This is a genomic window from Bacteroidota bacterium, from assembly GCA_016706865.1.
Classification (GTDB): domain Bacteria; phylum Bacteroidota; class Bacteroidia; order Chitinophagales; family BACL12; genus UBA7236.
Window position 1 is genome coordinate 519,045 of sequence record JADJIS010000001.1, and the last position, 57,671, is coordinate 576,715.

At 35.5% G+C, this 57,671-nt stretch carries 49 protein-coding genes (2 of these 49 cut by a window edge); 17 read left to right on the plus strand and 32 right to left on the minus strand.

Features of this window, described 5'->3' with window-relative positions; translation table 11 throughout:
* On the minus strand, positions 1-491 hold the start of the coding sequence (locus IPI31_02100; GenBank protein MBK7566593.1) for an MBL fold metallo-hydrolase. It extends 607 nt beyond the left edge of the window; the window shows 491 of its 1,098 coding nt (coding positions 1-491); it begins with the start codon at positions 489-491; the stop codon falls past the left edge of the window.
* A 92-nt stretch (positions 492-583) separates the two neighbouring features.
* Positions 584-1,513, minus strand: coding sequence for an oxidoreductase (locus IPI31_02105; protein ID MBK7566594.1), 930 nt, complete (start codon positions 1,511-1,513; stop codon positions 584-586).
* Between the two features lie 83 nt (positions 1,514-1,596).
* Here IPI31_02105 and IPI31_02110 point away from each other — a divergent pair, with 83 nt between their 5' ends.
* Positions 1,597-2,307 carry a DUF421 domain-containing protein gene (locus IPI31_02110; GenBank protein MBK7566595.1) on the plus strand — a complete coding sequence of 237 codons (711 nt, stop codon included), beginning with the start codon at positions 1,597-1,599 and terminating at the stop codon, positions 2,305-2,307.
* 95 nt (positions 2,308-2,402) lie between these two features.
* Here IPI31_02110 and IPI31_02115 read toward each other — a convergent pair whose 3' ends face one another.
* From IPI31_02115 to IPI31_02125, 3 genes are all read right to left on the minus strand, one after another.
* On the minus strand, positions 2,403-3,413 hold the full coding sequence (locus tag IPI31_02115; GenBank protein ID MBK7566596.1) for a manganese catalase family protein: 1,011 nt from the start codon (positions 3,411-3,413) through the stop codon (positions 2,403-2,405).
* A 467-nt stretch (positions 3,414-3,880) separates the two neighbouring features.
* Positions 3,881-4,672 (minus strand): DUF72 domain-containing protein, encoded by a 792-nt coding sequence (locus tag IPI31_02120; protein ID MBK7566597.1) that lies wholly within the window; start codon positions 4,670-4,672, stop codon positions 3,881-3,883.
* A complete protein-coding gene (locus IPI31_02125) occupies positions 4,669-5,121 on the minus strand; it encodes a hypothetical protein (GenBank protein MBK7566598.1) in 453 nt (150 codons plus the stop codon). The genes IPI31_02120 and IPI31_02125 overlap by 4 nt, the downstream gene beginning before the upstream one ends.
* Before the next feature lie 700 nt (positions 5,122-5,821).
* Here IPI31_02125 and IPI31_02130 point away from each other — a divergent pair.
* The gene (locus tag IPI31_02130) at positions 5,822-6,169 is read left to right on the plus strand and encodes a hypothetical protein (protein ID MBK7566599.1); all 348 of its coding nucleotides are present in this window, start codon (positions 5,822-5,824) and stop codon (positions 6,167-6,169) included.
* A gap of 33 nt (positions 6,170-6,202) precedes the next feature.
* Here the strand turns inward: IPI31_02130 and IPI31_02135 are convergent, their stop codons facing one another.
* Complete coding sequence (locus tag IPI31_02135) at positions 6,203-7,393, minus strand: helix-turn-helix transcriptional regulator (protein ID MBK7566600.1); 1,191 nt, start codon at positions 7,391-7,393, stop codon at positions 6,203-6,205.
* 166 nt (positions 7,394-7,559) lie between these two features.
* Between IPI31_02135 and IPI31_02140 the strand changes: the two genes are divergently transcribed.
* On the plus strand, positions 7,560-10,157 hold the full coding sequence (locus IPI31_02140; protein MBK7566601.1) for a T9SS type A sorting domain-containing protein: 2,598 nt from the start codon (positions 7,560-7,562) through the stop codon (positions 10,155-10,157).
* Positions 10,158-10,325: 168 nt separating this feature from the next.
* Here the strand turns inward: IPI31_02140 and IPI31_02145 are convergent, their stop codons facing one another.
* From IPI31_02145 to IPI31_02180, 8 genes are all read right to left on the minus strand, one after another.
* Positions 10,326-10,865 (minus strand): hypothetical protein, encoded by a 540-nt coding sequence (locus tag IPI31_02145; GenBank protein MBK7566602.1) that lies wholly within the window; start codon positions 10,863-10,865, stop codon positions 10,326-10,328.
* 83 nt (positions 10,866-10,948) lie between these two features.
* Entirely contained in the window at positions 10,949-11,125 is a 177-nt protein-coding gene (locus tag IPI31_02150) for a transcriptional regulator (GenBank protein MBK7566603.1), read from the minus strand.
* An 85-nt stretch (positions 11,126-11,210) separates the two neighbouring features.
* The gene (murI, locus tag IPI31_02155; protein ID MBK7566604.1) at positions 11,211-12,035 is read right to left on the minus strand and encodes a glutamate racemase; all 825 of its coding nucleotides are present in this window, start codon (positions 12,033-12,035) and stop codon (positions 11,211-11,213) included.
* Between the two features lie 429 nt (positions 12,036-12,464).
* Complete coding sequence (locus IPI31_02160; GenBank protein ID MBK7566605.1) at positions 12,465-12,962, minus strand: OmpH family outer membrane protein; 498 nt, start codon at positions 12,960-12,962, stop codon at positions 12,465-12,467.
* Positions 12,963-13,175: 213 nt separating this feature from the next.
* Positions 13,176-13,697 carry an OmpH family outer membrane protein gene (locus IPI31_02165; protein ID MBK7566606.1) on the minus strand — a complete coding sequence of 174 codons (522 nt, stop codon included), beginning with the start codon at positions 13,695-13,697 and terminating at the stop codon, positions 13,176-13,178.
* 20 nt (positions 13,698-13,717) lie between these two features.
* Positions 13,718-16,405 carry a BamA/TamA family outer membrane protein gene (locus IPI31_02170; protein ID MBK7566607.1) on the minus strand — a complete coding sequence of 896 codons (2,688 nt, stop codon included), beginning with the start codon at positions 16,403-16,405 and terminating at the stop codon, positions 13,718-13,720.
* Entirely contained in the window at positions 16,402-17,142 is a 741-nt protein-coding gene (locus IPI31_02175) for an isoprenyl transferase (protein MBK7566608.1), read from the minus strand. Before IPI31_02175 ends, IPI31_02170 begins: the two co-directional genes overlap by 4 nt.
* A 30-nt stretch (positions 17,143-17,172) precedes the next feature.
* Positions 17,173-18,030 carry an outer membrane beta-barrel protein gene (locus IPI31_02180; GenBank protein ID MBK7566609.1) on the minus strand — a complete coding sequence of 286 codons (858 nt, stop codon included), beginning with the start codon at positions 18,028-18,030 and terminating at the stop codon, positions 17,173-17,175.
* Between the two features lie 788 nt (positions 18,031-18,818).
* Between IPI31_02180 and IPI31_02185 the strand changes: the two genes are divergently transcribed.
* A complete protein-coding gene (locus tag IPI31_02185; GenBank protein ID MBK7566610.1) occupies positions 18,819-19,064 on the plus strand; it encodes a hypothetical protein in 246 nt (81 codons plus the stop codon).
* 1 nt (position 19,065) lies between these two features.
* Entirely contained in the window at positions 19,066-19,476 is a 411-nt protein-coding gene (locus tag IPI31_02190; protein ID MBK7566611.1) for a PIN domain-containing protein, read from the plus strand.
* Between the two features lie 613 nt (positions 19,477-20,089).
* Here IPI31_02190 and IPI31_02195 read toward each other — a convergent pair.
* The 11 genes from IPI31_02195 to IPI31_02245 all read right to left on the minus strand — a co-directional run bounded on the left by IPI31_02195 (position 20,090) and on the right by IPI31_02245 (position 32,088).
* The gene (locus tag IPI31_02195) at positions 20,090-22,219 is read right to left on the minus strand and encodes a T9SS type A sorting domain-containing protein (protein ID MBK7566612.1); all 2,130 of its coding nucleotides are present in this window, start codon (positions 22,217-22,219) and stop codon (positions 20,090-20,092) included.
* 383 nt (positions 22,220-22,602) lie between these two features.
* A complete protein-coding gene (locus IPI31_02200) occupies positions 22,603-23,487 on the minus strand; it encodes an NAD kinase (protein ID MBK7566613.1) in 885 nt (294 codons plus the stop codon).
* 8 nt (positions 23,488-23,495) lie between these two features.
* Complete coding sequence (locus IPI31_02205; protein ID MBK7566614.1) at positions 23,496-24,161, minus strand: CBS domain-containing protein; 666 nt, start codon at positions 24,159-24,161, stop codon at positions 23,496-23,498.
* 1 nt (position 24,162) lies between these two features.
* Positions 24,163-24,921, minus strand: coding sequence for an alpha/beta hydrolase (locus IPI31_02210; GenBank protein ID MBK7566615.1), 759 nt, complete (start codon positions 24,919-24,921; stop codon positions 24,163-24,165).
* Between the two features lie 62 nt (positions 24,922-24,983).
* The gene (locus tag IPI31_02215) at positions 24,984-25,553 is read right to left on the minus strand and encodes an aminodeoxychorismate/anthranilate synthase component II (GenBank protein ID MBK7566616.1); all 570 of its coding nucleotides are present in this window, start codon (positions 25,551-25,553) and stop codon (positions 24,984-24,986) included.
* On the minus strand, positions 25,550-26,101 hold the full coding sequence (locus IPI31_02220; GenBank protein ID MBK7566617.1) for a CvpA family protein: 552 nt from the start codon (positions 26,099-26,101) through the stop codon (positions 25,550-25,552). Before IPI31_02220 ends, IPI31_02215 begins: the two co-directional genes overlap by 4 nt.
* Before the next feature lie 50 nt (positions 26,102-26,151).
* Positions 26,152-26,607, minus strand: a complete 456-nt coding sequence (locus IPI31_02225) for a GatB/YqeY domain-containing protein (GenBank protein MBK7566618.1) — start codon at positions 26,605-26,607, stop codon at positions 26,152-26,154.
* A 521-nt stretch (positions 26,608-27,128) separates the two neighbouring features.
* Positions 27,129-28,268, minus strand: coding sequence for an N-acetyl-alpha-D-glucosaminyl L-malate synthase BshA (gene bshA, locus IPI31_02230; protein ID MBK7566619.1), 1,140 nt, complete (start codon positions 28,266-28,268; stop codon positions 27,129-27,131).
* 96 nt (positions 28,269-28,364) lie between these two features.
* On the minus strand, positions 28,365-28,712 hold the full coding sequence (locus tag IPI31_02235; protein ID MBK7566620.1) for a hypothetical protein: 348 nt from the start codon (positions 28,710-28,712) through the stop codon (positions 28,365-28,367).
* A 161-nt stretch (positions 28,713-28,873) separates the two neighbouring features.
* Entirely contained in the window at positions 28,874-29,125 is a 252-nt protein-coding gene (locus tag IPI31_02240) for a hypothetical protein (protein ID MBK7566621.1), read from the minus strand.
* Between the two features lie 2 nt (positions 29,126-29,127).
* Complete coding sequence (locus IPI31_02245; protein MBK7566622.1) at positions 29,128-32,088, minus strand: serine hydrolase; 2,961 nt, start codon at positions 32,086-32,088, stop codon at positions 29,128-29,130.
* Between the two features lie 213 nt (positions 32,089-32,301).
* On the opposite strand from IPI31_02245, the gene mutL reads away from it, so the two are divergent.
* From mutL to IPI31_02275, 6 genes are all read left to right on the plus strand, one after another.
* Positions 32,302-34,125, plus strand: a complete 1,824-nt coding sequence (gene mutL, locus IPI31_02250) for a DNA mismatch repair endonuclease MutL (protein MBK7566623.1) — start codon at positions 32,302-32,304, stop codon at positions 34,123-34,125.
* 7 nt (positions 34,126-34,132) lie between these two features.
* A complete protein-coding gene (locus tag IPI31_02255; GenBank protein ID MBK7566624.1) occupies positions 34,133-34,828 on the plus strand; it encodes a rhomboid family intramembrane serine protease in 696 nt (231 codons plus the stop codon).
* Entirely contained in the window at positions 34,828-35,733 is a 906-nt protein-coding gene (locus IPI31_02260; GenBank protein ID MBK7566625.1) for a rhomboid family intramembrane serine protease, read from the plus strand. Before IPI31_02255 ends, IPI31_02260 begins: the two co-directional genes overlap by 1 nt.
* Entirely contained in the window at positions 35,730-36,827 is a 1,098-nt protein-coding gene (locus IPI31_02265) for an endonuclease/exonuclease/phosphatase family protein (GenBank protein ID MBK7566626.1), read from the plus strand. The genes IPI31_02260 and IPI31_02265 overlap by 4 nt, the downstream gene beginning before the upstream one ends.
* Before the next feature lie 468 nt (positions 36,828-37,295).
* Positions 37,296-38,798 carry a cysteine--tRNA ligase gene (locus tag IPI31_02270; GenBank protein ID MBK7566627.1) on the plus strand — a complete coding sequence of 501 codons (1,503 nt, stop codon included), beginning with the start codon at positions 37,296-37,298 and terminating at the stop codon, positions 38,796-38,798.
* Positions 38,799-38,816: 18 nt separating this feature from the next.
* Positions 38,817-39,614 carry a class I SAM-dependent methyltransferase gene (locus tag IPI31_02275; protein MBK7566628.1) on the plus strand — a complete coding sequence of 266 codons (798 nt, stop codon included), beginning with the start codon at positions 38,817-38,819 and terminating at the stop codon, positions 39,612-39,614.
* A gap of 25 nt (positions 39,615-39,639) precedes the next feature.
* Here IPI31_02275 and IPI31_02280 read toward each other — a convergent pair whose 3' ends face one another.
* The 6 genes from IPI31_02280 to IPI31_02305 form a co-directional block, all read right to left on the minus strand.
* Positions 39,640-41,295, minus strand: a complete 1,656-nt coding sequence (locus tag IPI31_02280; protein MBK7566629.1) for a C1 family peptidase — start codon at positions 41,293-41,295, stop codon at positions 39,640-39,642.
* 73 nt (positions 41,296-41,368) lie between these two features.
* A complete protein-coding gene (locus IPI31_02285; protein ID MBK7566630.1) occupies positions 41,369-42,649 on the minus strand; it encodes a T9SS type A sorting domain-containing protein in 1,281 nt (426 codons plus the stop codon).
* A gap of 265 nt (positions 42,650-42,914) precedes the next feature.
* The gene (locus tag IPI31_02290; GenBank protein ID MBK7566631.1) at positions 42,915-43,559 is read right to left on the minus strand and encodes a response regulator transcription factor; all 645 of its coding nucleotides are present in this window, start codon (positions 43,557-43,559) and stop codon (positions 42,915-42,917) included.
* 72 nt (positions 43,560-43,631) lie between these two features.
* Complete coding sequence (locus tag IPI31_02295; GenBank protein ID MBK7566632.1) at positions 43,632-45,440, minus strand: tetratricopeptide repeat protein; 1,809 nt, start codon at positions 45,438-45,440, stop codon at positions 43,632-43,634.
* A gap of 115 nt (positions 45,441-45,555) precedes the next feature.
* Positions 45,556-46,227 carry a hypothetical protein gene (locus tag IPI31_02300; GenBank protein ID MBK7566633.1) on the minus strand — a complete coding sequence of 224 codons (672 nt, stop codon included), beginning with the start codon at positions 46,225-46,227 and terminating at the stop codon, positions 45,556-45,558.
* A 10-nt stretch (positions 46,228-46,237) separates the two neighbouring features.
* Positions 46,238-47,581, minus strand: coding sequence for a S8 family serine peptidase (locus IPI31_02305; protein ID MBK7566634.1), 1,344 nt, complete (start codon positions 47,579-47,581; stop codon positions 46,238-46,240).
* Positions 47,582-47,756: 175 nt separating this feature from the next.
* Between IPI31_02305 and IPI31_02310 the strand changes: the two genes are divergently transcribed.
* The 6 genes from IPI31_02310 (at position 47,757) to IPI31_02335 (ending at position 55,044) form a co-directional block, all read left to right on the plus strand.
* Positions 47,757-49,130 (plus strand): B12-binding domain-containing radical SAM protein, encoded by a 1,374-nt coding sequence (locus tag IPI31_02310; protein ID MBK7566635.1) that lies wholly within the window; start codon positions 47,757-47,759, stop codon positions 49,128-49,130.
* Positions 49,130-50,179: a glycosyltransferase family 4 protein gene (locus IPI31_02315; protein MBK7566636.1), complete on the plus strand. Its 1,050-nt coding sequence runs from the start codon at positions 49,130-49,132 to the stop codon at positions 50,177-50,179. Before IPI31_02310 ends, IPI31_02315 begins: the two co-directional genes overlap by 1 nt.
* A gap of 10 nt (positions 50,180-50,189) precedes the next feature.
* Positions 50,190-51,695 (plus strand): B12-binding domain-containing radical SAM protein, encoded by a 1,506-nt coding sequence (locus IPI31_02320; GenBank protein ID MBK7566637.1) that lies wholly within the window; start codon positions 50,190-50,192, stop codon positions 51,693-51,695.
* 1 nt (position 51,696) lies between these two features.
* A complete protein-coding gene (locus IPI31_02325) occupies positions 51,697-52,356 on the plus strand; it encodes a methyltransferase (GenBank protein MBK7566638.1) in 660 nt (219 codons plus the stop codon).
* Complete coding sequence (locus IPI31_02330; GenBank protein ID MBK7566639.1) at positions 52,353-53,306, plus strand: nucleotidyltransferase domain-containing protein; 954 nt, start codon at positions 52,353-52,355, stop codon at positions 53,304-53,306. The genes IPI31_02325 and IPI31_02330 overlap by 4 nt, the downstream gene beginning before the upstream one ends.
* A 283-nt stretch (positions 53,307-53,589) precedes the next feature.
* Positions 53,590-55,044 (plus strand): B12-binding domain-containing radical SAM protein, encoded by a 1,455-nt coding sequence (locus IPI31_02335; GenBank protein ID MBK7566640.1) that lies wholly within the window; start codon positions 53,590-53,592, stop codon positions 55,042-55,044.
* A 4-nt stretch (positions 55,045-55,048) separates the two neighbouring features.
* Here IPI31_02335 and IPI31_02340 read toward each other — a convergent pair whose 3' ends face one another.
* A protein-coding gene (locus IPI31_02340) for a choice-of-anchor L domain-containing protein (protein ID MBK7566641.1) crosses the window boundary here: on the minus strand, positions 55,049-57,671 show its 3' portion. The gene runs 224 nt beyond the window's last position; only the last 2,623 of its 2,847 coding nucleotides appear in the window; the start codon falls outside the window, past its right edge; its stop codon occupies positions 55,049-55,051.

The following is a 57,671-nucleotide window of genomic DNA, read 5'->3' on the forward strand; positions in this document are numbered from 1 at the left end:
AGATGATCCCAATGGTCGTGAGAAATAAATAGAATGTCAATCTCCGGAATATCGTCAACAGAATAATTATTTGTGCCTTTAAACGCTTTGGTTGTAAATGAAAATGGTGAAGCATGTCCGCACAAAACAGGGTCCACTAAAATTCTTTTACCATCTATTTGCATGAAATAAGAAGAATGCCCAAACCATACTAAAACATCTTTATTTATATCCAGGTTTAAAAGGTCCGTTTTTTCAGATGGGATTATATCCTTAGGGGTAACTCTTTTATTCTGATTAAAAAAAAATTCCCTCATCACAGAAAAGTAATTTGCCCCATCGGTTAAGTCGGGAGTTACACTTTGATTCTGAAAAGTGCCATTGGAATAGTTCGTTGCACTTTGTATTTTTTTTAATCGTTCACCCGAGGGGTATTTTCCAAATTTAGGGTGGTTTAAAATAAGGAGAACTGATATGGAAATTAAAAGTAATATAATGATCGCAATATACATGTTTTAGTTATTTATACTTTAAGAGTTATTAGTAACGTTGTCAATTTCTACAAAAATAAAACAAAGTAAATTATTCGGCAGGGAATACAATTTCAATGTCTGTTATCACAATTAATGTAAACTTCACTTTCATCAGTATTTAAAAATGTAATACTCGGACAGCCAAATGTAAAATAATGAAAACCAAAAATCACAGGTGACCTATTTTTAAAAAGTTTCCCGGTCCATTGTTCTTCCAATGGAGCAAAGGAAGCACTTTCACCGGAATAAAAAAGTTTATCGCAAACGGTCTCCATCGTTTTTCCATCAATTACTACCAATCTTTTTAAAGCGGGCCAATTATCAGCAATCCTGTAATAATCCTGAACAAAATAATTCCAACCCTCCGATTGAAATGTATACGCATCACCTTTTACACATTTACCTGCATATAAAGTATCGTAATTAGGATATTCGGTATATGGAAAAGATCCGGTTTCAATTTTTTTCCAAATAATCGGTTTAACTTTTCCATGTACAAAGGGATTTTCTTTTCCAATATGAGCAAATGAACTTGTGAAATACTCATCAAAACCCTTTAAGTCTTTTTGGTTTAATTCAAATCCGATCATATAATCATATTGAGAATATGGCCAGTCGCCACCATAAATATTAAGGCAAGCAACAACTTTCAGTTCCTTCACTACAAATACATGGAAAGAATTGGTGGCATAATCATAAACAAATAGTTTATCTGTTTCCGAAACATTCGTCTCCCGGAGAAATCGTTTTCTGTACGCCGAATCCAAAATGATATAATTAAAATTGGAGGCACTCTCCACTTCCATATCACTTAAATCAGGTGTGGCAAGAGAATCCGCATTTTCACTTAAAGGATAAATTTCTGACAGTGAGATAAATGCAATGCTGTGTGTGGAGTCTACTTCATAAGATCTCAGATCAAATATTTGCAAATCTTGTGCTGATGCAATTGCCAAACCCTTGTATAAAATTAAAAGAAGTAGAAAAAATAATTTGTTCATATCAGGTCATAATGGTTTCATATAACAAATTAAAAATTTTCCATAAAATTACACTATATTTAACGCGTTTTAAATGAACAGATATGTTTTATTTACAGATTATGCCCATGTTCAGTTGGAAAGAGTTAATGTTGGGAGCAGAAAATTGGTCTTTTCTGCTTGAAACAATTCTGCGCACATTCATAATGTTTATTGTGATATTGATCAGTCTCCGTATATTGGGCAAACGCGGAGTTAAACAATTATCCATATTTGAACTGGTAGTAATTATCAGCCTGGGATCTGCAGCAGGAGATCCAATGTTTTATAAAGATGTTGGAATATTACCGGCTTTAATTGTATTTACAATTGTAGTTGTACTATACAGTTTTATAACCTACCTAATTGGGAGAAATCCAAAGTTTGAAAAAATAATGGAAGGAAAACCTATTTGCCTGATTAAAAATGGTGTATTTATAGTGGAGAATTTTTCAAAAGAAGCGTTGGGTGCCGATGAATTTTTTGCTGAGCTGCGTATGCAGGGTGTTTCACAGTTAGGGCAAATTGAAGAAGCGATCTTGGAAAGTTCGGGTAATATCAGCATATTTTATTTTCCTGACGAAGAAGTAAAATATGGACTACCCATTATGCCTGATTCCCTGGAATCCTCTACTGAAGTAATTATTGACACTGATCATTATGCATGTATCTTTTGTGGTTACACTGAAAAATTAAAACCTTCCACCAGATATATTTGTCCTGAGTGTAATAAATCCAAATGTGTAAAGGCGAGTAATAAAAAACGTATTAGGTAAAATATTTTATATAAGATCTGCCCCGTTTCATCAACGGAACAGACCCATATACTTGATGTGAAATATTATTAGAGAATTATTATTGAGGCAATTTTTTAACGTTTTTTCTTGCTCACATCATTTTTCTTTTTATTCTTATTTTTATTTATCGGCACAACTTCTGTTTCCTTATTATAGTCTACCCAACTTAAAATACCATCTTCCGGTAGATTGGATTTGTCGATTAAAGTTTTTCGTTCCTTGCTCAATTTTTTATTATCGTGCTGAACGGTTTTATCTGTGCGTTTTGTACCAACAGCTTCCTCATTTAATAAACCATTTGTATCCCTGATATGTTGAATCGGGTCTTCAATAATTTGCCATTCCTCTTGCATAAGCGGACTTTTTCCTTCATTCCACCCACCTTTGAAATCCTCACCCTTCGACATATTAAAATACTTGTTGCTGAATTTAGGATCACTCTGTAAAATCCCTGGAGGGAAATTGGGTTGTATGCTGTCTAATGCAGCCTGAAACATTTGAAAATGCGCAACTTCTCTTGTCATTAAAAATCGCAATGATTCCTTTACCAAAACATCATCGGTAAATTTCATAAGATTCTCATACACAAGTTTAGCAGTACTTTCCGCGGCGATATTTAAACGCATATCAACAGTAAGATCACCCATTCCCATTATATAAGTTGCGTTCCAGGGATTACCTGCGCTATCCGTTAACGTTGGAGATCCTCCACTTACAAGAAAAAAATGCGGGTTAACTAGTGCATCATGAATATAATTTTCTTTTGCAGGTTTACCATCTAATAATTTGCTGAGGTCTGACTCATCTGCGGCATTTTTTAATTCTCCGTTCACTCCTGTAAGTAACATTTGTATGGTGGCTCCAACAATTTCGAGATGACTGAATTCCTCCGTGGCAATATCCATAAGCATATCATAAACATCAGGATGAGGTTTCCTGCAACCAAATGCCTGAACAAAATATTGCATAGCCGCTTTTAATTCGCCGTTAGGCCCACCGAATTGCTCCAATAACAATCTGGCAAAACGAGGATCCGGTTTAGAAACCCTCGCATTAAATTGTAATTCTTTTACATGATGAAACATAAATAAAATTTTATTGGTAAGTTAATTTGTGAATATTGTATAGTTATTATGATGATTAATGAACGCAACGTCAAACCATATGCCAAGCAAACCATAGAGATTTATTGCATATTTCGATATGATATTTGGGAATTATTATCCTCGATAGTGTAAATATTTTAACAATATTTAGATTTTATGGGTCATGAAACTTATAACCTCAGTGGGTCAATTATACAAGATCTGACAATCCCCACAAATACAACTTCTGCGCTTTTTAGTGTAAAACCCTTGAAGCATATGAGAAAATGTTTTCCCCAACTTTTAAATTCTATTTATTTTATTCAGTAAAAGTGTCTGATCTATCTTGCTGTTGCCACTTACAGCAATAATTTTTTTTCCCGCGAATTTCGCAACAGCCTCTTTAACTAAAATTAGCGAAGGTCATTCTAGCATGTCTCATTAATAATTTCTATAAGATATTTAATTCAAGTTTTACGTCGTTCAATCTTATCACCGAGCTTTGCATTCAAATATTTTAAATTATTAAATGCATCACCCATTGTATTGTTAAAATATACATAAACAGTTTTTCCTTCCTCTATCCATTCATTAATATAAGATGCGTATTCATATAAAAAATCGTCTACATAACTTTCACGGTAATTCCCGGTGGGACCATGAAACCTCACATACATAAAATCAGATTTATGATGTAAAAATGGAGTAGCTGACTTGGGAATATCTTGTATTACAATAGTTGTTTTATAAAAATTCAATAGGTCGTAAATTTTATCGTTATACCAGTTTTTATTGCGAAACTCCACTGAAATCTTCCAACTATTTTGGGTAATAGTTTCGTTTATACAACTTAAAAGTTTCTCTAATTTAACCGTATATTCTCTACCTATACTTGGGGGAAATTGAATGAGCAAACATCCCTTTTTATTTCCTGCTGCATTAACTGATTTAAAAAATGAGGTTATATCCTCTTTTTTAAAATTTAGACCTTTAGCGTGCGTTATTTCCTTCCACAATTTAAAGGTAAACTTAAATTCTTCTGAAACTGAGGCAGCCCATTTTGTAACAGTGGCTTCCTGAGGTATTTTATAAAAGGAACTATTGATCTCTATACTATTAAAAAAAGAGGCGTAATAAGTTAACCTGCTGGTGTTTTCGAATGGCGGTGGATATAAATACTTCGGCACTGGTAATTGAAGACCGCTAAGTCCCGAATAAAAATGTTTTGGATGACTTGCAATTAAATCCACAATTTTCATGAATTTTCTTCTTCAGACAATAATTTAAATGCAAGGGCACTAAAAACTCCAAACACAACATGGGCTAAAAGAAGATGTCGAAAATAATCTTTAAGATCTTTTACAGGTGGATCAGGATGAATTTCAAACATCGCCTTCCATGCTAAGATGCCTGTAAGGCCGCTTGCCGTGCCTAAAAGTATTCCTGAAGTAACAGCGGGATCAATATTTTTTTGTTTCCATAATTCACTATAAATAACAACAAACAAAAATCCAATGGTATAATGCATACCCCATCCTGCAATTTGAGCAGTTTCTTCGGAACTGCTGCCCGGCAATCGCTTTATTAACCTAGCTAAAACTTCAGGTTCTCGAAAATTTTTATTTTCAGATTCAGAGATGAGATAACTGAATAATGTCATTGCTGAAGTTTCTACAATAGATGAAAAAAGAATATTTTTTGATTGCATAGAATTATATTTTAAAAATGCCGGAGTTAATGAATAACCCCGGCATATACTATTATTATATTTATCATGGTTTCAAAACCACCTTCACACATTCTTCTTACTTATGCCTGAAAATATGACAAGCATGTTCTTTTCTGAAAGTGGTAAACGAATTAATAGATCTGTCGCTATTATTAATGATCAGAAATTATCAAAGCATATGCCAATGAAAGAATACACTATTATTGTGTTTCAATTAAAATTTGTGTACATTATAATCCTCAGAATAGTAATGTATTGTTGAATTATAGAAACATATAAATATTACATTTCCTACATGAATTATGTTTTAACAAATCCCTGAAAATTCAACTCGCTCAGTATTTGACGAATGAAAAATTTAAAGAAAATCTCTAAAAAGTCTGAATTTTATAATTTATTTGATCGTATTTGAAAAAATAAATTAAAACGCTTGTGAAGAGCCAATAATCAATTACTGCATGGGAATTTCTAAGAACTATTAGTAATGGGACGGTTGATAATTGTATATTTTCCTTTAAATATTTGCACTTTTATTTGTTTTTATGAATTAAATACTGTATGTTTACAAATGAGGACCAGAACTCACCTATAATAATACCCAGCAATCTTTAATACCATAACTGAGGCGATGGTAAGCGGGAACTGTAACTATTGCCCAGGAAATTTTAAAAAATTATTTATGGACGCTAGGATCGTGCATCTGGAGCATTTATATAGGACAGTAAAAGTTCTTTCCAACTCCAATTCAAACTACTTACGGGTATTAGAGTTATATCATGCTGAAAGAAATTCAGAAGACATTAACAGTGGAGCATTTAGTTATCACAATAATTTATTTAATACCGGTTGGAAAGCCAAAGAACCATTTGAGGATATCATGAAAAATTATGACGATCAAAAAATGATCAATGACGCTTATCTCAATTTTATAAATGAATTTTTATGTGATATAAATTCAGCAATTTTGTTTTGCAGGATGAAGTCCAATACTTATGTAAAAAAATGCGTTGGGGTTATAAATGGGTAAGGTTAATAATCTAACATTAGGAAACGTGGTTCGTTAATTCAAAACCCCTTTCATTCCATCCCCTTTTGCCAGCATTTTATAAGCGCTGGGTGATACTCCCATTTTGTTTTTGAAGGCGGCGTTAAAGGTTGCTTTGTTGGTATAACCAACGTCGAAGGCAATGCTGAGAATTTTAGAGTCGGAATTGGAATCTTCGAGGAGGAGGCGACAAGCTTCTTTGATGCGGTATTCGTGGAGGAGATCGGAAAAATTTTTGTGAAGGGTGGAATTAATTAAAAAGGATAATTCGTGTAAAGGCATTTGTAATAACTCTGCGAGTTTGTTCAAATTTAATTCGGAGTCCAGCCAGGGTTTATGGTTTTCGAGATAGGAAATAAGTTTTTCTGTTTGAGCTATAAGATTTTCCGGTGCCAGTTTTTTTCTGGTATTGGCATTTTTTTGTTCAAATAAAGATATCGGTTGCCTGAATGCTCCATAACCAATAAGATAAATACAAAGCGACATCATTCCGGATACTACGTAATCTAATCCGTCGGGTAAAATTCCCAGCCAAAGTGTTATCCAATAACTGCTGAAACAAATGGCGAATAATACATAAAAAGAAATATTGCGAACATACCAACGGTATTTCAATTGTTGATGTTCACTGCCATTCTTTTCTTTTTTATGTTTATATAATAGGCGAAACAATAAAAAGCTATAAATAAACAGACTCAAAAACTGCAATCCATTAAATACCTGAAATGCGGTAATTACAAAACTGAGGTGACGATAAATATGCTGCTGCAGGAAAATATCAAGCGGTTGTTGCGAGGTTGCAATTACCTCAGGCCCCATAGTGAACCAATAAATAAAGGGTAACATGTAGGTGAGATGCACTGCAAACGGAATAAAATGTTTTTTATATTTTACAGGAAGTTCACCGTTTTTTATGATGATAATATATAAATACATCAAAGGTCCCAACAAAAACGGTAAGGCGGAACACCAACCCTTGGTCCACATAAAATTACAACTGTACCCTGTCCAGAATAATACATAATAACAAAGTATCATGGAAAATGCAGCGACAAATATTGCCATAATTCTGTTGGCAGTTATGTTCGATCTGTTGTATACTGCCAGCAGAACCGCAAGAAATAAACCCTGCGCTGCAATAATCAGAAATATAAATGACCCTATGGTAAAGGAAGGTTCTGGTAACATGATGTAGGTTTTATTCATTAAAAATATTAATAATAAACGGAAACGGTTCAATTTTAACTTGCTTTAACATGCACTAACTGTTGTTTTGTCATAGTTAAGTCATGAACATATATTTCGTGTCTGATTTTATAATTCAGGACGCTAATAATTTCGCTTAGAAGAATATTTGCAGTAAAAAAATAACATGAATAAAATAAACTACCTGCATCCTTCCACATGGATATTATTTATTTGTTTACAAATTCTCACACTCAACATTTCGGCGCAATATTGTATTCCGCAACATTCGTGGCCCATGCTCGATGTGGTGATCGACGGAGTGGAACTTGGCGATATCATAAATACCGGCAACGGAGTTGCTGATGAAGATATCGGTTATAGCGATTATACTGCAATGTCCACCGAACTTGCCTCCGGATCCACTTACACAATTTTTCTCGACAACAAATCGTGGCAGTACAATTATTCGGTTTGGATAGATTATGATCAGAATATGGAATTTGAGGAAACTGAAAAACTCGGCACCATAGTTTTAACTGGCGTGCAATCGGGCAGTATCACATTTAGTATTCCTGAAGATGTGATCAACGGAGAAACCAGAATGCGTGTCAGGGCCGTGCACGAACCCTTTGGCCCCTGGATGAACTCCAATGACGCTTGCCTGCCATTTTTACAAGGTGATACGGAAGATTATACCGTTCATATTTCCGGTGGAGTGGAAAATGATCTGAGTTTGAATAAACTGGTGTCCCCGTTTTCCGCAATTGGATTAAATGAAGAGATCATCACAATAGAAATTTCCAATCATACCGATACAGATCTTTCAGAGGTAAATGTTTCTTATTCTATTGATGGTGCATCTCCTGTGCTTGAAATAATTCCCGATATTATTCCTGCCAACAGTAATTACCTGTATATTTTTTCGGAAACTGCAGATCTTTCTGCTTTGGGTTGTTATTCCATAATACTGGAAGTGCAACATCCGGATGATGGATTCGCATTAAATAATACCCGCGAAATAAATATCTGCAATTTGAATTATGTAAATGGACCTAGAAAATGGTTGATACATTCTAATGTAGATGGTGGTGCAGAGGCACTTGGTGGAACACCATTTTTTAATACCACTAATACCACATGTATGAATGCTGTTTTTGGAGAAGATAACTGGACCCAGGAATATTTTGAGACCGTTGATCCCGAAATATTGTTTTCCGATTCATCTTGTTTTATTTTTTTAGATGGAAGTTATAATCACATTGTTGCCATGGATATTTTTTTAAATGAGAACCGGCAATTAATGGAAAATTGGGTTGCTGCGGGAGGAAAATTATATTTAAACAGCAGCGGATCGGAATATGAAGGGGAACATTTTTATGTGGACTATGGTTTCGATGGAACTAAAATTACGATGAGTTATCAGGTAACGGATATTAAAAAGAAAGTGGGGATTTCGCATCCTGTATATGATGGACCCTACACTCCTGTTGGAACAACCTTCAGTGGATTTTACGCTAGTAATGCAGTTATTTACGGAAAAAATTACGATACACTTGCCCATGAAAATCTTGACGGAGTTTTAATAGGTGCACCACATAATGACATTCCATGTATGATAGAAAAACAATGGGGAATTGGCAAAGTGATCATGAGTGCCTGGGCACCGAGTCAGTTACTTGATCCTGAAGATAAAAACATGAATCTGCGTCAGAATATTCTGGTGTATTTAAGTGACTGCAGTTTTATTATTCCAAATGATGCAGGTGCTGTTAATTTACCGGAATTATTTTCTTCCTGTAATAAAACGGATGAGGAGGAAATAAAAATTACAATTCATAATTATGGTGGAACAACACTAAGTTCCATTCCCGTTGCTTATACAATTAATGGTGGTGTTGAAGTATTGGAAACTGCAGATATTACTATTGCTCCCGGTTCAGAAGCTGATTATATTTTTACAACTACTGCCGATCTTTCTATTCCGGGGGAATATATTGTTGAAATATATACTCTGCTCCCGGATGATATGGATATCAGCAACGATACATTTGAGTTGACCATTAATTCTTATGCTTCACCAATTTCCATTCTGGAGGACAATATTACTGCATGCGATGCTGTAATTCTTGATGCAGGAAATCCGGGGATGGAATATTTATGGAGCACTGGAGATATTTCTCAAACCATTACAGTTACAAGTTCCGGAATATATTCTGTTACTATAATTGATCCCATTTCAGACTGCACAATTTCTGATACCGTAAATGTTACCATAGAAATCGCACCTGAAGCATCTTTTATTTACACTATATCCGGACTTACCGTGTTTTTTGAAAATACCACACCAGGTACAGGAACATATTTCTGGCTTTTTGGAGATGGTGATGGTTCCACCGAAACAAATCCCACGCATACTTATACATCAGAAGGAGATCACAACGTGGTATTATTTGCTGAGAATGATTGTGGTACATCGGAGTATACAGTTGTAATAACCTTACAAAATACAGGGATTAATAACCCTGCTTTTCAATCCATCAAAATATTTCCAAACCCCGCAAATCAATTTTTTATTGTTGAGCTGGATAATTTGAGTGGAAGGGAAATGTTTTTGGAGATGTATAACATGAATGGTGAAAAGGTAAATTCAGCGCTTGAAAATCAAATAGTAAATGAAAATTCTGTATCTGTAAATATATCTGATTTGCCTACCGGGATTTACATGGTGAAAATGATTGTTGGGGAGGATATTTATGTTGGCAGAGTGGAGAAATTAAGATAAATAAATTTATACGATAAAAAATTGAAGATTACAACATCACAACATTTAGTAAAATTAATGTTGTGATGTTGTATTTTAATTCTACCAACATTAATTACAAAATATTTATATCAATACTAAATTAGTATTGCTTCTACACTTGATCATAATAGAGGAATCACCGTACTATTATTCTTTGATTTTGGTTATTGTATCCCTATAGTTGATATTGTCCTTTCCATAAAAATGTTTTTGCCAAGCTGAAATATCTACATTATCAATTTCCTCTTGATATCGTTTTTCAGATTCATTTGCTGCCAGTATTGCAATAATGATCCAAACAGCAATCCCTGCAAGAAGCAATAAAATTCGTTGCTTAAATTTCTTTTTGAAATTTTCCTTTCTAAGTCTAAATAAGGAAGGGCCTAAATCCAATTTACTAAAAATTAATATGGGGGTTAATATTACAATTAACAGCATTTGAATGATGGGATAACCTTCCTCTGCATTTTTCTCCAACTGTACTTGATGAGCTATTTCTAATTGGTTTACAATTTCATCCCATTGACTTAAAATCTCTTTCTGATACTCAATGGTTACACCTCTTTTTAAAAGTTCATTCTTTGCCTGGTCGATTGCATCTTGCTCCCAATCAAAAGTTGTACTATTTGCTATAGCAATTAAATCATAAGTTTCTCTGGTAGATATTGGCGGATTATATTCTGTCACTAATTAATTATAAAAATTAATTTTAATATTCTTACAGAAAAAATATCAAGATTGTACTTAAGGGCAGATATTCTTACTTGAATCTATTTTTTTTCAGGAAAATTTATTGGGAAATGTACATTTTCATATTCTTCAATTAATCTTCCCAATATTTCCAATTCTTTCCCTTCAGATGTGCCTTTTTTAGAGTCAAAAATCACTTCAAGTCTTTCCAGGGCTTGGCTGTATTCTTCTTTTGTTTTTATGGGATTAGATTGCATAGGTGTTAAATTAATTGGGGTTAAACATATTAAGACGCGATTGCGGTTGGTGAAAAACACCAAACCGCGGCTACGCAAAGATATTTCAAATATGCAAATACTTCGACTTCACCTCCCTCCCAAAAAACACCCCGGCATGTTTATCAAAATTTTCGGTAGAGTCGGTGGTATAAAATTCAAGTTTCGAATTTTTGCTGCACATTACTTCTATTTCCGGATGACGATCTAAATAATCAACCAATCCTTTTGCAACTATCTCCCCCTGAGAAATTACCTGAATATGCGAAGGCAAATATTTTTTGATCTTGGGAATTAATAATGGATAATGTGTACATCCTAAAATAATGGTATCAATTTCATCAGAATGTTCGAGCAAATTATTTACATGTTGTTGCACAAAAGGATCGGCAAAATCTTTATTATGTTCATTATTTTCAATTAATGGAACCCACATGGGGCAAGCCTCCTGATATACATGCACATCAGGAAAAAATTTATTTATTTCCATCACGTACGACCCGGATAATACTGTTCCCGTTGTTGCAAAAATTCCAATATGTTTTGTTTTAGTGTATGTTCCTGCAATTTCGGAAGTTGGTCTTATCACTCCTAATACGCGACGGCTTGGATCAATTAATGGAAGGTCTATTTGTTGAATTGTTCTCAACGCTTTTGCACTTGCTGTATTACAAGCAAGAATTACCAATTTGCAACCCATATCAAATAAATGTTGCACACATTCCAATGTATATTCATACACTGTTTCAAACGACCGATTTCCATAAGGAGCCCGACCATTATCCCCCAAATAAATAAAATCGTATTCCGGTAATTCTTTTACGAATTCCTTTAAAACCGTAAGTCCGCCATACCCGGAATCAAAAACACCGATGGGAAATTTTGTTTGCATAGTTTACGAAGGTAAAAAATTGTTCTGAGTTCTGACATGTAGTAGATCTCCTGCGTCGATCACTACATGTTTCAGTTCTGAGTTTTGAGTTCTGGGTTCTGCGTTCTGGGTTCTGACATGTAGTAGATCTCCTGCGTCGATCACTACATGTTTCAGTTCTGAGTTCTGAGTTCTGGGTTCTGAGTTCAGTTCAAGTTTTGAGTTCTGAGTTTGAAAATTGATTTAATTGTAGAGACGCAATGCATTGCGTCTCTACAATTAAATCAATTTTCAACAACTGCGCCTTATCAAAAAAGTTTAATTGCTTAATATAATCTCATTCCGAAGCCATAATCTCCAATGTTACAAACTGCCCACTGCCCACTGTTTACTGTTTACTGTTTCCGGCCCACTGCCCACTGTTTACTGCCCACTGCCACTGCCCACTACCTACAGCCCCAATTTCTTCTTCATCATCGGCAAAATATCCACTGCATCCGCACCAAAATATAATAATGCAGACCCATCGAGAATGGCGGTGAGTTTGTTTTCTTCTCCTACTAATTTAATTTTTGCTTTTACATCGGCGAGAATAGGACCGTAGAGTTCTTCTTTTTTTGCTGCAAGTTTATCGTTGGATTCCTGTTCGTAATCGTTGATGCGTTGTTGTGCAATTTGAAGATCTTTTTCTGCTGATTCTTTTTTTACGGCACTCCAGGTTGCGGAGTTTTTATTGTAATCGTCCAATTTTTTTTGATATTCAAGAACATACCCGTAATAAATTTCCTGCATATCACTGGCATATTTTACCAAAACTGAATCTGCTCTTTTTACTTCCGGCATTAAAATAAGAAGATCATTAGTATTTAAAAAACCGATCTTTTGTGCCTGGGAAGAGGTAATGCCGAAACATACCAATGCGATAAGGATTATAATTTTATTTTTCATTGTGGCTGATAGTTTAGTATTTAGTAGTTAGTATATAGTAGTTAGATTAGTAAACTTATGAATCTACAATAGTATCTAGTATATAGTAGTTAGTAGTTAGATCAGTAGACTTGGAAATATTCGTTAGTCTTCAACCTTTGTGATATAATTAAACTTGAACAATAATAACTTCCAGCAGGATATATCTATATACTAAATACTATATACTACCTACTATTTCTGCGGAGTATATCCAAGCTTTTTAATGATATCGTCGCTTTTGTCGTTTTCAGCATTTGCGTATAATAAAGTTGTGCTGCTGGATTTATCGAAAATAAAATCGAATCCACGTTCCTTTGCATATTTTTCAATTGCTTCGTAAACCTTATCCTGAATTGGTTTAACTAATTCCTGACGTTTTTGAAACAACTCCCCTTCATATCCGAATTTTGTTTTCTGATAATCTTTTATCGCTTTTTCTTTGGCTTCAATTTCACCTACCTTGGTTTTTTTCTGTTCTTCGGTAAGTAAATATTGTTCATTCTGAAAATTGCGGTAGAGGTCGTCAATTTCTTTTTGTTTTTTATCTACCTCTGCACGCCATTCGGTGGTGATCTTGTCGATCTGATCTTGTGCAGCTTTATATTCCGGAATATTTTTCAGAATATAATCGGTGTTAACGTAAGCAAAACGTTGTGCATCTGCTGTAAGAGCTGTTGCAATAATTACCATTGCAATAATTAAACTTTTTTTCATCATCGGTTTTTTAAAGTTATTTATTCCGGTTCAAATCCTAAAATGACCGTGAATTTTCCGTTTTTGGTGATATAATCGAAAAATCCTGTGGCCGGTTGTAAATCTCCGGGAACCAGATCGTCAAAGCGTATGCCATAATCTACACCCAGCAATCCGAACATAGGCAACCAAGCCCGCACACCTATACCCACTGTGCGTTTCAGATCAAGCGGATTAAATGCTGCAAGATCGGGATAAAGGTTTCCGCCCTCTGCAAAAGCCATTGCATAAATTGTTGCTGACTGGCTTTTGGTGATAGGATAACGAACCTCAAGGGTGTATTTATTAAATATGGATTCCGTTCTTGCAGAAGAGCTGTTCGGCTGATTAAATACCTCATATCCGCGAAGCGAAATAATATCTGTTCCCACAAAAGTATTTGTATATCCACCGGATAAACCATCACCACCTAATTGGAATCTTTCAAAAGGAGGAATTCCAACATCGCTGTTATAATATCCAAGCCAACCAAATTTAATCGCTGTGCGCAACACAAATTTTCCAACTAAAGGAGTATAATAATCGGCATTGAATCTCCATTTATAATACTCTATGAATTTATATTTACTTTCCACACTTGCATCGGTATAATCTTTATTGTTGAATGCAGAATATGGTGGTGTAAATTGCAGCGACAAGGAAATATTAGAACCTGATCTTGGAAATTGAGGATCATCCACCGAATTTCTTGCAAGTGTTTCTTTAAAGCTGAAGTTATTATAATCGCCGTTTGTTGCAATGAAATACGGATAATCTTCCAGATGATAATTATAATAATTAATGGAACTCAATAAAGTAAAATAATCATCCGGCCATTTTAAACGAATACCATATCCCAGAGATGCTCCGTTTGCAATAAATACCCCTTCAAGATCATTATAATCGGTACCTGAAACATTATATCCTAATTGCGTACGAGTTAAACTTACCGAAAGTGAATTTGGTTTTTTACCTCCGAACCAAGGTTCTACAAATCCAATATTAAATGCCTGATATAATCTTCCTGTTGTATTGATACGAAACGATAATTTTTGTCCCTGTCCCGTAGGAACAGGTTTCCATCCGTCTCTTTTAAACATTTGATCGGTACTCCAGTTATTAAGTACAATTCCCACACTAGCTAAAATTCCATAACCTTGTCCTCCATATCCTGCAGACAATTCCAATTGATCGGATGGTTTTTCTACAACGGTATATTCAATATCCACTGTTCCGGATTCCGGATGTGGAATTGGATTTACACCAATTTGTTCTGCATCAAATAATCCAAGTGCAATAATTTCACGTTGAGAACGAATTACAAGTGAACGATTAAATTTTTGGCCTGGTAAAGTTCTTAATTCACGTCGTATTACATGTTCACTTGTTTTTGTATTTCCGCGAATAATTATTTTGTCGATAATAGCCTGCGGCCCTTCAAAAATTCTTATCTCAATATCAATGGAATCATCTTCCGCCCAAATTTCAACCGGAGTGATACGGAAAAATAAATAACCGTCGTCCATATAAAGTGAGGTGATATCCAATTGTGTAAGATCGAAAGATATACGCTGATTTAATAAGGTTTGATCATACACATCTCCTTTATTAATTCGTAAAATAGAATCCAATTTTGTGGAGGCGTATTTTGTATTTCCTTTCCAGATAATATTTCTGAAATAATATTGTTCACCTTCATCTATTGTATAGGCGAGAGATAGAGTTCTTGTGGATGTTTTATAAACAGAATCCAAGGTGATCTTTGCATCGCGATAACCCATGGTGTTGTAATAGGTAATAATATTCTGGCGATCAATTTTTTCTTTTGCAGCATCGTATTTCGACGAATTAAAAATACGTATTTGTGCGCGCTGGGTAACAAAATCCAAAACATTTTCATAACTGATGGAGGATAAAATATTTACAATTCCCTTTGGACCAAAATCTTTTTTAGTGATAGGATCTTCCGGATCATTATAAAATACATCCACCTGTGTGCGCATTCTGGTATCCTTCATTTGTTTGAGCAACTTGCGGTCGGATACTTCCGTATTTCCCTTCAAAACAATTTTATCAATTTTTACTTTTGCTCCTTTTACAATATCAATAAAAACGATCACACTATTGTATCTTGATGTATCGGGTTTTGCATAAACATCTACCGTTGCATTTAAAAATCCCTTTTCGGCATAATAGTCAAGAACAGTATTTTGAATTCCTATTCTTGTAAAATCAGCATAAGGTGTAACACCTCCTATGATGTCTAATTTTTCCGTAAGATCTTCTCTTTCCGATTTTGAAATTCCTGCTGGAGAATAAAGACTTATTTTAGGTAATTCGGTTAATTTAATTTTTAGAAATATCTGATCTCCCAAAATTTTATCTACAACAATTTCCACCTGAGAGAAAAGGCGCATCTTCCACAAACTTTTTATTGCAACACTAAAATCTTCTCCCGGAACACTTATCGGAGTTCCTGCAGTTAATCCGCAACGTACGATCAAACTATTTTGATCTATATTGCTGGAAACCAATCCCTCAATAACGGGAGTTGCCGCAATAGTATATTTTTTCGGTGTTGAATAATCTATGACATTGGAATCTACACCAAAATTTTGGGCTTGCAATCCCAGTGAAAAAATTGTCATCCATCCACACAATAATATAACTCGCAATGTAAGGTTCATCATAGTTTTATTTGATCTGTTGTTTTTCCAAATCGGCGTTCCCGCTTCTGATAATCGAGCAATGCTTTATTGAACTCGTTCTTATCAAAATCGGGCCATAGGGTTTCTGTAAAGTAATATTCTGTATAGGCGGTTTGCCATAGCAAAAAGTTACTAAGGCGTAATTCTCCGCTGGTTCTAATTAAAAATTCGGGGTCGGGAATATCGGCAGTATTGAGGTGCTGACTGATGGTATTCTCGTCAATATCCTCAGCGTGTATCATTCCGGATTGCACTTTTGCTGCAATTTTCTGCATGGCATCGGTTAATTCCCACCTTCCGCTATAGCTTAATGCCAGGATAAGATTTAAGCCGGTATTGTTTTCAGTAAGTTTTTTTGCTTCCTCTAGTTCGTTTATACATGCAACGGGGAGAGAATGACCATCTCCTATCATACCGATACGAACATTATTTTTACTGAGTTCGGGAGTTTCTTTGCGGATGGTTCGCACTAAAAGTTCCATCAAGGCGTTTACTTCTGCTTCCGGTCGATTCCAGTTTTCGGTGCTGAATGCATAAAGTGTAAGGTATTCAACTCCATACTCCGTGCATGCTTCCACTACTTTTCTAACTGCTTCCACCCCTGCATGATGACCGTAAATTCTCGCCTTACTATTTTGTTTTGCCCAACGCCCATTCCCATCCATAATGATGGCAATATGTTTTGGGATATTAGTAAGGTCTGGTTGAGCGATATTCATCAGGGTGCAAATTTATCAAAAGGAGGTGGGTTATTTATTACCCCACTTCCCCGGAGGCGCACATTTTAATTCAACAAAGGTATATGAGAGGAAAATTCCGGTGTACAGATATTTGTCATAATGCTGACTATCCCCTCTTTGTTTTCCCGGTTCACCCAATGGAAGTAGGTCAACTTCGGTGGATCTATCGGCCAGAGCTACCGCCAATGTTCCATCAGCGCCTGTTGCAAGAATGGATGGGTCGACATAGGTTTTACTCACATCATCAAAATAATCGGTAAATAACCAGTGCCAGTTGGCTTCAATTCCGAAGGTTACATTTTTATTTATTGCGAATTTAAATCCGCCACCCATTGGAATTGCCACTTGCACTCTTTTATATTTTTCGTTACCGGTAAGTTCCGGAAATTGTTGTCCTTCTGTTCCAAGTGGCTGAAGATCAACCCATTGGGAGTCTATCATTGCCTGAGGATTGAAATAGTAGAGCGAAAGTCCCATAAAAATGTATGGTGTGAACCAATTTTTTGGTTTTTCGCGTTCCAGCGGAAAAAAGTTAAAATCTATCCGGGTGGTGAGATCATAAACATTTGTTCGGAAACTCAGATTGCGGCGAAGATTGTACACGTTGTTGGAAATTGAATCGTAACCAACTGATTGTCCGCCACTTACACCAATATAATACCCAATTCTCGGATTCGGATTATACCGAAAGAACACTCCTGCTCCGGGTTTTATGTATTGCATACTTTCCAGGGTATTATTAATGTCTCCAAATGAATTTGTAACTCCTCCCCACAGCCCTATCTCAGCTTCCTGGGCATTACTTTTCGAGCAACACAATAGTATAGCAGTAATGAAAACGAATGAATATAAACGAAGATCCAACATTAAAGGGTCGCAAAGTTACGGAAATGAAGGCTTAACGGGAAAAAATGGGGGATTATTGTTTGGGTTGTGATATTCTGAGTTCTGACATGTAGTAGATCTCCTGCGTCGATCACTACATGTTTCGGTTCTGGGTTCGGGGTTCTGAGTTCTGAGTTCTGGGTTCTGGACGGAGGAAATACTTTCGGGTGTCAATCCGATTAATGTTCTTTATTCTTTGTTCTTTATTCGATATTATTTTCATTGTTCAATTCGAAGGATAAACTTCCGGTTGAGGATCCGATTGATATTTTTTATTTTTTGATTGTTATTGGATATTCATCCGGGTTCCATGCGGAGGAAATACTCCCGGGTGACAATCCGATTAATGCCTGCCCGGCCCCTGACGGGTTCTTTATTCTTTGTTCTTTACCTGCCTGGCGACTGCCGGCAGGTTCGATATTATTTTCATTGTTCAATTCGAAGGATAAACTTCAGGGTGAGGTTCCGATTAATGTTTTTTATTTTTTGATTGTTATTGGATATTCCTCCGTGTTCCATGCGGAGGGAATACTCCCGGGATGTCGAACCGATTAATGTTTTTTATTTTTTGATTGTTATTGGATATTCATCCGGGTTCCATGCGGAGGAAATACTTTCGGATGTCGATCCGATTAATATTTTTTATTTTTTGATTGTTATTGGATATTCATCATTGATCAATTCGATGTAAAACTTCCTTCTTAACTGTGAACCAAAATTTTGCCAATACGTATAAAATATATAATTTTGCACGTATAACTAAATAATTCATGGACACTAAATTAACCTTAAAGCTAGACGAAGAAATTATTGAACAGGCAAAGATCTATGCTAAAAATAAAAATACCAGTCTTTCAAAACTCATTGAAAGTTACCTTGGATTATTAGTTGACCCAAGTGACAACCAAGAGGTAACACCCTTTGTTAAAAGTTTATCTGGTGTGGTTAATTTGCCAAAAAACTACGATCATAAAAAAGAGTATAAAAAACATCTCCTAAACAAATACTCTAAATAATATGATGAAGGTATTTGTTGATACTGATGTTTGTATTGATCTATTATCTGGACGAAAACCATTTAATAAAACTGCTGAAGTAATATTTTCACTTGCAGATAAAGGTAAAATTAAAATTTACGTTTCTTCACTCTCCTTTGCCAATATAGATTATGTATTGCGCTCACAATATTCAACTACACATTCGAGACAAATAATTGCAAAGTTTAAAACGTTAGTCAATGTGCTACCTGTTGACAACAAAACAATTGACCTGGCAATAGCCTCAAATTTTAATGACTTCGAGGATGCTATTCAATATTCTTGTGCAATTGAAAATAATTTAACCTTGCTAATTACTCGAAATATAAAAGACTTTAAAAAAGCAACTATTAAAGTTTTGACACCTGAAATGTTTGTGACTCAAACTTAGGTGAGGGTTTGCAGGGTTGACAAGGTTTTCAGGGTTCTGAGTTCGGTGTTCTGGGTTCTGAGTTCAGGGTTCTGGGTTCGAGACGGAGGGGAATCACGGGTTGCCTGAACCTTTGATGAAGTCTGGTTGAAAGGGTTCAAGGAGTTGAAGGGGGGTTTGATTCGGAGGAAAAACTTCCGGGTGGTGTTCCGATTAATGTTCTTTATTCTTTGTTCATTATTCGATATTATTTTGAGATTTTAATACGGAGGAAAAACTTCCGTGTAGTCGATCCGATTAATGCCTGCCCGGCCACTGACGGGGTCTTTATTCTTTGTTCTTTATTCGATATTATTTTGAGATTTTAATACCGAGGAAAAACTCCCGGGCTGTGATCCGATTGATATTTTTTATTTTTTGATTGTTATTGGATATTAAAAATTAGTTGGCAGGGTTTGCAGGGTTGACAAGGTTTTCAGGGTTACTAGGTTCAGGATGGAGGGAAAATCTCGAGGGTTTCAAAATTGTTTACAGCGACTGTTACTGCAGCTAGGTATAGGGTTGAAAGTGTTTATTACGGAGGAAAAGTATCCAATGTTACGAAACTCACCGCTCACTATTCACCTCTAACCATTTATTGGATGACAATAATTTCATTTGCCAATTCTCCATTTCGTGTTATAATAGAAACCAAATAAATTCCAGGAATTAAATTTTCTATATTAATTGTATTTTCATCAAATTTAATTGGAACAGAAACTCCATTTACAGAATAAATTGTTGCTGATCGAATATTTACTTTGGAATAAATTTTATTTGTCGCGGGATTTGGAAATAATATTTTAGATGCTGTTTCCGGAAGCGGATCATTGATGGATGTTGCTGTTACATTGGTTAATTTCCAACTATCATTGGTAACAATTCCTGTCATCATCCACAATGCATTATTATAAACAGTTACAGCACCCGCATGACGACCAACATAAGGCGGATTTTTTAATTCATGCCAATCAATTCCATTTTCTGAATACCAGGTTTCGTCATCGTCGGTTTGATTTTCGATGCCGCAAACAACCCAAATTTTATTGTCGAAATATGCAACATTGTGCCAATATCTGGGTCCCCATGGCGCGGCGGGATTTATGAGTTGCCAATCAATTCCATTATTTGTTTTCCAAACATCATTAAAATATCTGCGGTCATTTAATCTTCCCCCTCCCATCAACCACAAAAAACCTTCATCATCCACACAAGAATTTCCAACCATACCACGAGGATTCCATGGAGCATCGGGTAATTGTGTCCAGCTTTCACCATCAGCACTTTGCCACACCTGATTTAAATTATAAAACACACCTGTAAATGGTTGCCCACCATAATTTAAAATATTTCCATTTAAACTCGCTACCATGTGCATGGTTCGAGGAGGATCAAAGCCTGGTATACTATCCAATACTTTGATCCAATTAATTCCATCCGCACTTTTCCAAATGTCACTTAATGCCCCTGACTGAGGATCACCTCCTATCACCCACATAAAATTATCATGCACCAACCAACCGCTTACATGCCGACCTAACCATGGAGCTTCTGTTTCGAAAGTAAAATTTGCACCGTCGGTAGAACTATAAATTTCGCTGCAGGTATAATTATTTTCCTCGTGATACGGAGGATCCCATCCACCGATGAGCCACATTTTATCTTTAAAATTTAAAAGTCCACTTCCATCGCGTGCTGTGAAAGGCAATTCCGGAGAAACATTTTCCCATTGATATTCGCTGATAATAAATTTACCAACGTAACCTGAATATTCCGGATTTAATTTATCGGTAATTCTCAATTCAATCGTTGTTCCGGGTGTATATGGAAGCGGGAAATAATAGGGTGTCCATTCCGTTAATTGATTTTGATCAGACAACAACCAAATGCCATCGCTATTTAATTGATATTCCAATAAAACAGAATCACTCACAACATTTTCGTTATAATACCAAAAAACGTATGCCGTATCATTTTGAATATATGCATCCGTTGACCTCGGACTCACAAAATGAAAAGGTTTGTGATCATGAAAAAGTGCGTGTATCTCCGATTGGTTCAATCCTTTATCGTAAATGGCAATATCATCAATTGTTCCATTAAATCTGTGTGGTAAAGATCCAACAACAAGATCAATTGCATCACCAATAGTTCCCCAATAATAGGTTTCATGATATAAAACACGATCATGCCAGAATTGTATGGTGTCGGAATTGCGTTTCACTACAAAATGATGCCATTGTCCGTTGTGATATTGTCCGGGACCACCTTCTGCAAGACGATTATCCACCCAACCGGAACCATTCCAATAAATAAATGATGCATAATATAATTCGGGAATAGTTTGTAAAATACTATTTCCATTTAATTGAATTTCAAAATTGTTAATAGTATCATGTGCTGCTTCTTTGATGGAGAATATATTCATAGTTTCAGGTGAACTTGTTTTCAACCAAAAACTAAAAGTAAAATCTCCTGTTAAGGGAGTAAAATCATCAATTGGAATTATTAAGGAATCAGAAATTCCATTTAATAATAGCGCTGCATTTTCATTTCCAAACCTATCTTCAGCGAAAGAGCATCCACCCGCAATTGCATCATTACTTAACCCTGAAGAATCTAACGTATTATTATTAAAAGGATAAAACGCTACCAATGCATCCGTGGGGATTTGAGAAAATAAATTAAATGAAATTATTAATGGCAGAATTGTCAGATATTTCATTGGATAAAAATACAAAGTTCTGGGTTCTGAGTTCGGGGTTCTGAGTTCGGGGTTCTGAGTTCTGAGTTCGGGGTTCTGGACAGAGGAAATACTTTCGGGTGTCAATCCGATTAATGTTCTTTATTCTTTGTTCTTTATTCGATATTATCTACAAGTTATATTTCGAAGGAAAACCTTCAGGGCTGTCATCCGATTGATATTTTTTATTTTTTGATTGTTATTTGATATTTAAAATGGGTTGAAAATAATTAAACTCGAAGGAAAATCTTCCAATGATAAAAACTGACAACTGTTACTGAGACTGCGACTGTTCCAAAGAGTTAAATCCAAGGAAAAATCTTTCAATGATACAAACTCACTACTCACCTCTCCACATTCACCAGCTAATTCCTTTGATCCACACCCAATCCCAATTTATTTCTCAACGTATCGAGAAAATTCTGCTCATTTGGGCGTATTAAGATAACGGTAAAATTTTCTTTGCGCACGGCAAGCTGCACTGTTGCGTCAACGGTTTCAAAACGGGAGTCGAGGGTCACCAAAAAATGTTCGCTTCTTCCTTCAATTTCGAAACTGATTACGGAGGCGTCGGATACTATTATGGGACGAATATTTAAATTGTGCGGTGCAACCGGTGTGATTACAAAATTTTCGGAAGATGGAAATATAATTGGACCACCACAACTCAAAGAATAACCTGTGGATCCTGTTGGAGTGGAAATAATTAATCCGTCAGCCCAATAACTCATTAAAAATTCACCATTGATATAAGTATGAATGGTGATCATTGCCGAACTATCTTTTTTATGGATAGTAAATTCGTTGAGTGCGAAGTTATTTCCTTTAAACAATCCCGGAATATTAGAATCGAGATGAATTAGTGTTCGTTCATCGCGCGATATTGTCCCTTGTTCGAGTGCATCGATACAAGATGCAATTTCATCTTTACCTATGCTTGCTAAAAATCCTAATCTTCCGATATTAATTCCAACGATTGGAATATGCGTGTCTCTCACAATTGTAATGGTATCCAATAAAGTACCATCACCACCAACAGAAAAAATATAATCTATAATTTTAATAATATCCTGATCTTTTTCCGTAAAAAATTCAGGAGGTTTTTTGAAGGTGATATTATTAATGAGGTGCGGAAAATAATCTTTATGAATAAAATATCTGATATTGCGATCGGATAACAGATCGAATAATTGTTGCACGTAGGGAAGTGCATCTTTTTTAATTAATCGTCCGTAAATTGCAATGGTCATGATAAAAATTAAATATTGAGATAATTCATCAATGAATCGTAGCGATCCTTAATAATTTCGCCCATGTCAGATTCCTGAAAAAATGCTTTCACCGCATATTCATATCGATCAAAGGTAGCTACGATATGTTTTATTTCGGTGCTGTCCACTTTCAATGTTACCGCGTGTTTCCCGGTATCGGAATCCACATTAAAATACAAACTTAAAATATGTGCACCGTTGCTTTCCACAATTCTTGCAATATCGCTCAGCACATAATCTGTTTTATTATTTAATTCCAAAATAATAACTCCGCCGGGTTCACTTATGGCGGTCATTTTTGCGAAATTGAATAATAAACTTTGTAAGGTAATTAATCCAAGATAATTTTGTTTACTGTCAACTACGGGAATTATAGAAGATTTTAATCCTGCAGCAACACGCAACACTTCGTAAATATGCTCCGTATCCTTTACAAAAGGTTTATATAAATTCTTAAGAAATTTTCCGAGTTGTTCGTGGGTATTATTAAAATCGAGAATATCATCCTCACTAACTAAACCCATATATTTTTTATTCTCAACAAGGGGAAGGTGTGTGAGTTTAAATTCATACATCCATTCTATCGCCTTATCTCCTGTATCCTTTATTTTAAGAGGAGGAACATTTTCGGATATGATATCTTTTGCAAGCACTTTATTTTATTTCGTCGAGGAATTCGCTCAAATAACGATTAAATTCCTCCGGTTGTTCCATCATGGGTGCGTGTCCACATTCATCAATGAATAATAATTTTGAATTCGGTATCAGCTTATGAAATTCTTCTCCAACAAAAGGAGGCGTGATGGTATCGTTATTCCCCCATACCAGCAAGGTTGGTGCCGTAATTTTAGAAACTTCTTCCGCAAGATTTTGTCTTATAGCACTTTTTGCTGTTGTGAGCACTCTTAATACCTTATTTCTGTCGTTCACTATATCAAATAACTCATCAACCAGCTCTTTAGTTGCAAAAGCAGGGTTGTGGAAGGTAAGTTCTGCCTTTTTCTTGATGTATTCGTAGTCTCCGCGTTTCGGATAACTGTCGCCCATGGCGCTTTCAAACAATCCTGAACTTCCTGTAAGCACCACGCCTTTAATTTTTTCCGGATTGCGTAATGCGTAAATGAGGGCAATATGTCCGCCCAACGAATTTCCCATTACAATTACCTTATCGTATTTTTTCCATGCGACAAAACGTTCCACATAATCAACAAAACCGCCTACAGTAGACTCTTCCAGCGGCAGATCATACAATGGAAGTATTGGTATCACCACCTTGTGGGTGGCTTTAAAGTGTTCTATTATATCGAAAAAATTACTCAGCGCCCCGAATAAACCATGTAAAAGCATCAGCACATCGCCTTCGCCTTCTTCAACATATTTAAATCCGTTTTCTTCCGTTATCGTGTGGTCCATACCCATCAGTGAATCACAAAAATATGAATTTTGGATTGTTTAATACGTTTTGATTTCAGAAATCAGGAATTAAGGGTATTGAACCAGTTGCGAAGCATACTAAATCCTGCAGTTGTTAGTATGGATTCAGGGTGGAATTGCAGCCCATACAGTGGTAATTCACTGTGTTTTAGCGCCATTGGTTCATTCCCGATAACAGTGGAAGCAATTATTTTTAAGGAGGCGGGAATATTGTCAATATTTAGCGAATGATAGCGCATAACCTCCGTTTCTGTCGGAATTTCAGAGAAGATGGGGTCGTTTTCCAAATAAATTTTAGAAGTTTTGCCGTGAAAGGGAAGCGCTGAGTGTATCAGTTTAGCGCCAAAAAATTGCCCTAAAGCCTGATAACCCAGGCAAATGCCTAGAATTGGGAGTGTTTCATGGAAGTAATTAATTGTTTCCAGCGTAATTCCGGCATCGTCCGGTGTTTTTGGTCCCGGAGAAATTACAATGGCTTGGGGGGATAATAATTTAATTTCCTCCACAGTAATTTCATCATTCCTTTTTACAAGTACTTCTGCGCCAAGTTGAGATAAATAATCGTAGAGATTATAGGTGAAGGAATCATAATTATCGAGCAGCAGTATCATTCTGCAATGCCTTTTGGTTTAGAAGTTTCCAGATCTTCAAACCATTGTTGGAGAGAATTAAAGATATTTTTTACGGGAGGAATTACTTTTCCGATCGTTTCAATAGTTTTAGGAGCAAAGGGTTCCACTTTTTCGTAAACAATAGATTCTGTTTTTAATTCTGAAGTTAATAATCCTGCATTATTACCATAAAATAAAATGGTAGAAAAAAGCATGGTCCATATCACGCTCCAAATAATTGCACCTGCTAGCTGATTGATAAAATTTAATTTCAGTAATTTGAAAAATCCCTCCAATAATTTTTCCAATAATCTAAATAAAAGATATATACCAATAAATACCAGCATAAAAGAAATAAGCGGAAGGTATTTAGAGGAAATATTAAACCATTTATCGATATAAATTGCAGTTAATTCACTCAGATATACTGCAGCCATAATACCGATCACAAGTGCGAGCAGTGACACAATAGAGTGAATTAATCCCTTCCTATATCCGTGAATAAAGGCGAGCAGTAAAACAATTGCAAATACAATATCTAATACCACGTAGAATAAATAAACTGTTCGAGCAAAAAAATTATTTTGCGAAAATAAAATTAATCTCCGCTCAACATTGCTTTCACCATTGCGGAAACGGCTTTTCCATCTGCTTTTCCGGCAAGTTGTTTTGTTGCGGCACCCATCACTTTTCCCATATCCTGAGGACCTGTTGCGCCCATGGTAGCAATTATAGTATTCAGAATTGCGCGTAATTCATCCTCACTCATTTGTGCGGGAAGAAATTTTTCTATCACTGCAATTTCTTCTGCTTCCACTTCTGCAAGTTCAGGTCTGTTTTGTTGTGTATAGATATCAAAACTTTCTTTGCGTTGTTTTAACAATTTCTGCAAAACCTGCATTTCTTTTTCGTCGCTTAAAGTATCATCGGCACCTTTCTCTGTTTTAGCGAGCAATAAAGCAGATTTAACTCCCCTCAAAGCACGCAATCTGCCTTCTTCACGATTTTTCATGGCAGTTTTGATATCTTCATTTACCTGATCGAATATGGTCATATTTTTTGTTTTAGAAGTGCAAAGTTCGGAAATTTTTAGGGAACATGTCGTGAATCGTGAATCCTGAGTCGTGAGTCCGGGGTGTCTAGTGTATCATTAATTCCACCTTTTGTTATCATGATACCTAAAAAGCAGAAAGGAGAAAGGAGAAAGGAGTTTAAATTTCTTGCGAAATTTTTGTTGAAGTCCGTTAGTGAGACCCTAGCTAAGAGCGAGAGCCTCACTTTTTTTCCCGAAACTTTGTTTTTCCACCGTTTGTTTTCCTGATACTTGATACTAAATAGGAGAAAGGAGAGAGGAGAGAGGAGTAAGGAGTTCAAATTTCTTGCGAAATTTTTGTTGAAGTCCGTTAGTGAGACCCTCGCTAAGAGCGAGAGCCTCACTTTTTTTCCCGAAACTTTGTTTTTCCACCGTTTGTTTTCCTGATACATGATATCCGCTACCTGATACACCCTTGAGTCCTATGTCAATTTCCACTGTCCTATGTCAAGTCCTATGTCATGTGTCCTATATCCTATTTCCTACTTCCTATTCCCCCCCTGCGCCAGCACTTTTTTGTAATACGCTTCATACTGAGGAAGTATATTTTCCAGCGAAAACTTATTCGCCTGCATTATTGCATTTTTTTTGAATTGTTTAAGTGTTTCTTCATCCTTTAAAATAAGCATTGCGTTTTTTGCCATATCTTCCACATCGCCAACATTACTTAAATAACCGGTAACACCTTGAATATTAATTTCCGGAATACCGCCGGTGTTTGTGGAGATAACCGGCACTTCGCAAGCCATTGCTTCCAATGCTGCTAAACCGAAACTTTCTGTTTCTGAAGGGAGAATAAAGAGATCTGCAATTGCCAATAACTCTTCTACAGCTTCTTGTTTGCCAAGAAAATAAACATCATCCTCCATACAAACCTGGCGTGTTAATTTTTCTACGTTTTGTCTTTCGGGCCCGTCGCCAATCAATAATAATTTTGCAGGAATTTGTTCTTTAATTCTGCAAAAAACCTGTACAACATCTTCAACTCTTTTTACTTTTCTGAAATTGGAAGTGTGTACAATTATTTTCTCTCCGTTTTTTGCAATTACCTGTCGGAAATGTTCTTTGTCGAGTTTTTTAAATCTGCTGAAATCTATAAAATTGGGAATTACTTCAATATCTTTTACAATATCAAAATTTGTATAAGTATCATCTTTCAAACTTTGAGATACTGAGGTAATACCATCACTTTGGTTAATAGAAAATGTAACAACCGGAATAAATGTTTCATCCTTGCCCACTAAAGTAATATCAGTTCCATGTAAAGTTGTGATGAATGGAAGATGATAATTTTTTTCCTTCAGAATTTGTTTTGCGATATAAGCAGCACTTGCATGCGGAATGGCATAATGCACGTGAAGCAGGTCCAATTTCTCAAAAAGAGCCACATCCACTATTTTGCTGGCAAGTGCAGTTTCATATGGCGGATATTCAAAAAGGGGATAATTGCTGAAGTTCACTTCATGAAAAAAAATGTTCTCGTGGAAAGAATCCAGGCGAAAAGGTTGTTTATAGGTGATAAAATGCACTTTGTAGCCCTTATCTGCCAAGGCTTTCCCAAGTTCTGTGGCTACAACCCCGCTTCCTCCGTAGGTTGGGTAACAAACTATTCCAATTTTCATCATGTGAAGGTAATGGGTTTAATAATGGTATAGCGATGAAATTTGTTCCATAAAAAGTTCAAAATTTAGGAATTAACAAATTAATGTGTGAATTGTTTATTTTCTGTTCAGACGAATACGTTTCCATAAAATTTTAATCCCGTGCAGCATAAAAAATTGAACTATCAGATTAATAAAGTAAATACCAAAAAAGAAAATTGTTCCTTTATTACTGGAACTATAGCGGATCTCATGGCCAGCCAAACTAAATATATGTTCGATAAATGATAAAGGGAAAAATAAAACAAAGCTAAATATTTCCATTAAAGAAAACAGCCATTTTGCATGTTCACTATAGTCGCCTTCTTCGTTGTAGGTTAATAGCACAATCAAATAAATACCGAAGAATTCGATGATGCCTGCGATTAAAATAAAGAGTAATAAATTTTTTAGGGGTTTATTCATCTTGATTGAAAAATACAGTTTTCCTCTTAACATTGCTTTTCATTGAGGTTCATGAATTAGGCCACGAAGGCACGAAGACACAAAGGTTTCACAAAGAAAAACTTAGTGAATGCTTAGTGTCTTTGTGTCTTCGTGGCAAAAATACATTTTTGATAGAGCCACTAATCAATTCCTGTTTTAAGTTTAAATCCATCGCGAATTAATTCATAACCAAATGTAATAACCAGAAATTGTATAAAACAATTAATTACAAATAAAATTATCGTGAAAATAAAACCAACATCTACAGGATTTACAAATACAAATATGGGAAATCCCACAGTATATTTTAATAAAGGAATTGGAAAAATATAACATACAAAGGCAAGGAAAAAAACATAACCCCAAAATAATATTGTGCGGTTTATTTTCATTTTTAATCACTTGCTGCACCACCAACAACATTCTTACTCAAAAAACTTTCATAGATCACATCCATGATCTTATTTCTGGTGCCTTCTGAACTCAATTTATTGGGATCAGCAGTTGGTTGTACGCGGTTTGAAAGAAAAATATATAAAAGATCGTATTTAGGGTCGGCCCAAACACAAATTCCGGTAAATCCTTGATGCCCAAAAGTTTGGGCGGAAGCATACTGGCTGCAAGGAGAGGTATTAATAAGATCCGGTTTATCGAAACCCATTCCGCGGCGAGAGATGCTGCTTTGTTTTTTTGTCCAGGCGTTAATTGTTTGTTCGGGTAAATATTGTTGACCTCCATAATTTCCTCCATTTAACAACATCTGATACAAAATTGCGAGGTCTTCGGCATTGGAAAATAATCCGGCGTGGCCTTCCACTCCGCCCATCATTGCAGCACCCATATCGTGTACATAACCTTGTACAGTTTGGTAACGAAAATAATTATCATTTTCTGTTGGAACTATTTGCGATTTATCAAAATTATTTAATGGATTAAAACAGGTTGTCTGCATTCCGAGAGGAGCATAAAACATAGAATTAACAAATTTATCCAAAGGCACTCCCGCAATTTTTTCCGCTATACGTTTTGAAATATATAATCCGAGATCACTGTATACATAATTATTTTTTTCCTTTAAGGGTTTGTTCTGAATTAAACTCCAAACGGTATCCTTATAATCATCGCGCATATATAATCCATCAGCAACCAAAGTTGTGAAACCTTTTATTTTCGACTGGTTGTAATAGGCGGGATCAATTGTTCCATCCTCCTTTAATGTTTTTTTGTAAAAGGGGATCCATGCAACCAAACCTGATTGATGTGTGAGAATATCACTCAATTTTAAATTCGCAATTTCTGTACCCTTGGTTTCCGGTAAATAATCGACAACTGTTTTAGAAAGATCGAGCAAACTATCACTGTATAATTTCATCAACATAGAAACAGTTGCCGTTGTTTTTGTAACGGAAGCAAGATCGTAAATACTGCTGAGTTCAACAGGAGTTTTTTTATCGTATTTATAATATCCGTATGCTTTATCCCAAATTACTTTTCCATTTTTTGCAACCAATACCTGGCAACCCGGGGCAGCCTGTACTGCAATACAAGCCTTTGCAATGGAATCAATTTTATTTAAATAATAAACATCCATTCCCACCTCCTGCGGTATGGTGTATTTTAATCTGTTTAAAGAACCTGTTTGCACGCCATCGTTCGCTAAAAATATTCCGGAACCTACAGGCAATTTTCCATCGAATGGAATTGCCCCGAACATCGCCATGGCAGTTGCTTGTTGGGTATACGCATCATCGTCATATGCAACAATATGATATTGTGCTGTTTCAAATTTTTCAAGAGAATAGGGAGTTCCGAAAACTACTGTTGCAGTTTTAGTAACAAGAGAAAGTTTCCATATCAGATTTTCTGTATTTGCAGTAATTCCATATTCACTTGTTCGTGCACGTTTCATATCATGCACTCCAACAACTACCACTTCATAGTTTTTTAGTTTTTCATACATCTGAATAAAAGTGGCAGGATCTGCATCTTTACTGATCTGATAATTATCAATTTTGATATATTTTCCGAGGTATTCCTGAAAGGTGGATTTTTTTCCATTTCCTACACTTAAGGAAGCGATGAAAATAGTGTCAATTTTTTTAAATGGAATTAGACTATCGATTCCGTTTGCAAGTGTTATACTGTTTTCTGTGATTTTTCTTTTTATTAATGTTGCTTTATCGGAATTAAGATCGAATGTTACATTTTGTAATTTTACAGGCTTATATTTATTTAATCCAACGAATGCTTTCGCCTTTAAAATTCTACGCACACTTTCATCCAGCCTTTCCTCTGTAATTGTTCCAATTTCTATTGCCTTTTTTATAGATTCATAAGCAAGCGGAACATTTTCACTAAACAATAAAAAATCGTTTCCGGCTAAAAACGCTTTTACTTCCAGTTCACCTGTTTCATAATATGCACTAACCCCTTTCATATTTAATGCATCGCTGAAAACCAATCCGCGAAAACCGAGTGTATCTCTTAAAAGATCCGTTCCAATTTTTTTGGATATGGACGATGCATGATTATTTACACTATCCAAAGAAGGAATATATAAATGCGCCAGCATGATAGAACCTAATCCTTCGTTCATTAAAATTTTAAATGGAAATAATTCTAAGGTGTCGAGATGCGCATAGGAATGATTAATAATTGGCAACGTAACATGACTATCAGTAGATACGTCTCCATGTCCCGGAAAATGCTTTCCGCAGGCAAGAATATTATTATCCTGCATGGCATTCATGTACATCAATCCCTTTAAAGCGACATTATATTTATTCTCCCCAAAAGAACGATCACCAATTACAGGATTTTGAGGATTATTATTAACATCAATAACCGGAGCAAAATTGCAATGCACACCCAATCTTTTAAGTTGTTGCGCAATGAGTTCTCCCACCTCATAAACAGTAGAATCATCGCTCATTGCTCCCCAGGTGAGCTGGCGCTGGAAGGAAATAACAGAATCGAGTCGCATCGCAGGTCCCCATTCAGCATCCATGGCTAACATGAGCGGAATTTTGGACATACTTTGGTAGTTATTGGTCAGTTTTACCTGTCGCATAGGCCCACCTTGCATAAAAATGAGACCCCCGATCTGATATTTTTTGATCAGCGTTTCAATTTCTTTCACATGGGCAGCATCTTTATTGGAATAGGCGGCAACCATAAAAAGCTGCCCAATTTTTTGATCCAGAGTCATAACCTGCATGAGGGAATCAACCCAAGGATAATTTTGGTCGTAGTACGCGAGTTTCTTATCTGTGTCAATTTCAGGCGATTGTACACGGAAAGATGCCGATGCAAAACCGACAGTAAATAAAAATATGAATAAAAATCTTGGATACAAATGTTTTGTTTTTTACGATGACCTTAAACTATTTTGCAAAAGTAATTCGAACTTTATGCCAACACAGAGTATTTACACATAAACTGTTGTTATCATCACTAAATTTAAGACAATAGTTCAAAGGAATTATCTTTATTTGCAAAGAAACGATGAACTTGTTTTTTTTGATACAACTTTGCAGAAATTATTTAGTCTAGAGAGGTTGAGGCATACATGGCAGATATAATTCATTTATTACCGGATTCGATTGCAAATCAGATAGCTGCTGGAGAAGTAATTCAGCGACCGGCTTCGGCTGTGAAGGAATTGCTCGAAAACGCCGTTGATGCAGGTGCTACGGAGATCAGGCTGATGATTAAGGATGCCGGCAAAACGCTTATTCAGGTGATCGACAATGGCTGTGGAATGAGTGTAACAGATGCCAGAATGTGTTTTGAGCGACATGCTACCTCCAAAATAAGAACTGCGGAAGACATTTTTAAGATAAGAACCAAAGGTTTTAGGGGGGAAGCTATGGCAAGTATAGCAGCAATTGCACAGGTTGAACTCAAAACCAGGTTGCCTCAGGAAGAAATTGGTAACAGAATTGTGATAGAGGGGTCTGATATCATTAGTCAGGAACAGGTGCAATGCGCCCCGGGAAGCAATATTTCGGTAAAAAACTTGTTTTATAATGTTCCGGCGAGGAGAAATTTCCTAAAATCGAATACTGTTGAGTTAAAACATATTATCGACGAGTTTGAACGGGTTGTTTTGGCACATCCCGGTATATTTTTCAGTTTGCAGAACAATGGAATAGAATTATTTCACTTAAAACCGGGAAATTATCGCCAGCGTGTAATTCATTTATTCGGAAGTAATTATAACGAAAAATTAGTTCCGATAGAAGAAAATACCTCGGTGGCAAATATTCGGGGATTTATCGGAAAACCGGATTCTGCAAAAAAAACCAAGGGAGAACAATTCTTTTTTGTAAATAACCGATATATCAGGAGTCCCTATTTACACCATGCAGTTATGAGTGTATATAATGATTTGATTGCGGAGGGAAATTATCCTTTGTATACAATTTATATAGATATAGATCCGTCTCGTATCGATGTGAATGTGCATCCTACAAAACAGGAGATCAAATTTGAGGACGAACGAATAATTTACACCTTTATTCAGGCAGGTGTGCGTCATGCATTGGCACAATATAGTGTTACACCAACTTTGGATTTTAGTTTGGATCCAACTTTTGCAAATCTTCCCAGTTTTTATAAAAAACAACCGCAGGATACTGTTTCAAAAAATACATCTTTTAAGACTTATGAAAGCAGGATGAATGAAAATCCTGTTTTTGAGAAATCTAATTTTCCGGATTTTCAACCTAAAGAATTTGATCGGGAATTAACTGCAGTTGAAAATAAGGAAACAGAAAAAGCCGGTGGAAATGAGGAAAAGATATTTGGATATAATACAGAAACAACACCTTCATTTCAGATCCATAATCAATATATAGTTGCACAAATAAAATCGGGATTTATTGTGATCGATCAGCAGGCTGCACACGAACGGGTTTTGTATGAAAAATATTTAACGCAGTTGCACAATAAAAAACATCATACACAGCAGCAGTTATTTCCGCAGAGTTTAACATTATCCGGTGGAGATGCTGCAATTTTACTTGCCTTATTGCAGGATATCAATAATTTAGGTTTTGATATTCAACCATTTGGCAAAGAAACATTTGTAATACATGGAGTACCGGTGGAATTTGAAAATGGGAACGAACAAAAGGTGATAGAAGATCTTATTGAACAATTTAAGGAAGACAAGGCTGCATTAAAATTGCACAAACACGAAGGCATTGCAAAATCGCTTGCAAGATCAAATTCCATTAAACGCGGACAAAAACTGGATGAGCGCGGAATGCGTCATTTGACCGATCAGTTATTTGCGTGTTCAACACCTTTTGTTTCCCCATTCGGGACCTTAACATTTACCACTTTTTCGCTTGACGAATTAGCTAAACAATTTCAGAAAAACAATTAAAAAATAGATGTTTACGCGTTTTAATTATTTACCTCCAGTAATAAAAAATTTATTGATCCTGAATGGATTGATATTTTTAGCTACTCTTGTATTTCCGGATCTGCTTGGAAAACTTGCTATGTATTTTCCCACTTCACCGGATTTTCAGCCTTATCAGATCGTGACACATATGTTCACACACGCCAATTTAGGGCATATTTTCTTTAATATGTTTGCATTGTGGATGTTCGGATCTGTATTAGAAAATGTTTGGGGCCCCAAAAGGTTTTTAACCTTCTTTTTAATTACAGGATTTGGAGCAGCATTATTACATATGGGTGTAAATGGATATCAACTTTATAATGCAGTAGGTACATTAAATCCGGATGTTAGTATAGGTAGCGATATGATATCCGGAAATTATTCGCAAGCCCAACTTGCAAAAATAGCGTCGTGTTTTGCCCCAACGGTCGGGGCTTCCGGAGCTGTGTATGGCATCCTCATAGCTTACGGTATGTTATTTCCAAATACACTGCTTTATGTTTATTTGTTATTTCCGATAAAAGCAAAATACCTCGTTATTATTTTAATTGCGGTGGAGGTTTATTTTGGTTTCGTAAATAGTCCTACTGATAACGTAGCACACTTTGCGCATCTTGGCGGGGCATTATTTGGATTTATATTGATAAAATATTGGGGGAGAAATAAACGACGTTTTTATTAATGAATATCCGCGACGACATTAAACATCAATTCATGCATGGAAACGCAATAATGAAAATATTGCTGGTGAATGTATTGATATTTGCAGCACAATCCGTTGTTTTTCTGATTGCCTATTTTGGAGGATTTAAGGAGGAATACGTTTTATTTTTAAGTAAATGGTTTTGGGTAAGTACCGATCTCAATGTTTTGATCACAAGACCCTGGACAATTTTTACTGCAATGTTAATGCATGACCCTGAAGATATATTTCATATACTCAGCAACATGTTATATCTCTTCTTTTTCGGAAGAATATTTGTTGATTTTATTTCACAGAAAAATTCCTGGCCATTATTTTTAACCGGTGGTCTTGTTGGGACATTCGTGTCGATAGCAACATATAATCTTGCACCCTCGGTAAGGGATCTTGTTGGTATTCCAATGGTTGGAGCTTCCGCAGGCGTTATGGCAATAGTTTTGGCTGCTGCCACACTGGTGCCAAATTACAGTGTGAATATTATTTTTATCGGTCCTGTAAAATTGAAATACATAGCTTTATTGGTTGTGGTAATCGATCTGTTAAGCATTCCTTCTGAATATAATTTAGGTGGACATATAGCCCATCTGGGAGGAGCACTTACGGGATATTTATTTATAAGGTCTTATCAAAGCGGTCGACCCTGGTTTGAATGGTGGCCGAAGTTTGAAAATTTTATTGTGCGTTTATTTGAAAAAAAGAAACCTAAAGTTGTATATGTAAATCGAAATCCTGCTCCTAAAAAAACTTCTATGGGCAGAGATGAAAAAGACATTGAAGAGCAGGTTAAAACAGATGCCATTCTGGATAAAATTAAAGCAGGTGGATATGATAGTTTGAGTAAAGCGGAAAAAGATTTTTTATTTAAAGTAAGCAATAAGAAATGAAGTGGTGGCATAAATTAATATTGATATTTACTATCCTCAATTTAATTCTACTGATAGGAGCCTATATGGCAATGTATATCAGTCCGGAAAGTTTTTGGCCGGTAGCTTTTATCGGATTAGGATATATTCCCGTTTTGCTAGTATACCTTTTTTTTATGGTGATCTGGTTTTTTATCCGTAAAAAAGTATTTTATGTTTTGCTGGTATTTTTATTATTAGGGTTTAATGCGCATAGGAGTTATTTGGCAATTGGCTCAATCAAAAAAACAGATACAGAAGGGAAAAAAACATATACCATTTTACAATACAATGTTCAGGGATTTGATGCATACAATAAAGATGGCAAATACCTTAACCGAGAAGAAATAATTTCCAATATTGCAGAAGCAAAAGCAGATATTATTTGTTTGGAAGAATTTAATACCTACCATAATCATCCAACGGAAAAAAGCAATCTTGATATGGTTGTAGCAGCAACCGGATTAAAACATCAGTATTACTATAAAGCATACGAAAATTCCAAATCGACAAGAAGTTTTGGGTTGATCATACTTTCGAGATTTCCGGTAATTAATTCCGGACACCTCGAATATCTATCATTAAGCAGATTAAATTCAACTATTTATGCCGATCTATTAATAGAAAATGATACGATTCGTGTTTTTTGTTCTCATTTACAGTCAACACAATTAAGCCATTACGATCTCGATTTTATTGAAGCGAGCAACGACGCACAAACCGATTTTGACGCCGACAGGATAACAAATAAATTAAAAATGAGTTATGCATTACGCGCGCAGGAAGCTGACAGCGTATCTATTTATTTAAAAAAATCACCACACCCAATTATATCCTGCGGTGATTTTAATGATACTCCTGTATCATATACCTATCGCAAAATGAGTGAGGATTTACAGGATGCCTTTTTGCAAAAAGGATTTGGCATCGGTGCAACCTATGCCCCGTTTCCCTTTATCCGGATCGACTATCAATTGTTTGATGAAGATAAATTTGAAATTGTTGATTTTAGACGAATAAAAGAAAGATCGAGTGATCATTATCCTTGTGTAACTACGTTTGTGGTGAATGAGTAATGAGTAATGAGGTTGATCCTCGACAGCCGGGTGTATTTACTCCTGACTAATGACTATTGACGGAAAGTGGTGAGTAGTGAGTGGTGAGATTGATCCTCGGTAGCCGGATGTGTTTACACCTGACTAATAAATATTGACTCTTGACAAACCTCCACGATTCACGCTTCACGAAATGAGTAATGAGTTATGAGTAATGAGTTTGATCCTCTAAAGCCGGATGTATTTACTCCTGACTAATGACTATGACGGAAAGTGGTGAGTGGTGAGTAGTGAGTTTGATCCTCGGTAGCCGGATGTGTTTACACCTGACTAATGACTATTGACGGAAAGTGGTGAGTGGTGAGTGGTGAGATTGATCCTCGATTGCCGGATGCTTTTTACTCCTGACTATTGACTCTTGACAAACCCTCGGACTCACGATTCACGATTCACGACTCACGATTTGCCATTACATGTTAACTTTGCTGCATGGAAAAGGTGTTATACCATCAGAATACTTTATTGGTTTACAATACATTATCGAGGCAGAAAGAGATTTTTGAACCGCTAAATCCGCCGTTTGTGGGTATGTATGCCTGCGGACCTACAGTTTATAGTGAACCACACCTTGGAAATTGCAGGAGTTTTGTTTCTTACGATCTTATGTTCCGGTATTTGTTGCATTTGGGATATAAGGTGAGGTATTTAAGAAATATAACTGATGCAGGGCACGTGGAAAGCACAAGTGGGGAAACCGGAGATAGAATAGGAAAACAAGCAAAGCTTGAACAAGTGGAACCGATGGAAATTGTGCAGAAATATTCTGTAAAATTTCATCAGATAATGGAAACATTAAATTGTTTACCTCCGAGTATAGAACCAACTGCAACCGGGCATATAATTGAGCAGATAGAAATGACAAAAAAAATAATGGAGAAGGGATATGCATATGAAACTGCCGAAGCCATTTATTTTGATGTAGATAAATATGCACAAAATCATAATTATACAATTTTAAGCGGAAGAAATTTAGATGACCAACTGGAAAATACGAGAGAACTTGGTGGTCAGCAATCGAAAAAAGGAAGATTGGATTTTGCATTGATGATAAAAGCAAAACCGGAACATATCATGCGTTGGCCATCGCCTTGGGGAGATGTTTATCCGGGTTGGCATATTGAATGTTCAGCAATGAGCGAAAAATATTTGGGGAAACAATTTGATATTCACTGCGGTGGAATGGATCTCATCCCTACACATCATACAAACGAGATTGCACAATGTGTTGCGTGCAACGATACTGATCCGGTGAAATATTGGTTACATCCGAATATGTTAACCGTGAACGGACAAAAAATGAGCAAAAGTTTAGGCAATGCATTTTTACCAATTGAATTATTTGAAGGGACTCACCCCTTGCTGGATCAGGGTTACAGCCCTATGACAGTGCGATATTCCATGTTGCAGGCACATTATAGAAGCACATTGGATTTTAGTAATGAGGCATTAAAGGCAGCTGAAAAAGGATTAAAACGCATGATGAATGCTGTGCACTTATTAAATGAAATAAGTGTTTCTGATACATTAAATAATAATGAGGAAACCAATGTAAATAAAATATTGGTGGGTACTTATACTGCAATGAATAATGATTTTAATTCACCCCAAGCAATTGCCGAATTAAATGAAGCTGCCACTTTAATAAATACCTGGAACGATCTTCAAAATAAAAAAGCAAATATCAAACCTGAAACTTTAGAACGATTAAAAGATCTGTTGCACAATTTTCTTTTTGATATTTTCGGATTACAGGAAGAAAAAGAAAATAATAATGGAGCGCTTAATGGTGTAATGGATCTAGTTATTGATATCAGAAAAGATGCACGAGGCAAAAAGGATTTTGCAACTTCCGATAAAATTCGCGACGGATTAAAAGCCGCGGGAATACAATTGAAAGACGGCAAGGAAGGTACAAGTTGGGATGTGGAGTAATCAGAATTAAATCAATATATGGATAATTCATTTGATCCTGTTGCTGATTTGTATGACGAAACTTTTTCGAATACACGGATCGGAAAAGCACAGCGCGATATTGTTTGGAAATATCTTCGCAAAAAAAATCTAATAAATAAAAACATTCTGGAACTCAATTGCGGCACTGGTGTGGATGCCATTCATCTTGCTCAAAATAATCGGGTTACTGCCACAGATGCATCCGAGGCCATGTTGAGAATCACGAAAGCAAAAATTGATCAAAACGACCTTCAATCAAATTGTAAAACCATTTTATGGAATTTAAATGATCAATTCCCAGGGGATAAGGAAGAAAAATACGATCTCATTTTTTCCAATTTCGGTGGATTAAATTGTATATCGCCGGAAGCATTAAAAAATTTATCTTTGGAATTACGTGATCTGTTAAAACCTGGCGGGGAGATGATATTTGTTGTGATGGGAAGATTTTGTTTAATGGAATCCTTGTATTTTCTTTTTAAGGGAAAATGGAAAAGTGTATTTAGGAGGAGATCAAAAAAATCAATTATTGCGGCACTTAATAAAGGTGCGGAGGTAGAGATATGGTATTATTCATCAAATAAAATAATACAACTATTTAATCAATTTTTTGTTCCAAAAGGAAAGTATCCGGTAGGAATATTTATTCCCCCCTCCTATTTTGAATCATTTATTAAAAAACATCCAACTATATATGATAGTTTTGTAATAGCAGATAAATTACTGCGAGGAATTGGTTTTTTGTCCTGCCTGAGTGATCATTATATTGTAGAATTAAAGAATAAGGCCGAATAATATATTTACCCGGCCTTATGCAAAATTATATCCTTACGACATTTTTTAATGCTACCATTGATGTTCCCCACTTTTCTACCCAATCATATGGAGCATAGGCGAATCCTATATCTCCAAAACATTTACCATGCGAATTTTTTATTATAAAATATCCACCTCCTGCACCAGGCGCTATTTTAAGCTTTGCAGGAATATTTTTATTATCTACAAATCCAACTATTTCTACGCAGTGGCCCCCTGCATCTTTGGAAGCTTTTTCGTCGTCGTTGAAAACAATAAATCCCTTCCCATCAGAATTGCTATGATTACCCGTTCTCCAGCTATCAACAACCGTAAAACAATAAATCAGAGGTTGGTTTTGGCTAAGAAAAAATTTAGCTACAGATACTTCTGAATTCCAGATTGGGTCCCAAATTAATTGAAAATCTGTAAGTTTAAATCTAGAAGTTCCGGGAACATTCGTTTCATAAATACACACTTCTATTTCATCAACAATTTCAATAATATCTGTAACGAAATCGCAAACCCAACCACCAAATATTCCTAAAAATGGAATTCCCTCAATAAATTCGCATACTTCGTTCACCACCTCTTTAAATTCGGTTGTGGTTATCGTGTAACAGTGTTTATGTGCCTGGTGATTGGTATTTGAACAAGCCAATCCATTATAATTATCGCAGGAATGGGTATATTTTCTTTGAACATCATCCTTAATTCTCGATAGTGAAGGATTATAATTCCATGCATTTTCGAAGGGAAATACATACCCATTTACAATTTGAAATAACATGCTGATTGGTGGGAAATATCCATCTCCATAATAATCATCCCATGGATTCGGATTCCAATCAAATTTTTGATTTTTATACAGATCCTGCTCGCTCAGATTTGTTTTTAAATTAAACTTACGTGAAATAAATGTTTCCATAGCAGCAACGGTACCAAATGCGGTGCAAGTACCTCTATTATTTTGATTTTTAATTGAGGTGATATGAGGTTTCAACGACCAGCTGAAATTGGTTATCAATCCTTTTGGATTTGGTTGAGCGTCTTTACATTTTGAACTGTCAGTCTGATCAGTTTTTTCGCCTTCTCCAATCTCTGATCCAAAATTTAGTACTGGGCTCAATTCAGGGATTACAAGATCAAGTATACCCAATAATTGTGATGCAAGTTTAGCAGTTTGATCGAGAATTTCGTTGGCTGACATCTGGATAAGATCAGCTTGCGATAGCACCTTAAACTTATTTTGCAGATGTTCTTTATTTATTATTATATAGTGTTCAAGGAATTCATACAACTTTATTGCCTGCAATTTATCTTCACGAATATGTTTGATATGAAATAGGTCATTAACCAGAGATGCTTTATTGTTGTACAAATTAATACCATTTTCGTCCTTCACTACAATTGCATCCGTATTAAATCCTTCATATTTATGCAGTTGTGTCGCAATCTGGGTTTTACTGTCTACAATATCTTTTAGGATTGCATTATACATAAAATCATGAATTTTAATAGAATGTTTAAGCGTAGCATCCTTTTTGGAAGGTGTTATCACTTTGGTTTCCACTTCATCATCGATCATAGTTTTTAAAATCTCCTTTTTAAGACGTGGAAGTTTAGAGGTTCTTTTTTTATCCTCTTCCGATTTAATCGGGTTAATATGGATGTAACGCATAGTTTTAAATTTATTTGTGAAATGATTAATTAGTTAAAAAATATAGTTCATTTGAATCAATTTATGTTCCCTGTCATTGTTTAACAAACACACTCACTTTGCCTTCAATATCAATTAGATATACACCATTTGTGAGAAAAGCAATCGGTAATGCACCATTTTCGTCGATATTTCCAGTTCTTAATATCTGACCTGCATTATTCAAAATGGTGTATTTTAATGCAATTCCTGAGGTGCTTATATATAAGTTGTTAATACCAGGATTAGGATATAAAGTATAGTCTGTTGCTTTATTATAAAATTCCACACATATCAAATCAGAACTGAATTGTTTACCATAAATATCGGTGGAAGTAACACGATAATAATTACATCCCTCTTGCGGAGTTGTATGAACAAAATAATAATTATCTGTTGAATTATCACCATCCACGGTTCCGATAACAGAAATACTTTCGTCATTATTAATTTGTTCAATATCGAAGTGATGTATTTCTTCATCGGCAACTATTTCCCAATTCAACATGTTTACATTTTCATCCTGAAATCCTGATAATTGCAATGAGTGCACCGGCAATGTTATATCCCAAATTATATAACTATACCACTTTGAATCGGAGAAATTATACAACCAGACAAGATCATTTGCATAACTAAAACGAAATGTGGATGAAGTAACGGCAGTTGCAGGTAATTGTGAACTTCCAGTAAATACACCTGTAGACCCATTAAATAACAGCACTTTTTTTGCAACATAATCCAATAAACCAATCTCATAACCTGCAACTCCGGTATAAATAATGGAATTCGTATTTACATTAGTAAGTGCAACACCGGTAAGTGGAGTTGAACTTACTTCCAGTGCAGTATTTCTGTTGTATCTTTTTAAGGTTCCTGCGGAATAAAATAAAACCTGATTATTTACCGGATCGTAACTACCCACTGATTGAGCATCAGGCTGGTGCATTCCTGTAAATAACGTTGTAAACAAATTAGTTGCAAAATGATTAACATCAAGATCTATCGTAGACCATCCTATTATATTAAAAGCATTTCTTTCAAGTTGATTAGTATTTGGGTTCCACCACATTCCCCTTGTGTCGACCGCCGTGTTAGTATTATTAAGCACAACGCCTGTTGCAGAAAAGGTGATCAATGGATAGGAAATATTACCACAACGAGAAGTATAATAAAGATCTTCCGTTGGATGGAACACAACGGAGCCCGGGTTCGTAACAGAGGTTGGAAATGCAAGCACTAATGGATTTAATAATGCATCTGGAAGTAAAACATATTGTGCATGCAAAAATCTAAAACCAAATAGGAAAATAATCAGGATAATGCGCTTTTTCATCTTAAAAAAATTAAACGGGGTTAATTTGATTCCTATCAAATCATTTAAAGCAATATTTATAATTTGATAAGATATTTATTTAGGGCAAAGATCTTCGCCTACTACCCTATAGCGCAATACCCCGGTCGGGTGATTTTAGAGAGCTAAAGTTGATTACACTGCAAAACCATAATTATAAAAGTTGAAAACTACAAGAAAGCTTGAATTCAGAATTTGCATTTTTCTGTAATGAAAAATTAAATTATAAATAATTAAAGGGCAAGAATTAAATTAATTTCTCCTGAATTGCCTTTGCAACGGCTTCCGTTTTTGAAGCTACCTGAAGTTTTTCATAAATATTTTTCACATGGGTATGGACTGTTTCCGAAGAGATAAAGAGATTTTCACCGATCTTGCGGTAACTCATACCCTTTGAAAGTAATTTAAGAACATCAAATTCGCGTTCACTCAATTTATAATCCTTTTCAGCAAGATGTTTATCCTGAAAATGAGTTTGAAAAAGATATATCACCTTTCTTGCTATACTTGGGGTCATTGGCGCACCTCCATTATAAACATCTTTAATTGCCTCCAATATTTGAGCTGGAGCAGTGTTCTTTAAAATATACCCCTGAGCACCAAAACAAATAGAGTAAAATACTTTTCGGTCGTCGTCGAAACTTGTTTGCATAATAACCTTAATATCAGGGTATGCGGGATGGATTTGTTTTACTGCATCGATGCCCGAAGTCCCGGGCATTTCTATATCCATTAAAATTACATCAGGGGAAACATTTTCAATATCTTTTAACACATTATCCGCATTGCTGAATCCACCGGCCCATTCAAAACCGGGAGTGCCTTTCAGAATTACACTAAGTGCATCTCTCACTTTTTTATTATCATCAAAAATACATACGCGGATTTCCATACTCAAAATTTAAACAAAATTCGATACTTTAAAATATTTAATCAATAGCCCATACAGGGGAATTTTCACGACTTAATGATCATTATTTAGTTTAATAATTACTGAAGTTCCTAATTCAACCCCTGAATTTACAGTTAATTCTGCATTTATCGCTTTTGCTCTTCTCCTGATATTTTTTAATCCATTACCATCATGATTTTTTAAGGCATTAAAGCCGATACCATTATCCCGAATTACGATCTGAAGTTCTTTTTTAGAATTACTAATGCTGACCTCCACTTTACTGGCATTAGAATATTTCGCAGCATTATTTATCACCTCCTTCATGATCATATATAAATTATGTCTGCCCTCTACCGACAATTCATATTCAGATGCCTTTTCCGCAACATTAAATACAAATTCGATATTCTTAGATTCCAGTAATTTATATCCAAAATTTTCAACTCTTATCAAGAGGTTGTCAAAACTATCATTTAAAGGATTTACAGCCCATACCAAGTCACCCATTTTGTCCAACAGTTCTCTTGAAGTTTCTGCAATTTCTGTGCTGTAGTTTTCAGCATCATTTAGTTCTTTTCTTTTTATAGCTCCATTTAAAACATCACTATACATACTTATACTACTTAGCGTAGAACCTATGTCGTCATGAAGGTCGCTGCTAATGCGACTCCTTTCCAAATTTAAATATTGTTCATATTCAAGTTTTTTGCGCAATTGCCGTCTGCTAAAGAACAATCCCAGTATAATTACCAATGCTACAATTGCACCAATAATTAATTGTTGTTGTTGTATTCTTTTCGACTGAATTGCATTTTCAATATCCATTTTTACAATTTCCTTATCTTTTTTTGCAGTTTCATATTTTGTCTGCAACTCGGCAATATCTTTAGATTTATTTTCATTAAAAACTGAATCGTTGTAAAGGATATACATATTTAATGCATCAATTGATTTTTCCAACTGCCCTGTTGTTTGATATGCATTGGCGAGGCTTTGATAATTATTTTTCAATAATTCCTTTGCTCCAAAACTTTGGGCAAGGGCAACACTTTTTTCCATATTGGATATTCCTTCCTTGATATTTCCCTGTTCAAATAATAACAAACCGATATTTCCGATCACGGCTGCAAGATCTGTTGACTCCAAATTCGAATAAATATCGGCGGCATTTTTAAAGTAATAAAGAGCAGAATCAATTTTCTCAACAAAACCCTTTTGATATGCCAAACCTGCGTTATTATATGCATCGGCCAAAATATCTGGAGGTACTGAATTTCTTTTATTAATAAGGTATAGCAAATAGCCCAACGATTTTCGATATTCGCCAGTCTCAACAAAAGTGGCGCCCAAATTACTATAGGACCGTATTATTTTGAGAGAATCGTTTAATTGCTCTGCTATCTTTAAACTTTGATCATGATATTTTATGGCAAGTTGAAAATCTCTGTTCCTTTTATATGCTATTGCCAGATTATTAGTATTATCGGCAAGTTGCTTCTGATCATTTAAGGATTCTGCTATTTGAACTGCCTTAAGTAAATAAAATATGGAGGAATCATAATCACCTGTCTGATTAAAAACAGTTCCAATATTTAAATAACTTTTTCCTGTTGCTTTTACATCACCTTCACCTTGCCTGAATGCCAAACTTTTTTTATGATATTCCAAAGCCTTATCATAATTACCAATATTCTTTTCCAAAATACCCAATCTGGTATAACCATCTCCTAAACCTTTTTTATATTTTAATTCTTCAGAAAGTTTTATTGCTTTTAAAGCATCTGCACGCGATAATTCAGGATCTTTTGTTAAATTATTTAAACTGGCGGTATTGAGTTTATTAATGGTCGAAGTGTCAGCAGGGTGAAAATCCTGCATTTGACCGAAAACAATTCCGGAATTAATTACAAAAATAAATATAAGAAAACAGGGGATATTGAATTTCCGGCTGTAATACATACTGTGCGTATTTCAGCATAAAAATAGCGTTTTTTCAAATATCGTCACCTGAGGCATCTGCCTCACTATCTGTAGTGGTGCCCTTGCCTTCTAACCTTCCGGAATACATGATAGAAACCTCCACCTGATCATATGTGGAAGGATCATAATTATTTCCTGTATTTAAAAGAAAATTATCCTCATTTATCGGATTTTGAAGGTTCGTTCCGTTATATACTAAACTGTATTTTGGCGAATTTGAAATATTAATTGTAGGAGGCGTTGAAAGTGAATTAATACTTTGGTGCCCCGCAAAATCCACATAAATATATTGCCTAACCTCTGCACTATTAATAAATTTTAAATAACAAAACACCTTACATGGTGAGGTTATAAAATGAGCAGGATTTTGTGCTAAAAACACCGTAGTACGCCCTTTAAGATTATCAAGCGGATCAACAGTTCTGATTATTATTTTTTTCTGTCCGGAATAATTTGTTGCATTTGCAAAATCAAATGCACCATTTTGAATTCCACCACCAGGGTTTGCAGTATTTCCAGGTGATAAAGTAAATGTAATTACAAATACTGAAGAGCCATTTGATTGCCCGCTACCGCTTTGACTTAAAATCAAATTATTTTGCCCCGAAGTACATTGCACTTTGATCTCAATTATTGGATAAGTGCCGGTTTCGTTTAACCAAACGAAGGGTTTTAATGGAAGCATTTTATATTATTTATAAGTGAGCAATCGTTGTTAAAGTATTGGGAATATCCAAAGCAAAAAAACTATAATCATTAGAAGTTGCGCTATAATTTGTGACCCTACTTCCCTGTGCATTAAAATCTGCATCCTCGGCACCGTTCTTTATTGCCGACATTATGTTTTTTACTGTTAATGCCGGTTGAGGTATTGCTGTATTTTGTTTTAATGCTTCAATACACAATAAAACAGTTCCTGCTACTATTCCTGCAGCCTGACTGCTCCCGGAAACCTCAGCATATCCCGTAGAATAGTTATTTCTTTCAAGCAGTCGTGATCCCGGTGCAGCATTATCACAGGAAATCATGTTTACTCCGCTTGCAAATAATAAAAACGGATCATGATTAATATTTCTATTACGAGACTTTAATGTTCTCATTCGCTGAGAAAATATAGCCAGGTCATTTTTCTTGAATGCAATTTCCGGCGGGAGGTTATTAATATTGAGAGGGTAAGCACCTTCATCCCGGCTTATTGCTCCTACACTAATTACATATTTATTATTTGCCGGGTACGCTAACCCTGATGCTTCAATTATTGTCGCATAATTACTAAAAGGTCTTAACCATCTTAATAATGAAGATCTTCCGGGTGTTTCCAATCTGCAAAAATCCAGATAATGATTTCCTGCTGAAACAATTACAGGAATATTTAATGTATAACATTCCTTAAATAATTGAATTATTTTATGGTTCTCAATTCCGGTGGATTTTGTAAACTGATCATACCCATTAAAACACAAAAGAATGCAGGATACTTTTTGATAGGGTTTTATGTTGGGATTAGCATTATATTGTAATACCACTTCTATTCCACGTTTAATATTTACCCAAGTTGTAGTGGAATCATCACCATCTGTCACTTTTACAGAAACGATTTCGGCATCAGGAGCTACTCCTCTGAAATTGGCAAAGATTTTTGATTTGTTAGCAGCTGCCAAACCTGCTACATGAGTTCCATGCCCGTGTTTATCCTCTACATCACAATTGGGATTATTAGCTTTTGTTTCTCCTTTATAATTTGTTTTATAAATTACTTTCCCTTTTAAATCTGGATGGCCATCAAAAACCCCGGTATCCAATACGGCTAATACAGTACCTTTACCGCTTTCCTTTAATTTTCCAAAGTTTAAACCATCAAAAACAGTCTTTTTATAGGAGGCTGCTATTGATGCCCCGATCTCAACCAGCCCTGGCGAAATCAAAGTTCCGCCAATTGGAATGGGTTTTAAAAGCGGAACAATTCCAGACCCGGTAGTTGTTTTGTATTCGATAATTTGTTTGTAATTGGATTCTTTCTTGCTGAAGCTAATAGGCATAATGTGGGTTTTCCTTTATAAATAAAAAATAAATATATTGATTTTTCCGAATAGGTATAAAACAATATGGTAAACCCCTAGTTTACCCATTGAATTTGCCCTGCAATGTTAAATGTTTCCTCTCTTGTCTGCAATCACCCAATCGGGTGATTTATCTATTGATTAAATTTACGCTGTGAAAGTGCTTTTAACCCACGGCTATTTTATAAGTGAAGATCTGAAAGAACAACAGATCATGAAGCCCTATGTGCCTTTGGGGATACTATATATATCGGGTTTTCTCGAAAAACATGCGATAGAACATGAAGTTTTTGATTCTACCTTTTATAAGCCTGAAGATCTGCAGCAATATATTTTGGATCATAAACCACAATATATTGGCATCTATGTAAATCTGATGACAAAATTGCAGGTGTTAAAAATAATTTCTTTTGTTAAAAATTCAACAGAACTAAATGGTACAAAAATTATTCTAGGCGGACCGGAAGTGCGGAACCACGCAGATAAATTTTTAAACCACGGTGCTGATTTTCTGGTGCTTGGAGAAGGCGAAGAAACATTTTTAGAATTAGTGCAGGTTTTAGATGTGAACGATAAAACAAAAATTCACACCATTCAAGGAATTTGTTACGTAGATGAAAATGGAGTATTAATTAAAAATCCTGAAAGAAATAAAATAAAAGATATTGATATACTTCCGTTTCCAAACAGAAAGAAAGTAGATCTATTCAAGTATTTAGAAGTATGGAAAAAACATCATGGAAAAAATGCCATATCTATTTCCACCATGCGCGGTTGTCCCTATACCTGTAAATGGTGTAGTCGTGCGGTGTATGGATTGAGTTACAGAAGACGCAGTGCAGAAATTGTAGTTCAAGAAATTATTTCCATTCAAAAAGAATACGCGCCTGATACTTTATGGTTTGTTGATGATGTTTTTACCGTAAGTCATAAATGGATGCAGGAATTTACCGCTGAAATAAAAAAACAAAATGTTTCCGTCCAATACGAATGTATTACCCGCGCAGACAGATTAAATGAAGATGTTTTTCAATTGTTAAAAGACAGCGGATGTTTTCGTGTTTGGATAGGTGCGGAAAGTGGTTCTCAGAATATTATTGATGCCATGGACAGAAGAGTAGATGTTAATCAAGTGCGCGCGATGATACAATTGGCAAAAAAATATCAGATAGAGGCAGGAACATTTATTATGTTAGGTTATCCCGGAGAAACCGAAAGTGATATTATGGAAACCATTCACCATTTAAAAACATCCAACCCGGATCATTTTACAATAACAGTAGCTTATCCAATAAAAGGCACCGAATTATATCAGGAAGTGGAATCTGATTTTATAGATCAATTGCCCTGGGACAGTTCCACCGACAGAGATATTACTTTTAAAAGAACATATTCTGAAAAATATTATAATTACGCTGTGCGTCATGTTGTAAATGAGGTTAATTATTTTAAAAAACAAACTCCTATTTTTAAATTAAAATCAATGGCAGCAAAAGCGGGAATGTGGTATTACAGAACAATGAAGTGATGAATAAAAAAATACTGATAATAACTCCCGGTTTTCCGAAAGATGAAAATGATAGCAGTTGTGTGCCATATCTGCAAGACTATATAATAGCCTTAAGCAATAAGATCGGAGCGGAAAATATTAAAGTAGTTGCTACACAATATCCTTTTAAAAAAAATATTTATTATTGGAAGGGAATTGAAGTTATTCCATCAGGTGGAGAAAATAAAAAATCGTTTCATTATTATTTTACACTTAAACGCACAATGAAAAACATATCGCGTTTATTTAAAAAAGACAGTTATGTAGTGCATGCATTTTGGTTAGGAGAAGCTGCATTTATCGGGAACAGAACGGTGAAAAAATTCTTTACCCATATGATAGTTACTTTAATGGGGCAGGATGTTAAACCCGGAAACAGGGTGATGCCATATCTACAACGAGACACAACCTGGTTTGTAGCTCTTAGTAAAAATCAAGCGGCAACATTTCATAAAAATTATAAGATGGATGCAGATGATATTATTCCCTTTCCACTCCCCAACATAGATCCTGCAACCTTACATCGCGATAGAGAAATTGATCTTTTATTTGTTGGTTCTTTTATAGAGGTTAAACAACCCTTTCAATTTATTTCTTTAGTTAAAAAATTAAAGAATGACTTTCCCGAAATTAAAGCGGTTATGGCTGGTGGAGGAAAATTATCGGAGAAAATAAACGAATTAATAAACACAGAACAACTCCATGAAAACATTAAGGTAATTGGCGCTGTAGGCCGGGAAAAAATATTTGAAGTGATGTCACATTCCAAAATTCTCATACATACTTCCTCCTTCGAAGGGCAATGCCTCGTTTATGCAGAGGCTCTTGCGCATGGCATGTATGTTTTGAGTTATGATATTGGAAGGATAGAAACAACGATCAAACATCAGATATGCAGTTCTGAAGAAGAGTTTCGGGATAAAACCTATAAATTATTGACATCTGAACTTAATTTTACGCCAGAAGTGTTTATAAACACTGAGGAAACCATAAATTCCTATATCAAATTATACTATCCGGAGAAATAAAGTGCAAAAAATACAAGGCATCATATTATTTAATCCAAGGGCAACGGATTTTAAACCGAGAATTCCTAATTCGGTTTTATCGGTGGCGGCATCTATAGAGGGAAAATATAATTATGTGATTGTAGATGGAAACCTTGAATCAGATCCCTTACAAAAAATAGAAAAATATTTAAGCAGCGGAAATTATAATGTGTTCGCCAGTTCTGTAATGCCCGGACCGCAATTAAAACAAGCTATTCCATTTTCTAAATTAATTCGCGAAAAATATGCTGACACCATTATAATCTGGGGAGGATATTTTGCGAGTAATCAGGCAGGAGTTGTGATGAATTCCGGTTTTGTGGATCATATTATTTATGGACCGGGAGATCATGCATTTCCAAAATTGTTAGATGCTATTCAAAATGATCTTCCTTTGGAATTAATTCCGAATCTTATTCATAAATATGCAGATGGAAAAATAATCAAGAACCATAAGGATGAATTATATGAACAAGATGCACTTGAAGCTTTGCCTTATGAAAAATTAAATTCCTTCTATCCAATAAAACGTTATTTAGGAAAAACCTGTTTAGGCACAAAAACCATCGCTTATCACAGTAGCATTGGATGCCCATTCAGTTGCGCATTTTGTGGGATAGTGCCAATATTTAATGCCAGGTGGAAAGGAAAATCGGCACAATTAATTTATAATGATATTAAATATCTGAAAGATAATTTTGGTGGAAATGCAATTGAGTTTCACGACAACAATTTTTTTGTTTCTGAAAAAAGGACAGTTGAATTCTGTGAACTCATTAAAATGGAGAATATGGTATGGTGGGGAGAAGGAAGAATTGATACCGTAGATAAATACAGTGATGCATCCTTATTGGCTATGCGTGAAGCAGGATGTAAGATGATATTTTTCGGTGCGGAGACAGGCAACGATAAAATATTAAAAATGATGGATAAGGGCGGCACGCAAACCGGAGAACAGATCAAAAAATTTGCTGCCCGCATGAAAAAATTTGATATTATTCCGGAGTACTCTTTTGTGCTCGGAACTCCCGGCAATTCGGAACAGGAAGTAAATGCGCAAATAGATGAGGATATTCGGTTTATCAGAAAAATAAAAGAAATAAATCCCGATACAGAGATCATTATTTATGTGTATAGTCCGGTGCCTACAGAAGGTAGTGAATTATATGAAGCAGTGAAAATGAACGGATTTCATTTTCCGGAAAAATTAGAAGATTGGGTATTACCGGCTTGGGAAAATTTTGATCTTCGCAAAAATCCGCTTACCCCGTGGCTCAAACCATATATGATTGATAAAATTAAAAATTTTGAAACAGTTTTAAATGGATATTATCCAACAGTGAGTGATATTAAATTAAATTCCACCAAAAGAAATATTATTTCCTTTGTTTCCGCACTGCGATATAAAACCCGGTTTTATCATTTTCCATATGAAATAAAAGTTTTGCAAAAATTTTGGCTGAGATACCGTCAACCCGAAACAGAAGGATTTTAAGATGCGGATAATAAAAAAAATCGCACAATTATTTATTCAGCCGGTAATCAGGAAAAGAATTCACCGAACTTCAATATATACCTGGAAAGATATCACCCTACATCTCCCTCCGGGAATTTTTCATCCGGCATATTTTTTTAGCACCAAGTTTTTATTACAACATTTAATGAAAAAAGATGTTTCCGGCAGGTCGTTTTTAGAACTCGGAGCCGGAAACGGGTTGATCAGCATTTCCGCAGCTAAAAGAGGAGCCCTTGTCAGCTCTTCCGATATCAGTGTGAAGGTGATCGAACTTCTCAAAGAAAATGCACGATCAAACAATGTGGAGCTTAAGGTTATACATAGCGACTTGTTTGATAATATTGCCCCACAACAATTTTCCATTATTGCCATCAATCCACCCTATTACCCTAAAACACCAAGAAATGAGTTCGAGCAAGCCTGGTATTGTGGGGAAAACTTCGAGTATTTTGAAAAATTATTTCTTCAACTTCCTAAATACCATGATGGGAAATCAGAGGTATTGATGGTTCTCTCGGAAGAATGTGACCTCAAACGAATAAAGTCTATTGCGACTAAAAACAATTATGACCTTATTCTGAAAGAAAAAAAACGCATATATTGGGAAATGAATTATATTTTTGAGATCAGAAGGGCATGAATAACAATTTATATATAGAACACAGCAATATTCCATCTCAGGAGGCCGTAAAAAGTAGTGTTTTGCGCTCACTCATTTATTATGATATTTTTAATTATCCCCTTACTGCAAATGAGTTAATTAAGTTCAGCTCTGTTAAATTACATGACATACAGAGTATTAATAATGCATTGGATGATCTGACACAACATCTGCTCATTTTTAAATTTGGAGAATATTACTCCCTTAAAAACGACCCCTCCCAAATTGAACGCAGAAAAAACGGAAACAACGCCGCAACCGATATTTTACCAAAAGCACTTAAACGTTCCAAATTCATACATAAATTCCCCTTTGTAAGAAGCGTTAATATTTCGGGATCCTTATCTAAAAACTATTTTGATGAAAGCACTGATTTCGATTTTTTTATTATTGCCGAAAAAAATCGAATTTGGTTGTGCAGATTATTGCTGACGCTTTACAAAAAAATATTCCTGTTCAATTCGCGCAAATATTTCTGCATCAATTATTATATCGACACCTCCGACCTTTTGATCCCGGATAAGAATTTATTTTCAGCAGTGGAAATCATAACCTTAAAAAATCAGACCGGAGAAGCTGTGTATAAAAATTTTATGGAGCGTAATACCTGGGTGCATGAATATTTTCCAAATTATTATCCCGATTATCAATTTATGGAAGAAAGGAAAATACCTTTGATAAAAAAAATACCCGAGCGCTTATTTTCCGGAAAAGTTGGAAATTATTTTGACGATGTGGCATTCAGAATTACAACCGGATTTTTGAAAAAGAAATACGAACATTTAAACAAGGAAGAATTCAACGTGAATTTGCGCACAAAAAAAAATGCCTCCAAACATCATCCACAGGGATTTCAGTTTAAGGTACTGAATGCTTTTGAGGAGAAATGTCGGGATTTTGAGGAGAAGCACGAAGTTAGAATCAGGTAACAGGTGTCAGGAAAACAAAGGACGGAGGATATAGGGTGTTAAAAAGGAACGCGGATGACGCTGATTGAGCGGAAAAAAAAGGATAAAAATGATGCGGAATTCGGGACACTGGATACATGACTTAGGAAAGATTAAGGATATAAATTTTCGAAGAAAATTTAACACTCACGATTCACGCCTCACGATTCACGAAAAAAAGATAACGGAATAGTGGAAATAAAAACGATAGAAATTTCATGAATCATACATCGGATTCACGGTTCACGATTCACGATTGACGACAATGGGAGATATATTATTAGCCAACACTTATTTCATGCGCTTTGATCCGAAAAGGTTCAGGCAGATGCAGCCGTATCCACCGCTGGCTACCTTGTATGCTGCTTCCGTTATACGTAAAAATGAGTTGAAGGTTACGTTTTTTGATACAGTTTTTGCAAAAGCGGCGACTGATATTTTTCCGCTGATAGAAAAACACGCCTCGAAACCATTTGTAATTTACGATGATGGATTTAATTACCTCACAAAAATGTGTCTGGTAAATATGCGTGATGCTTGTTTTGAAATGATAAAACATGCTAAAAATAATAATTGTACTGTTATCGTTTCCAGCTCTGACGCAACTGATCACTGGAAACAATATTTAGATGTGGGAGCAGATTTTATTTTAATTGGTGAAGCTGAACAAACACTTATTGAATTATTAAAATCAATAGAAAATAAATCCGAAAAGAACTCCATCAACGGATTGGCATTTATTCAAAACGGGGAATACATCAAAACAAATAAACGGGAAGTGATGCATGATCTCGATGCCTTGGATTTTCCTGCATGGGATCTTGTGGATATGGAACTTTACAAAAAGAACTGGATCAATAAGAATGGATATTTTTCATTAAATCTTACCACTACACGTGGTTGTCCTTTTAAATGTAATTGGTGTGCAAAACCTATTTACGGCAATAGATATAATTCGCGTTCACCGGAAAATGTGGTGGAGGAAATTAAATTATTGGTATCGAAATATCAGTCCACACACTTCTGGTTTTGTGATGATATATTCGGATTAAAGCCGGGTTGGATAAAAACTTTTTCTGAGTTAATTCAAAAAGAAAAACTGACAATTAAATTCAAGATACAATGTCGCGCGGATCTTTTGTTGGATGAAAACAATATAGAACATCTTGCAAAAGCAGGTTGTGATGAAATTTGGGTTGGAGCGGAAAGTGGTTCTCAAAAAATATTGGATGCAATGGATAAGGGAACTACCATTGAACAAATTCACACTGCAACGCGATTAATGAAAAAACATAAAATCAAACCTTGTTTCTTTTTGCAATTCGGATATTTAGGTGAAACGAAAGAGGATATAGATGCAACACAAAATATGTTATTCGAATTAATGCCGTTCGATATAGGCATCTCTGTTTCCTATCCCCTACCCGGAACAAAATTTTTCGACATAGTCCAACACGACCTCAAAGAAAAACAAAACTGGAATGACAGCGATGAACTGGCATTGATGTTTACTTCCACTTACTCCGGAAAATATTATAAGCAGTTACATCGCTATATACATAAACGATTTAGGAAGGCACAAGGGTTTGAGGGAATTAAAAAAGTGTTTATGAATCCAACACAATTATCATCTACAGAAATAAAAAGGATAATTGCGTTGCCTTATTTTGTCGGAATGAGTTATTGGAATAAAATAAAACTTAGATTCTCTGAGAATTAAATAATTACCTAATCAAAGTAACATTCCCCATCTGCGAAAATATCTGTCCGGTTTCAAATTGTACTTCTACAACATAAGCGTAAACTCCGTTGTTGAGTGCTTTGCCGTTAATTGTTCCATCCCAGCCGTTGCTTATATCGTAAGGAGAAATATTTTCTCTTAAATAAACCATTTCTCCCCAACGATCGAAAACAGAAATTTTTGTTACCAGTGTTAAATTATATCCGAACACAAAAAATACATCATTATTTCCATCGCTGTTTGGAGTAAATGTATTTGGAACAAATAAAATATTTCCCGGATCAGGTAGTACAGTTACAAATGCATTATCCGTTGCAATACATCCATTTTCATCAACGGAAGTAATAATATAATCGGTAGTATAAGGAGGTAGAATTGTAGTTATAGGACAAGTGATACAATCAACGCCATTTGGTGGACTCCACGTATAATCGCCACCGGCATCGCTGAATAAAATAATATCCTCACCATAATAAACAGTGGTATCTCCCCAGGCAGTTGCATAATTTTCGTCGACAGAAGTTTCTACACTTATGGTATTAAAACATCCATTCACATCGGTATAATCGTAGGTTAAAGTGTATGGTCCGCCCACACCTGCCAGTGAAGTAACAAATTGATCACCCGCTGTTCCGGTTCCGCTGTAAATACCGCCGGCAGGATCTGCAGTGAGGGTAATAAATCCTTCTTCCATACAGAAAATATCATCAATCACCCAAGATAAAACAGGCAATGGATTTACAGTAAGATTTACAGTTACAAACGAATCGCATCCAAATACACTGCTATAAGAATAATTAAATGTTCCACTTACCGAGACAATTGCACCATCAGGTAAAGTATAAGTTTCACCAATACAAATTTCAGGATTTAATATTGTATTAAAAGTTGGATGAACTGTAAGATTAGTTGTGATGATAGAATCACAATCTTTAGTGGTTAATAAATTTGTAATGTACACACCTGTTACATTTACTATAGTTCCATCGGGTAAAGTATAATTTACATCATCACAAATTTCTGCATTCACTGTAACAGCGAAAACGGGATGTACTAAAACAGTTGTGCTTATTGTTGAATCGCAACCAGCTCCTGTAACTAAAGTAACATCATAAACTCCGGAAGTTCCAACGGCAACACCATCCGGTAAAATATATGTTTCTCCATCGCAAATATGTACTGTAGGAGTAATTATTGGTGTTGGATTTACGGACAGGTTAATAGTATAATTTGAATCACAACCTGCAGCAGTTACAAATGCATTAAAATAAGTTCCTGCGGTACTTACCACTGTTCCATCGGGTAAAATATAAGAGGAACCGGTACAAATGGAAGGATTGAGTGTAAATACATAAACAGGATCAATAGTTAATACAGTAGTAATTGTAGAATCGCAACCATGCACGGAATTGAGAATATTTGTGTAAGCTCCTGCTGCAAATACTACTGTTCCGGTAGGTAAAGTATATGAATCACCATCACAAATTGACGCGTTAACAATGGACGTAAAAGTTGGATAAATATTAATTACAAAAGTATTGGATGCATCGGGACAAGCAGTTCCGCTGACAACAAAATTTGTTATGGTATATGTTCCGGGAGTGGAAGCACTCAGGTCAATTACTCCTGTGGTCGCATTAATAATTAATCCAGCGGGTGCTGCGGAAAATGTTCCGAATATTGCACCAACTGCAGCCATGGGTGAAGGATCAGTATCATTTATGCAATAAGATGTGGAAGGATAAGAAAAGTTTGCAAGAACAGGATCAGAAATAATTACGTTCAAGGTATAGATTGCTGTATCTGCATAACAAACATCAGTTATTAATGTATTAGTATATTCGTATTCACCCGGAGTAGAGGCTGAAAGATCGATGATACCCGTTGTGGGGTCAAACACAAGTCCGGCAGGTGTTGCTGTAAATATACCGGGAACTGCGCCATCAGGAAAAAGTGGAACGGGGTCGGGATCAGTACTGCAAAATTCGGCAAATAATCCCAGTGGAAATCCCGGAAAAGCGAAATCAGCCAAAGTATTTGTAAGCAAACTTTTTGCTCTGATAAAAACACCGCTATCGAAAACATTATCGCTTTGATCGGCCACTGCCAGCTTAAGATGATACCATTCACATGGAGTAACTTCTGCTTCTGCAGTTAGTACGGTGGTGAAACCATCGTACTCAATATAATAAGGGTCCGTTCCATAAATTCCTCCTCCTCCAGTACCATTATTAATGTAGTACATCGGAAAATCCAGATTATTTACGTTATTAATTGTTACCGGAATTGACGTACCGGGAATGAGCGCAATATTAGTAGGAGAACCAAATCCGGGACCACTGATCCAAAATGCAAAAACGTCGTTAATTACATTTACATATTCAAGATATTCATCCGACCCAAAAACATAATCAAATTTTAAACTATCTCCCGGAGAAAACACATCAAACTCGAGCACACATGCGTCGAAGGTTGCTCCAACGCCTGGAATTGCCTCTAAATCAGGATCACCCGGCCAACCATTGGCTGTTCCGGTAGATCCGCTATTGTTGGGACCGGTAATATTAATTACACGACCGGAAGTAAGAATAACTCCACTATCAATA

Coding starts and splice junctions, on each gene's coding strand:
- IPI31_02105 (MBK7566594.1), bottom strand. CDS start 1,513: ATGAACAAATTATTTTTTCTACTTCTTTTAATTTTATACAAGGGTTTG.
- IPI31_02110 (MBK7566595.1), top strand. CDS start 1,597: ATGTTTTATTTACAGATTATGCCCATGTTCAGTTGGAAAGAGTTAATG.
- IPI31_02115 (MBK7566596.1), bottom strand. CDS start 3,413: ATGTTTCATCATGTAAAAGAATTACAATTTAATGCGAGGGTTTCTAAA.
- IPI31_02120 (MBK7566597.1), bottom strand. CDS start 4,672: ATGAAAATTGTGGATTTAATTGCAAGTCATCCAAAACATTTTTATTCG.
- IPI31_02125 (MBK7566598.1), bottom strand. CDS start 5,121: ATGCAATCAAAAAATATTCTTTTTTCATCTATTGTAGAAACTTCAGCA.
- IPI31_02130 (MBK7566599.1), top strand. CDS start 5,822: ATGGACGCTAGGATCGTGCATCTGGAGCATTTATATAGGACAGTAAAA.
- IPI31_02135 (MBK7566600.1), bottom strand. CDS start 7,393: ATGAATAAAACCTACATCATGTTACCAGAACCTTCCTTTACCATAGGG.
- IPI31_02140 (MBK7566601.1), top strand. CDS start 7,560: ATGAATAAAATAAACTACCTGCATCCTTCCACATGGATATTATTTATT.
- IPI31_02150 (MBK7566603.1), bottom strand. CDS start 11,125: ATGCAATCTAATCCCATAAAAACAAAAGAAGAATACAGCCAAGCCCTG.
- murI (MBK7566604.1), bottom strand. CDS start 12,035: ATGCAAACAAAATTTCCCATCGGTGTTTTTGATTCCGGGTATGGCGGA.
- IPI31_02160 (MBK7566605.1), bottom strand. CDS start 12,962: ATGAAAAATAAAATTATAATCCTTATCGCATTGGTATGTTTCGGCATT.
- IPI31_02165 (MBK7566606.1), bottom strand. CDS start 13,697: ATGAAAAAAAGTTTAATTATTGCAATGGTAATTATTGCAACAGCTCTT.
- IPI31_02170 (MBK7566607.1), bottom strand. CDS start 16,405: ATGATGAACCTTACATTGCGAGTTATATTATTGTGTGGATGGATGACA.
- IPI31_02175 (MBK7566608.1), bottom strand. CDS start 17,142: ATGAATATCGCTCAACCAGACCTTACTAATATCCCAAAACATATTGCC.
- IPI31_02180 (MBK7566609.1), bottom strand. CDS start 18,030: ATGTTGGATCTTCGTTTATATTCATTCGTTTTCATTACTGCTATACTA.
- IPI31_02185 (MBK7566610.1), top strand. CDS start 18,819: ATGGACACTAAATTAACCTTAAAGCTAGACGAAGAAATTATTGAACAG.
- IPI31_02190 (MBK7566611.1), top strand. CDS start 19,066: ATGATGAAGGTATTTGTTGATACTGATGTTTGTATTGATCTATTATCT.
- IPI31_02195 (MBK7566612.1), bottom strand. CDS start 22,219: ATGAAATATCTGACAATTCTGCCATTAATAATTTCATTTAATTTATTT.
- IPI31_02200 (MBK7566613.1), bottom strand. CDS start 23,487: ATGACCATTGCAATTTACGGACGATTAATTAAAAAAGATGCACTTCCC.
- IPI31_02210 (MBK7566615.1), bottom strand. CDS start 24,921: ATGGACCACACGATAACGGAAGAAAACGGATTTAAATATGTTGAAGAA.
- IPI31_02215 (MBK7566616.1), bottom strand. CDS start 25,553: ATGATACTGCTGCTCGATAATTATGATTCCTTCACCTATAATCTCTAC.
- IPI31_02225 (MBK7566618.1), bottom strand. CDS start 26,607: ATGACCATATTCGATCAGGTAAATGAAGATATCAAAACTGCCATGAAA.
- bshA (MBK7566619.1), bottom strand. CDS start 28,268: ATGAAAATTGGAATAGTTTGTTACCCAACCTACGGAGGAAGCGGGGTT.
- IPI31_02235 (MBK7566620.1), bottom strand. CDS start 28,712: ATGAATAAACCCCTAAAAAATTTATTACTCTTTATTTTAATCGCAGGC.
- IPI31_02240 (MBK7566621.1), bottom strand. CDS start 29,125: ATGAAAATAAACCGCACAATATTATTTTGGGGTTATGTTTTTTTCCTT.
- mutL (MBK7566623.1), top strand. CDS start 32,302: ATGGCAGATATAATTCATTTATTACCGGATTCGATTGCAAATCAGATA.
- IPI31_02255 (MBK7566624.1), top strand. CDS start 34,133: ATGTTTACGCGTTTTAATTATTTACCTCCAGTAATAAAAAATTTATTG.
- IPI31_02260 (MBK7566625.1), top strand. CDS start 34,828: ATGAATATCCGCGACGACATTAAACATCAATTCATGCATGGAAACGCA.
- IPI31_02265 (MBK7566626.1), top strand. CDS start 35,730: ATGAAGTGGTGGCATAAATTAATATTGATATTTACTATCCTCAATTTA.
- IPI31_02270 (MBK7566627.1), top strand. CDS start 37,296: ATGGAAAAGGTGTTATACCATCAGAATACTTTATTGGTTTACAATACA.
- IPI31_02275 (MBK7566628.1), top strand. CDS start 38,817: ATGGATAATTCATTTGATCCTGTTGCTGATTTGTATGACGAAACTTTT.
- IPI31_02280 (MBK7566629.1), bottom strand. CDS start 41,295: ATGCGTTACATCCATATTAACCCGATTAAATCGGAAGAGGATAAAAAA.
- IPI31_02285 (MBK7566630.1), bottom strand. CDS start 42,649: ATGAAAAAGCGCATTATCCTGATTATTTTCCTATTTGGTTTTAGATTT.
- IPI31_02290 (MBK7566631.1), bottom strand. CDS start 43,559: ATGGAAATCCGCGTATGTATTTTTGATGATAATAAAAAAGTGAGAGAT.
- IPI31_02295 (MBK7566632.1), bottom strand. CDS start 45,440: ATGCAGGATTTTCACCCTGCTGACACTTCGACCATTAATAAACTCAAT.
- IPI31_02300 (MBK7566633.1), bottom strand. CDS start 46,227: ATGCTTCCATTAAAACCCTTCGTTTGGTTAAACGAAACCGGCACTTAT.
- IPI31_02305 (MBK7566634.1), bottom strand. CDS start 47,581: ATGCCTATTAGCTTCAGCAAGAAAGAATCCAATTACAAACAAATTATC.
- IPI31_02315 (MBK7566636.1), top strand. CDS start 49,130: ATGAATAAAAAAATACTGATAATAACTCCCGGTTTTCCGAAAGATGAA.
- IPI31_02325 (MBK7566638.1), top strand. CDS start 51,697: ATGCGGATAATAAAAAAAATCGCACAATTATTTATTCAGCCGGTAATC.
- IPI31_02330 (MBK7566639.1), top strand. CDS start 52,353: ATGAATAACAATTTATATATAGAACACAGCAATATTCCATCTCAGGAG.
- IPI31_02335 (MBK7566640.1), top strand. CDS start 53,590: ATGGGAGATATATTATTAGCCAACACTTATTTCATGCGCTTTGATCCG.